General features: G+C 72.6%; 43 protein-coding genes and 1 riboswitch. Of the genes, 21 read left to right on the plus strand and 22 right to left on the minus strand.

The window, feature by feature from the left end:
- On the plus strand, window positions 1–233 hold a 233-nt coding region (locus tag VQ02_RS25065; RefSeq protein WP_048446962.1), incomplete at its 5' end, for a helix-hairpin-helix domain-containing protein.
- Window positions 234–279: 46 nt separating this feature from the next.
- On the opposite strand, the gene VQ02_RS25070 is transcribed toward VQ02_RS25065, so the two are convergent.
- The 3 genes from VQ02_RS25070 to VQ02_RS25080 all read right to left on the minus strand — a co-directional run bounded on the left by VQ02_RS25070 (window position 280) and on the right by VQ02_RS25080 (window position 3,783).
- On the minus strand, window positions 280–1,557 hold the full coding sequence (locus VQ02_RS25070; protein WP_209437065.1) for a D-amino acid dehydrogenase: 1,278 nt from the start codon (window positions 1,555–1,557) through the stop codon (window positions 280–282).
- 131 nt (window positions 1,558–1,688) lie between these two features.
- Window positions 1,689–1,796, minus strand: a riboswitch (glycine riboswitch).
- A 146-nt stretch (window positions 1,797–1,942) separates the two neighbouring features.
- A complete protein-coding gene (locus tag VQ02_RS25075) occupies window positions 1,943–2,905 on the minus strand; it encodes a CobW family GTP-binding protein (protein WP_048446964.1) in 963 nt (320 codons plus the stop codon).
- Window positions 2,906–2,979: 74 nt separating this feature from the next.
- Window positions 2,980–3,783, minus strand: a complete 804-nt coding sequence (locus tag VQ02_RS25080; protein WP_048446965.1) for a creatininase family protein — start codon at window positions 3,781–3,783, stop codon at window positions 2,980–2,982.
- Between the two features lie 193 nt (window positions 3,784–3,976).
- Here VQ02_RS25080 and VQ02_RS25085 point away from each other — a divergent pair, with 193 nt between their 5' ends.
- The 5 genes from VQ02_RS25085 (at window position 3,977) to VQ02_RS25100 (ending at window position 9,121) form a co-directional block, all read left to right on the plus strand.
- Window positions 3,977–4,555 (plus strand): MarR family winged helix-turn-helix transcriptional regulator, encoded by a 579-nt coding sequence (locus VQ02_RS25085; RefSeq protein ID WP_048446966.1) that lies wholly within the window; start codon window positions 3,977–3,979, stop codon window positions 4,553–4,555.
- A gap of 170 nt (window positions 4,556–4,725) precedes the next feature.
- On the plus strand, window positions 4,726–7,479 hold the full coding sequence (locus VQ02_RS25090) for an ATP-binding protein (RefSeq protein ID WP_245239840.1): 2,754 nt from the start codon (window positions 4,726–4,728) through the stop codon (window positions 7,477–7,479).
- A 79-nt stretch (window positions 7,480–7,558) separates the two neighbouring features.
- Complete coding sequence (locus tag VQ02_RS25095; RefSeq protein ID WP_048446967.1) at window positions 7,559–8,245, plus strand: SDR family oxidoreductase; 687 nt, start codon at window positions 7,559–7,561, stop codon at window positions 8,243–8,245.
- Between the two features lie 272 nt (window positions 8,246–8,517).
- The gene (locus VQ02_RS39410; protein WP_280818966.1) at window positions 8,518–8,685 is read left to right on the plus strand and encodes a type II toxin-antitoxin system MqsR family toxin; all 168 of its coding nucleotides are present in this window, start codon (window positions 8,518–8,520) and stop codon (window positions 8,683–8,685) included.
- On the plus strand, window positions 8,678–9,121 hold the full coding sequence (locus VQ02_RS25100) for a type II toxin-antitoxin system MqsA family antitoxin (protein ID WP_048446968.1): 444 nt from the start codon (window positions 8,678–8,680) through the stop codon (window positions 9,119–9,121). The genes VQ02_RS39410 and VQ02_RS25100 overlap by 8 nt, the downstream gene beginning before the upstream one ends.
- Before the next feature lie 164 nt (window positions 9,122–9,285).
- On the opposite strand, the gene VQ02_RS25105 is transcribed toward VQ02_RS25100, so the two are convergent.
- A complete protein-coding gene (locus VQ02_RS25105; RefSeq protein ID WP_048446969.1) occupies window positions 9,286–9,909 on the minus strand; it encodes a TetR/AcrR family transcriptional regulator in 624 nt (207 codons plus the stop codon).
- A 128-nt stretch (window positions 9,910–10,037) separates the two neighbouring features.
- Here VQ02_RS25105 and VQ02_RS25110 point away from each other — a divergent pair, with 128 nt between their 5' ends.
- The 4 genes from VQ02_RS25110 (at window position 10,038) to VQ02_RS25125 (ending at window position 15,797) form a co-directional block, all read left to right on the plus strand.
- Complete coding sequence (locus VQ02_RS25110; protein WP_048446970.1) at window positions 10,038–10,745, plus strand: PspA/IM30 family protein; 708 nt, start codon at window positions 10,038–10,040, stop codon at window positions 10,743–10,745.
- 41 nt (window positions 10,746–10,786) lie between these two features.
- Complete coding sequence (locus VQ02_RS25115) at window positions 10,787–11,059, plus strand: YiaA/YiaB family inner membrane protein (protein WP_048446971.1); 273 nt, start codon at window positions 10,787–10,789, stop codon at window positions 11,057–11,059.
- 145 nt (window positions 11,060–11,204) lie between these two features.
- Window positions 11,205–14,624, plus strand: coding sequence for an acyl-[ACP]--phospholipid O-acyltransferase (locus tag VQ02_RS25120; RefSeq protein WP_048446972.1), 3,420 nt, complete (start codon window positions 11,205–11,207; stop codon window positions 14,622–14,624).
- Between the two features lie 129 nt (window positions 14,625–14,753).
- On the plus strand, window positions 14,754–15,797 hold the full coding sequence (locus VQ02_RS25125) for a PAS domain-containing protein (protein ID WP_048446973.1): 1,044 nt from the start codon (window positions 14,754–14,756) through the stop codon (window positions 15,795–15,797).
- A 148-nt stretch (window positions 15,798–15,945) separates the two neighbouring features.
- Here the strand turns inward: VQ02_RS25125 and VQ02_RS25130 are convergent, their stop codons facing one another.
- From VQ02_RS25130 to VQ02_RS39415, 3 genes are all read right to left on the minus strand, one after another.
- Window positions 15,946–16,782 (minus strand): class I SAM-dependent methyltransferase, encoded by an 837-nt coding sequence (locus tag VQ02_RS25130; RefSeq protein WP_048446974.1) that lies wholly within the window; start codon window positions 16,780–16,782, stop codon window positions 15,946–15,948.
- A gap of 193 nt (window positions 16,783–16,975) precedes the next feature.
- Complete coding sequence (murA, locus tag VQ02_RS25135; protein ID WP_048446975.1) at window positions 16,976–18,265, minus strand: UDP-N-acetylglucosamine 1-carboxyvinyltransferase; 1,290 nt, start codon at window positions 18,263–18,265, stop codon at window positions 16,976–16,978.
- A 106-nt stretch (window positions 18,266–18,371) separates the two neighbouring features.
- Window positions 18,372–18,560: a hypothetical protein gene (locus tag VQ02_RS39415; protein ID WP_083469436.1), complete on the minus strand. Its 189-nt coding sequence runs from the start codon at window positions 18,558–18,560 to the stop codon at window positions 18,372–18,374.
- Window positions 18,561–18,799: 239 nt separating this feature from the next.
- On the opposite strand from VQ02_RS39415, the gene hemA reads away from it, so the two are divergent.
- Window positions 18,800–20,059 carry a 5-aminolevulinate synthase gene (gene hemA, locus VQ02_RS25140; protein ID WP_048446976.1) on the plus strand — a complete coding sequence of 420 codons (1,260 nt, stop codon included), beginning with the start codon at window positions 18,800–18,802 and terminating at the stop codon, window positions 20,057–20,059.
- A 311-nt stretch (window positions 20,060–20,370) separates the two neighbouring features.
- Here the strand turns inward: hemA and hisG are convergent, their stop codons facing one another.
- The 5 genes from hisG to VQ02_RS25165 form a co-directional block, all read right to left on the minus strand.
- A complete protein-coding gene (gene hisG, locus VQ02_RS25145) occupies window positions 20,371–21,348 on the minus strand; it encodes an ATP phosphoribosyltransferase (RefSeq protein ID WP_048446996.1) in 978 nt (325 codons plus the stop codon).
- 8 nt (window positions 21,349–21,356) lie between these two features.
- A complete protein-coding gene (locus tag VQ02_RS25150) occupies window positions 21,357–22,487 on the minus strand; it encodes an ATP phosphoribosyltransferase regulatory subunit (protein ID WP_048446977.1) in 1,131 nt (376 codons plus the stop codon).
- Between the two features lie 352 nt (window positions 22,488–22,839).
- Complete coding sequence (gene hisS / locus VQ02_RS25155) at window positions 22,840–24,375, minus strand: histidine--tRNA ligase (RefSeq protein WP_048446978.1); 1,536 nt, start codon at window positions 24,373–24,375, stop codon at window positions 22,840–22,842.
- A 135-nt stretch (window positions 24,376–24,510) separates the two neighbouring features.
- Window positions 24,511–25,746 carry an O-antigen ligase family protein gene (locus VQ02_RS25160; RefSeq protein ID WP_048446979.1) on the minus strand — a complete coding sequence of 412 codons (1,236 nt, stop codon included), beginning with the start codon at window positions 25,744–25,746 and terminating at the stop codon, window positions 24,511–24,513.
- A gap of 287 nt (window positions 25,747–26,033) precedes the next feature.
- A complete protein-coding gene (locus tag VQ02_RS25165; protein WP_048446980.1) occupies window positions 26,034–27,068 on the minus strand; it encodes a bile acid:sodium symporter family protein in 1,035 nt (344 codons plus the stop codon).
- A gap of 140 nt (window positions 27,069–27,208) precedes the next feature.
- Here VQ02_RS25165 and VQ02_RS25170 point away from each other — a divergent pair, with 140 nt between their 5' ends.
- Both VQ02_RS25170 and VQ02_RS34885 read left to right on the plus strand, forming a co-directional pair.
- Window positions 27,209–28,060, plus strand: coding sequence for a LysR substrate-binding domain-containing protein (locus VQ02_RS25170; protein WP_048446981.1), 852 nt, complete (start codon window positions 27,209–27,211; stop codon window positions 28,058–28,060).
- Window positions 28,061–28,346: 286 nt separating this feature from the next.
- Window positions 28,347–28,865, plus strand: coding sequence for a hypothetical protein (locus VQ02_RS34885; protein ID WP_053080537.1), 519 nt, complete (start codon window positions 28,347–28,349; stop codon window positions 28,863–28,865).
- A gap of 174 nt (window positions 28,866–29,039) precedes the next feature.
- Here the strand turns inward: VQ02_RS34885 and VQ02_RS25180 are convergent, their stop codons facing one another.
- Window positions 29,040–29,360 carry a hypothetical protein gene (locus tag VQ02_RS25180; protein ID WP_048446982.1) on the minus strand — a complete coding sequence of 107 codons (321 nt, stop codon included), beginning with the start codon at window positions 29,358–29,360 and terminating at the stop codon, window positions 29,040–29,042.
- 284 nt (window positions 29,361–29,644) lie between these two features.
- On the opposite strand from VQ02_RS25180, the gene VQ02_RS25185 reads away from it, so the two are divergent.
- The 4 genes from VQ02_RS25185 to VQ02_RS25200 all read left to right on the plus strand — a co-directional run bounded on the left by VQ02_RS25185 (window position 29,645) and on the right by VQ02_RS25200 (window position 32,544).
- On the plus strand, window positions 29,645–30,082 hold the full coding sequence (locus VQ02_RS25185) for a DUF2948 family protein (protein WP_048446983.1): 438 nt from the start codon (window positions 29,645–29,647) through the stop codon (window positions 30,080–30,082).
- Between the two features lie 52 nt (window positions 30,083–30,134).
- Complete coding sequence (gene hisD / locus VQ02_RS25190; RefSeq protein ID WP_048446984.1) at window positions 30,135–31,424, plus strand: histidinol dehydrogenase; 1,290 nt, start codon at window positions 30,135–30,137, stop codon at window positions 31,422–31,424.
- Between the two features lie 100 nt (window positions 31,425–31,524).
- Complete coding sequence (locus VQ02_RS25195; RefSeq protein WP_048446985.1) at window positions 31,525–32,013, plus strand: UPF0262 family protein; 489 nt, start codon at window positions 31,525–31,527, stop codon at window positions 32,011–32,013.
- Between the two features lie 108 nt (window positions 32,014–32,121).
- Window positions 32,122–32,544 (plus strand): arsenate-mycothiol transferase ArsC, encoded by a 423-nt coding sequence (locus VQ02_RS25200; protein ID WP_048446998.1) that lies wholly within the window; start codon window positions 32,122–32,124, stop codon window positions 32,542–32,544.
- A 54-nt stretch (window positions 32,545–32,598) separates the two neighbouring features.
- Here the strand turns inward: VQ02_RS25200 and VQ02_RS25205 are convergent, their stop codons facing one another.
- From VQ02_RS25205 to VQ02_RS25220, 4 genes are all read right to left on the minus strand, one after another.
- Window positions 32,599–32,919, minus strand: a complete 321-nt coding sequence (locus tag VQ02_RS25205) for an AzlD family protein (protein WP_053080538.1) — start codon at window positions 32,917–32,919, stop codon at window positions 32,599–32,601.
- Window positions 32,916–33,632, minus strand: coding sequence for an AzlC family ABC transporter permease (locus tag VQ02_RS25210; protein WP_048446986.1), 717 nt, complete (start codon window positions 33,630–33,632; stop codon window positions 32,916–32,918). Before VQ02_RS25210 ends, VQ02_RS25205 begins: the two co-directional genes overlap by 4 nt.
- Before the next feature lie 200 nt (window positions 33,633–33,832).
- Entirely contained in the window at window positions 33,833–34,816 is a 984-nt protein-coding gene (locus VQ02_RS25215) for a PAS domain-containing protein (protein ID WP_083469439.1), read from the minus strand.
- Window positions 34,806–35,549, minus strand: a complete 744-nt coding sequence (locus VQ02_RS25220) for a Crp/Fnr family transcriptional regulator (protein WP_048446987.1) — start codon at window positions 35,547–35,549, stop codon at window positions 34,806–34,808. The genes VQ02_RS25215 and VQ02_RS25220 overlap by 11 nt, the downstream gene beginning before the upstream one ends.
- A gap of 351 nt (window positions 35,550–35,900) precedes the next feature.
- Between VQ02_RS25220 and VQ02_RS25225 the strand changes: the two genes are divergently transcribed.
- Window positions 35,901–36,227, plus strand: coding sequence for a hypothetical protein (locus VQ02_RS25225; protein WP_048446988.1), 327 nt, complete (start codon window positions 35,901–35,903; stop codon window positions 36,225–36,227).
- Between the two features lie 6 nt (window positions 36,228–36,233).
- Window positions 36,234–36,509: a hypothetical protein gene (locus VQ02_RS25230; protein ID WP_048446989.1), complete on the plus strand. Its 276-nt coding sequence runs from the start codon at window positions 36,234–36,236 to the stop codon at window positions 36,507–36,509.
- Window positions 36,510–36,861: 352 nt separating this feature from the next.
- Here the strand turns inward: VQ02_RS25230 and VQ02_RS25235 are convergent, their stop codons facing one another.
- From VQ02_RS25235 to VQ02_RS25250, 4 genes are all read right to left on the minus strand, one after another.
- Window positions 36,862–37,122, minus strand: coding sequence for a hypothetical protein (locus VQ02_RS25235; RefSeq protein WP_048446990.1), 261 nt, complete (start codon window positions 37,120–37,122; stop codon window positions 36,862–36,864).
- Between the two features lie 69 nt (window positions 37,123–37,191).
- A complete protein-coding gene (locus VQ02_RS25240; RefSeq protein WP_048446991.1) occupies window positions 37,192–37,902 on the minus strand; it encodes a hypothetical protein in 711 nt (236 codons plus the stop codon).
- 14 nt (window positions 37,903–37,916) lie between these two features.
- Window positions 37,917–38,255 carry a hypothetical protein gene (locus VQ02_RS34890; RefSeq protein ID WP_157080801.1) on the minus strand — a complete coding sequence of 113 codons (339 nt, stop codon included), beginning with the start codon at window positions 38,253–38,255 and terminating at the stop codon, window positions 37,917–37,919.
- 150 nt (window positions 38,256–38,405) lie between these two features.
- On the minus strand, window positions 38,406–38,609 hold the full coding sequence (locus VQ02_RS25250) for a hypothetical protein (protein ID WP_048446992.1): 204 nt from the start codon (window positions 38,607–38,609) through the stop codon (window positions 38,406–38,408).
- Window positions 38,610–38,865: 256 nt separating this feature from the next.
- Here VQ02_RS25250 and VQ02_RS25255 point away from each other — a divergent pair, with 256 nt between their 5' ends.
- Window positions 38,866–41,757, plus strand: coding sequence for a phosphoenolpyruvate carboxylase (locus VQ02_RS25255; protein WP_083469440.1), 2,892 nt, complete (start codon window positions 38,866–38,868; stop codon window positions 41,755–41,757).
- A gap of 163 nt (window positions 41,758–41,920) precedes the next feature.
- Window positions 41,921–43,009: a helix-turn-helix transcriptional regulator gene (locus VQ02_RS25260; RefSeq protein ID WP_048446993.1), complete on the plus strand. Its 1,089-nt coding sequence runs from the start codon at window positions 41,921–41,923 to the stop codon at window positions 43,007–43,009.
- A gap of 19 nt (window positions 43,010–43,028) precedes the next feature.
- On the opposite strand, the gene VQ02_RS25265 is transcribed toward VQ02_RS25260, so the two are convergent.
- Window positions 43,029–44,219, minus strand: a complete 1,191-nt coding sequence (locus tag VQ02_RS25265; RefSeq protein WP_048446994.1) for a thermonuclease family protein — start codon at window positions 44,217–44,219, stop codon at window positions 43,029–43,031.
- Window positions 44,220–44,562: the final 343 nt, after the last annotated feature.

Here is a 44,562-nt window from a genome sequence, read left to right on the forward strand (position 1 = left end):
CGCCCGACGAGACCAGCGCCGAGCCGGCCGTCGAGCCTCCGCCGGCCGCGGCGGGCGCGGTCGACCTCAACACCGCCAGCCTGGCGGAGCTGAACGGCCTGCGGGGCGGGGGCATGATCGGCAAGGCGATCATCGCCCGCCGCCCCTACGCCTCGCCGAGCGACCTGCTGTCGAAGCGGGTCCTGAGCCGGTCGACCTACGAGCGCATCAAGGACCAGATCACGGTGCGGTAGGCCGGCCCCCGGTGCGCCCCACCGGGGAGCCGGTCCAGAGGCTCCGTCAGGCCGCCTGCGGCATCGGGATCTCGGTCTCGCGCTCGGTCACCAGGTCGGCGGCGATGCGGCCCGAGCCCGCCGCCATGGTCCAGCCGAGCGTGCCGTGGCCGGTGTTGAGCACCAGCCCGCGGATGCGGGTGCGGCCGAGATAGGGCACGTTCGAGGGCGTGGTCGGGCGCAAGCCGCTCCAGGCGGTGGCGGCGGAGAAGTTGCCGGCGGTGGGGAAGGTGCGCCGGGCGTTCTCCAGGATCGCCGCGACGCGCTCGGCGTCGAGGTGGCGGGAGTAGCCCGACAACTCGGCGGTGCCGGCGACCCGCAGGTGGGTGCCGAGGTTCGAGTAGACGAGCTTGTGCTCGTCGTCGGTGAGGCTGACCTGCGGCGCGCCGTGATAGTCCTCGATCGGGATCGAGACCGAGTAGCCCTTGGCCGGGTAGATCGCCAGGTTGACGCCGTAGCGGCGCAGGAACGGCGCCGACCACGAGCCGAGGGAGACCACGACGTTCGGGGCGGTGAGCCGCTGGTGCCCGCCCGCCACCATCGCCTCGACGCCGGTGACGCGGTCGCCGCCGGGGCCGAGGAGCAGGCGGGTCGCCTCCGAGCCGTACAGGAAGGTCGCCCCCATCGCGGCGGTGCGGGCGGCCAGCGCCTGGGTGAAGGCGCGGGCGTCGCCACTCTCGTCCTCCGCCGTGTAGGTGGCACCGACGATGTCGTCGATGGCGTGCGCGAAGGCGGGCTCGATCGCCAGCACCTCGTCGCGCGAGACCACCCGGCGCTCGCAGCCGTGCTGGCGCATCAGCTCGGCGACGGGCTTGGCCGCCTCGAACTCCCTGGCATCGCGGTAGAAGTGCAGGATGCCGAGAGTCTTCTCGGCGTAGGCGAGGTTCTCGGCGGCCCGGATCTCCTGCAGCTTGGCGCGGCTGTAGGCGCCGAGCCGCACGATCTCGACGGTGTTGCGCCGCGCCCGCTCCGGGGTGCAGTTGCGCAGGAAGCCGGCGATCCAGGACCACTGGTGCCGGTCGAGGCGCGGGGTGAAGAGCAGCGGCGCACGCGCGTCGAACAGCCACTTCATCACCTTGAGGGGGGCGGAGGGGTTCGCCCACGGCTCGGCGTGGCTGACCGAGATCTGGCCGCCATTGGCGTAGCTCGTCTCGAGCCCCGCGCCGCCCTGGCGGTCGATCACGCAGACCGACAGGCCGGCCCTGGCGGCCCAGTAGGCGGTGGCGGTGCCGACGACGCCGGCGCCCAGAACGATGAGATCGAAGGAGGTGGTCTTTCCCGACACGCGTTCCATCCTTCCCGCCGGCTGAGGGCGGGTCGCAGGGGTGGAACTCTGTTCGGGTGGCCTGAGAGATTCGCCGGCTTGAGGCCGGCTTGCTCCATCGGCGGGCGTCACGGCGCCCTCTCCAGAGTGCCCTCTCGATCGCGGTCCTTCTACCTGAGAGCTTCGGCGCGGAGCACGGCTGCCGCGCCTTTCCCCTTCGGTGCCGGCCTCGAAGGACCGGTCTCTCCCGCGATCGTCAACGGGCAGCGGAGCGATAGCACGGCGGGCCGGGCCGCGAAAGCGCAAAGGTTGGTCGCTCCCGGGCAGGCGGGGATGCACCCGCCCGGAACCGGCGCCGCGGCCCCGCCCCGGCCACCCGCGCCGGTTCAGGCCGGCGGAGCGGGGTTCAGGCGCGGCAGGCCTCGAACCCCTGGCGGATCTGCGCCGGATCGAGGTTGCGGCCGATGAAGACCACGCGGGACTCGCGCGGGTCGCCCGGCTTCCACTCGTCCTGCAGGTCGCCGTCGAGGATCATGTGTACGCCCTGGAAGACGAAGCGGCGCGGCTCGTCGGGAAAGCTGACGATGCCCTTGCAGCGCAGGATGTCCGGCCCCTGGACCTGGGTCAGGTCGGAGATCCAGGGCATGAACTTGTTGGGATCGACCGCGCCGGGGAGCCGGGCCGAGACCGACTGGATCTCGTCGGAATGGTGGTGATGGTGACCCTCCTCCAGGAACTCGGGCTCGACCTCGATGATGCGGGAGAGGTCGAAGGCCTTGCGGTCGAGCACCGTCTCGAGCGGCACGGCGCAGTGCTGGGTGCGGTGGATCTCGGCGGAGGGGTTGATGGCGCGGATCTGGCGCTCGACGGCGTCGAGGCCCGCCTCGTCGACGAGATCGGCCTTGTTGAGCAGGATCACGTCCGCGAAGGCGACCTGGTTCTTGGCCTCGGGGGCGTCCTTCAGGCGCTCGGACAGCCACTTGGCGTCGGCCACCGTCACCACCGCGTCGAGGCGGGCGGCCTCGCCGACGTCCTGGTCGACGAAGAAGGTCTGGGCGACCGGCGCCGGGTCGGCGAGGCCGGTGGTCTCGACGATGATGGCGTCGAACTTGCCCTTGCGCTTCATCAGCCCGTCCATGATGCGGATCAGGTCGCCGCGCACGGTGCAGCAGATGCAGCCGTTGTTCATCTCGAACACTTCCTCGTCGGCACCGACGACGAGGTCGTTGTCGATGCCGATCTCGCCGAACTCGTTGACGATCACGGCGTAGCGCTTGCCGTGCGGCTCGGTGAGGATGCGGTTGAGGAGCGTGGTCTTGCCGGCGCCGAGATAGCCGGTGAGCACCGTGACGGGGATCTTGTCGGACATGCGGGGGGCTTCTTCTGCAACCAGACCGGGCGCGGACGCCGCCGGGGCGCCGCACGGACCGGTGATATAGTGTGTCACTCGGCCCGGCGAGAGACCGGCTCAGGGAGAGCGAAGCGGGCGACGTCGCGCAGGAGCGCGACGAACCCTTGAGCGCCGTGGTCGAGGAGGGTGCGGCCGGCCTCGGCGGTGCCGAGGCGCGCGTCGCCGATGGCGCCCGCCGGGTTGAGGTCCTGGGCGTGCCAGGCGAGGGCGGCCGGGCGCCCGGCGCGCAGGTGGGTGAAGTCGCGCTCCATGGCGCGGCTCGCCGGCACGAAGTCCCGGATCGCCTCGCGCCGCACCAGGTCGGGCCGGAGCGCCAGCATCAGGGCGGTCTCGATCCCGCCGCCGTGGATGCCGTGGCGCACCTCGTCCTCCGGAAACAGGCCCGGCGGCGTGCCGAACCGGCTCCAGGCAGTGGTGACCGCGACCATCCCGTGCCGGCCGCGCAGCTGCAGGGCGACGAGGTCGATGAGCGCGCTGTTGCCGCCGTGCGAGGAGACGATGACGAGCCGGCCGCAGCCCGCCCGCGCCACCCCGGCGCCAATCCCGGTCCAGGCCCCGAGCGCCGTCTCGGGCGTCAGCGTCAGGGTGCCGGGGAAGTCGGTGTGCTCGGTCGAGAGGCCGACCTGCTGCACCGGCAGGACCCGCACGTCGAGGTCGTCGGGGACCTGCGCCGTCACCCGTGCGAGGTAGCCCTCGGCGATGATCGCGTCGGTGGCGAGGGGCAGGTGAGGCCCGTGCTGCTCGACCGCCGCGACCGGCAGCACCGCCACGCTGCCCGCGAGGGCGCCGCCGCGGCATTCCTCGGTGGTCAGGTCGCCCCAGGGGCGGGCCGGCATGCGCTCACTCCGTGAAAATCCGCTGCACGGCCCAGCATAGGCCGGGACGGGCCGGGCCGGAACGGCCTCGCGTCATCCAGGCGTCACAGGCCGGCTGCCATGTGCGCCAGGGTGCCGGTCGGCGCCCGCCCTCCCGCGCTTGCGCCCCCGGCGCCGGCGCGGCAGGATTTTGTCTCAAGCGAAGGGGCGCGTCATGGCAGCGGGCGAGCAGGCAGTGGCGGTGGAAGCGCCGCGCCGGGCGGCCAAGCGCCTCCGGCCCCCCGGTGCCAAGAGCGTCGGCTGGGCGCTGATGCAGGCGGCACGGCTGCACCGCGGGCGCATCGGCGACCGCCTGGCGGATCTCGACCTTTTCGCCGGCCAGGAGCAGGTGGTGCAGGCGCTGGCCGCCGCCGGCACCATGACCATGGGCGACCTCGCCGCCACCCTGCGGGTGCGCCCGCCCACCGCCTCGAAGACCATCACCCGGCTCGCCGCCATGGGGGTGGTCGAGCGCCGGACCGAGGCCGGGGACGGCCGTATCGTGCGGGTGCGCCTGACCGAGGCCGGCCTCGCGAAGGCGGCGGCGATCGAGGGCATCTGGGACGAGGTCGAGGCCGAGATGCTGGACGGCTTCGACAACAAGGAGCGCCGGCGCCTGCGCAAGCTCCTGCGCCGCGCCGCCCGCAATCTCGCCGAGGCCTCCGGGCTCGAGGCGCACGAGTCCGACGCCGAGGCCGAGGACGACCTCGATGCCGGGCTCGACGCCGGGGATGCCAGCCGGGACATGGACTGACGGGCAGCGGCCGCCGCCCTGCATCCCGGCCCCTGCGGATGCAGCGCGATCCCTCGCGAGAGGCTGACGCCGCATAACGGTTATCGCCTCGCCAAGGACGTCGTTCTTCGTTCACCTGCCCCGGGGGCGACCGGCTTGCGGCGGGCGCAAGGTCGTTGGGTCGGTTCAGAGTGTCGGAACGCGTTATCACCAGCGAAGGCGGCGCCGACCAGGCCGCCTTCCGCGCGCGACCACTCTGGGCCCACGTCACCACCCTCGCGGTCGCCCTGCTCGTGCCGGCGATCCTCATCATCGCCATGCTCGCCCAGCGCTGGGTCCAGGCCGAGCAGGCGCGGATGGAGGAGCGGACCGCGACCCTGAACGCGCACGCGGTGGAGCAGATCGACCGCTTCCTCAGCGGCCAGATCGCGATGCTCCGGGCGCTTGCCACCTCGCCGGCCCTCGAGACCGGCGACTTCGCGCGGTTCGACCGGCAGGCGCGGGAGCTGGTGAGCCCGAAGGGTGTCGCCATCGTGCTGCACGACCGCGACGGGCGGCAGTACGTGAACACCCGGCTGCCCTGGGGCACGCCCCTGCCCCGGGTCGTCCTCGCCGACGACCGGGCCGTGCGGGCGACCGGCGCGCCGGCCATCTCCGATCTCCTTCCCGGCACGGCGGCCGGCGCGCCGCGTATCGCCGTCACGGTGCCGGTCCGGCAGGACGGTGCGGCGGCCCATCTCCTGTCCATCATCCTGCCGGCCTCGCTGTTCGGCGAGCTGCTGAGCGCCTCCGGCGTGGCCGCGCCCTATTCCGGCTCGATCGCCGACCGGACGGGCCTCATCATCGGCCGCTCCGTCGCCACCGAGACCGCGGCCGGCCGGCCGCTGCCGGGCTTCGAGACGGTCCAGCGGAAGACCGGACAATGGTCGGGCCGCAACCTGACCGGCACGCCGGTCTTCGGCACGCACCACCGGTCGGACCTCTCGGGCTGGGTGGTGGCGATCGGCGTGGAGCAGGCGGCCCTGCAGGCCCCCCTCGTCACCTCCCTGATGGTCCTGGCGCCGGTGATCCTCGGCCTCGGGGTCGTCGCGCTCGTCGCCCCGGTGCTCGTCGGCCGCCGGATCCTGCTCGCCAAGGCTCTGCTGTCGCAGGCCGCGGCGGATCTCAGCCAGGGCGTCCGCCTGCAGACGCCGGTCACGCCGATCCGGGAGGTGAACGAGGTCGGGGCAGTGCTGGCGCAGACCTCCGCGATCCTGCACCGGCAGGCGGACGCCCTGCGCAAGAGCAACGCCGACCTGGAGGAGCGCATCGCCGAGCGCACCCGGGCGCTCGTGGAGCAGGAGGTCGTCCTGCGGCAGAAGAAGGCCCTCCTCGACGCCACCCTGGCCAACATGGACCAGGGTGTCCTGCTGATCGACGCCGAGGGCATCGTCCAGCTCTGCAACGAGCGGGCGGTCGACCTCCTCGGCCTGCCGCCGGCCCACCGCCACAGCCGGCCTGCCTTCGCCGACCTCGTGGCCTGGCAGGACGCGCGCGGCGAGTTCGGCGATGCGCGGCCGGAGAGCGCGCCGTGGCTCAGGCTCCGGGGCGACCTCCTGTCCGCCCCGCCCGTCTACGAGCGGACGCGGCCGAACGGCACCGTGCTCGAGGTGCGCACCGTGCGCCTTGCCGAGGGCGGGGCGATCCGCACGTTCTCGGACGTGACCGAGCGCAAGCGGCGCGAGCTCGCCGTGCTGGAGGCGAACCGCGTGGCGGAGGCGGCGCGCTGCCAGGCCGAGGCGGCGAGCGCCGCCAAGACCGAGTTCCTCGCCACGATGTCCCACGAGATCCGCACGCCGCTCAACGGGGTGATCGGCTACGCCGACCTCCTCGTCCGCGAGGGCGACCTGCCGCCGGCGCAGCGCCGCAGCGCCGAGCGGATCCAGGAGGCGGGGCAGGCCCTGCTGACCGTGGTCAGCGACATCCTCGACTTCTCGAAGATCGAGGCGGGGCAGATCGACCTCGACCCGCAGCCCTTCGCGCCCGCCGCCCTCGCCGACAACGCGGTCTCGATCGTCAGGACTGCGGCGGACGCCAAGCGCCTCACCGTCGCGGTCGAGGCGGATGCGGGCCTGGTCCCCCGCCTCGTCGGCGACCAGAACCGGCTGCGCCAGGTGCTGCTCAACCTGCTCAACAACGCGATCAAGTTCACGCCGTCGGGCCGCGTGACCCTGCGCCTGGCGAGCACGCCCCTGGCGGACGGCCACCACGCCCTGCGGGCCGCCGTCGCGGATACGGGCATCGGCATCCCGGCGGAGCGGCACGCCCAGCTGTTCCAGCGCTTCTCCCAGGTCGACGGCTCGATCCAGCGCCGCTTCGGCGGCACCGGCCTCGGCCTGGCGATCAGCCGGCGGCTGATCGAGACCATGGGCGGCGAGATCGGGGTCGAGAGCCGGCCCGGCGAGGGCTCGACCTTCTGGTTCAGCGTGGTCCTGGCGGAGGCGACGGCCGCGGCGGCGGCCCGGGAGCGCGGGGCGGCGCCCCCGCTCGAGCGCCCCGCCCGCGTCCTCCTCGTCGAGGACAGCCCGATCAACCAGGACATCGCCCGGGCCATCCTGGAGCGCCGCGGCCACCGGGTGACCGTCGTGGCGGACGGCGCCGAGGCGGTCTCCGCCGTGCAGGCGGAGCCGCACGACGTCGTGCTGATGGACGTGCAGATGCCGGGCATGGACGGGGTGACGGCCACGCGCCACATCCGCGAGCTCGAGACGCCGGTCAGCCGCCTGCCGATCGTCGCGCTCACGGCGAACGTGCTGCCGCAGCAGGTCGCGCAGTTCCGCGCCGCCGGCATGGACGACCACATCGGCAAGCCCTTCCGGCCCGACGAGCTGCTGGCGATGGTCGAGCGCTGGAGCACGGCGCGGCCTGGCGCGAGCCCGGCCCGTCCGCCGGCCGACGCGGCCTGACCCGGCGTTCCTGCCGCTTGCCGCCGCGGGGGGAGCCCTACTTCCCTTGCGCCGGAAACGACCGTCGTGAGGAGCCGTCATGGCCAAGCAGGATCGCAGCGCGTTGATCGTCGGGGCCTCGCGGGGCCTGGGGCTGGGGCTGGCGCGGGCCTTCCTCGCCCGCGGCTGGGCCGTGACCGCTACTGCCCGGGGCGAGGCGCCGGCGCTCGCCTCCTTGAGCCCGGTGGCGCCCGAGATCGCCCGGGTCGACATCGACGACGACGCGGCGGTGGCGCGCCTGCGCGACGACCTCGCGGGCCGGAGCTTCGACGTGATCTTCGTGGTCGCGGGCATCGCCGACGGCGCGCAGGTGCCGCTGCCGCAGGGCGACCGGGCGGCGGCCCTCAAGGTCTACGAGACCAACGCGGTGAGCCCGATCCGCTTCGCCGAGACCTTCGCGGGGACGGTCGCCCCCGGCGGCCTGATGGTGCTGATGAGCTCGGTCCTCGGCAGCGTGTCGCTCAACGAGGGCGGCACCTTGGAGAGCTACCGGGCGAGCAAGGCCGCCCTCAACACCCTGGCCCGCAGCTTCGCCGCCCGCCACCGCGACGCGCCCTTCGGCGTGGTGCTGATGCATCCGGGCTGGGTGCGCACCGACATGGGCGGCCCGGAGGCCGACATCGACGTCGCCACCAGCGCCGAGGGGATGACCGCGGTGATCGAGGAGCGGCTCGGGCAGCGGGGCTGCGCCTACCTGGATTACCGGGGCGAGACGCTGCCCTGGTAGGGCTGTGGCGCGTCCTGCTCCCTTGCTCTTGCGGCGCATCGGTTGACGGGGGAAATGGCCGGCAACGCCCTCGCGAAAGGCCCGCCGCGTCTTGGATCATGCACCATTATGGTGCGTGATCTGTGATGTCCGAGAAGCGAAAGCCAACTTACGACCTCGACAGCTGCCGGGTCTGGGCCAAGAGTACCCGATTCCGCATTGCGGGATCGGCACTCCGAACCGCAGCAGAGATGGGCTTCAACGCGTCGGACGTGCTTGAAACCATTTAAACCATGCAAAGAAAGCACTTCAGAAAATCCATGACGTCACACCACAACGCGCGCGAGCGGCAGGACGTTTATCACGTACCATCCGATTTCGGCGTGCCTTACATCAATTTCAGAGCCGATGTCGTGACCGAATTCTTGCTGCTGTCGTTCAAGGAGAAGGACAATGGCTGAAGCACCTCTTTGCCCCATCTCCGGGGAGCCGATGGTGCGAGACACGCGACCGTTCGTGATTTCCTATAAAGGCCGTCAGCGAGAGATCGCGCTGCCGGGCTGGTACTGCGACACGAGTGGCGAGAGCATCCATTCGCGCGAGGACCTCAAGGTCTCCGATCGCGCGCTCGCAGCGCTCAAAGCCGAGGTCGAGTGTCTCGCGACCCCAGCCGAGGTCGCCCGCGTGCGCAAGAAGCTCGGCCTGTCGCAGGCGAAAGCCAGCGAAGTTTTGGGCGGCGGGCCCCGCTCGTTCCAGAAATATGAGAGCGGCGAAGTCATGCCGAGCCGGGTCATGACCAACCTCCTGCGCGTCATGGAGCGTCATCCCGAGGAGGTCCGTCGGCTCGAGGCTGAGATGCAGCCGGCAGAAGGAGCCATCCCGCCTCACGAGCAGTAGCGATACGCCGAGGCAGGCTCCGCGAAAATCGTGGCCTGCTTGACGCGAAATGCCTGCGATAGAACAAAGATCCGAGCAGGCGACGAGTTGGGCTGCCAACGCGCGTCTGAGCCGCGTCCCATAGTTCCTCGCCGGATGGTTTCCGACCCGGCCACGGCCGCACCTCACCCCGCCGCCAGCCCCCGTCCGAGCGCCCCCACCACGGTCTCGATCTGGCCGCGCAGCACCGGCTCGCTCAGCACCATCAGCTTCTCGTCGAGGCCGAGGCTGACGAGGCCGTGGGTGGCGGAGAACAGCGAGCGGGCCAGCAGCGCCCGCTCCGCCTCGGCCAGGTCCGGGCACAGCACCTGCAGGGGCGCCTCGATGGTGCGGAACAGGCGCACCTGCTCGACGAGGTACCAGTCCGGCAAGGCGTCCGTCACCCGGTGCTGGAACAGGGCGCGCCAGCGCGCCGGGTGCGTGGCCGCGAAGTGCAGGTAGGCGACCGCCAGCCGCACCAGGGTGTCCACCGCCGCGTCCCGCTCGGCCGGGGTGGCAGCGCCCGCCGGCTCCGGGGCGACGCGCACCGCGGCGATCGCCCGGTCGAACAGCGCCAGGGTGCGCAGGTTCACCGCCAGGATCAGCGCGTCGAGGTCGGGAAAGACCGTGTAGATCGCGCCCAGCGCGCAGCCGACCTCCCTGGCGAGGTCGCGCGCCTTGAGCGCCGGGAGGCCGTGCTCGGCGATCGTGCGTTCCGCCGCATCGAGCAGGGCCGCCCGCAGCCGCTCCCGCCGCTCCTCGTTCCGCATCGCCCGCACCTCCTTCGGCCCACTCCCCGGGCCCGAACCCTGAACAATGTTCATCTTTGCGCTTGAACAACGTTCAAAGCTGTGGAAGGATGCGACCGTGAACAACGTTCACGGATTCGGAGCCCCCGATGCTCAACATCCTCTCCACCCTCGTCCGAGGCGCCGCCGCCAGGGCCGCCGAGGACCTGCACGACCAGCACGCCTTCCTGATCCTGGAGCAGCAGATCCGCGACGCGGCCGCCGCCCTCGACGACAGCCGCCGGACCCTCGCACGGGCGATGGCGCAGGAGGGCGCCGACGCGAAGGCGCAAGCAGCGCTCGCCGGCCGCCTCGCCGACCTCGAGGCGCGCGCCGTGGCGGCACTGGCCGGCGGGCGCGAGGACCTCGCGGCGGAGGCCGCCGAGGCGATCGCCGAGATGGAGGCGGAGGCGCAAGCCCTCGAGACCAGCCGCGCCGCCTTCGCGGCGGAGGTCGCGGCCCTGCGCCGGGCGGTGCGCACCGGCACCCGGCAGCTCGCCGAACTCGAGCGCGGGCAGCGCATCGCCCGCGCCGCCGAGGCGGTGCGCCGCCTGCGGGCCCGGCGCGGCCACGGCCTCGCCAGCCCGGCGGCCCTCGCCGAGGCGCAGGCCACCCTGCGGCGCCTGCGCGAGGCGCAGGCCGCCGACGCCGCCGCCGAGGAGGCCCTGACGATCATCGAGGGGGCGCAGCCGGGCTCCCTGTGCGAGCGCCTCGACGAGGCGGGCTTCGGCCCGACGTCCCGGCCGAGCGCCGGCACCGTCATGGAGCGCCTGCGCGCCAAGGCCCGGGCCGGGTCCGCCCCGACGGACGCCGCGTGACCGCCTCCTCCCCTCACGACCGCATCGAGGAAACCCCATCCATGACCCCGCAGAACCCGCAGCACACCTCCGCCTGGGTGGCCTTCACCTACGCCTCCTTCATCGGCGCCGCCACCATGGTGGCGGGCGGCATCCTGTTCCTGCCCCTCGACCTCTGGACCAAGGGCTACCTCGCCATGGGGGTAACCATGCTGGTCCAGTCCTGCATCACCCTGGTCAAGACCGTGCGCGACGTCCACGAGGGCAAGCGCCTGGTCAACCGCATCGAGGATGCCCGGGCCGAGCGCCTGCTGATGGAGATGGGCAAGGAGTAGACCGCCGGCCCCCGGTCCCCGACATCGGATCGCCGCAGACCGCGGCGAGAAAGCCGATTAGGGTTTACCGGCTAAGCACTCCCCCTGCCGCTGCGGCTCCCGGCCTGCACGCGCGCACCCGTCACCGAGCGAGGGAAACGCCTCCATGTCCGGATCGCTGATGGCCAGCCGGCGCTTCGCGCCCCTGTTCTGGTGCCAGTTCTTCTCCGCCTTCAACGACAACTTCCTGAAGAACGCCCTCGTGTTCCTGATCATGTTCGGGGCGGGGGGCGTCGGCGGGGGGGCGGACGGCGGCTCGGCGGCCCTGGTGACGCTCGCCGGCGCGGCCTTCATCGCGCCGTTCTTCTTCCTGTCCGGCCTCGGCGGCGAGCTCGCCGACCGGTACGACAAGGCGTTCATCGCGCGGCGTCTCAAGGCGGCGGAGATCCTGGCGGCGGGCGTCGCGGTGCTGGGCTTCTGGCTCGCCTCGGTCCCGATCCTGTTCGTGGCCCTGATCCTGTTCGGGATCGTGGCGGCCCTGTTCGGGCCGATCAAGTACGGCATCCTGCCGGACCATCTCGCCCGGGCCGAGCTGCCGGCCGGCAACGCGCTCATCGAGGCGGCGACCTTCCTCGCCATCCTCACCGGCACCATCGCGGGGGGGCTCGCGGTCACCCACGGCGGTGCCCACGCCTTCGGGCTCCTGGTGATCGGCTTCTCCGTCCTGTGCTGGCTCGCGAGCCTCGCGATCCCGAAGACCGGCGAGGCAGCGCCGTACCTGCGGGTCGACCGCAACGTGCTGCGCTCGACGGGCAGCCTGATGCGCGACCTCTACGAGGATACGCGGCTGTGGCGCACCGGCGTCATCACGAGCTGGTTCTGGCTCGTCGGCGCGGTGGTGCTCGCCCTGCTGCCGGCGCTCGTGAAGGGCACCTTCGGCGGCGACGAGACCGTGGTGACGGCGCTGCTCGCGATGTTCTCGATCGGCGTCGCGCTCGGCTCCGGCCTCGCCTCCTGGCTCTGCGCCGGGCGCATCGTGATGCTGCCGACGCCGCTCGCGGCGCTCGCCATGGGCCTCGTCTCCCTCGACCTCGCGCACGTCGCCGCCACCAGCGTGCCGCCCCCCGCCGCGATCGGCGCCCTCGACTTCCTGGGCTCCTGGCGCGGCGCCCGGATCGCGCTCGACTTCGTCCTGCTCGCCGCCGCCGCCGGCCTGTTCATCGTGCCGTCCTTCGCCGCACTCCAGGCCTGGACGCCGAAGGAGCGCCGGGCCCGGGTGATCGCGGCCTCGAACGTGCTCGCCGCAGCCCTCATCGTGCTCGGCGCCGTCGGCCTCGCGGGCTTGCAGAAGGCAGGCCTGTCCTCGGCCGGGCAGTTCCTGATCGTCGGCCTCGCCAACATCCTCGCCGGCATCGCGATCCTCGTGGTCCTGCCGACCAGCGGCTTTCGCGACTTCCTGTCGATCCTGTTCCGGGCCTTCTACCGGCTCGAGGTCCGCGGGCTCGAGAACATCGAGAAGGCGGGGCCCAACGCCATCATCGCGCTCAACCACGTCAGCTTCCTGGATGCCGGCCTGGCTCTGTCGCTGACCGAGCGCGACCCGACCTTCGCCATCGACCACACCATCGCGCAGCGCTGGTGGGTCAAGCCGTTCCTGTGGCTGACCCGGGCGCTCCCCCTCGACCCGACGAAGCCGATGGCGACGCGCAAGCTCATCAACGCCGTCAAGGCCGGCGAGACCCTGATCATCTTCCCCGAGGGGCGGCTCACCGTCACCGGCAGCCTGATGAAGGTCTATGACGGGGCCGGGCTCATCGCCGACAAGTCCGGCGTTCCGGTGGTGCCGGTGAAGATCGAGGGGCCGGAGCAGACCGTGTTCTCGCGCCTGTCGCGGGCCCAGGTGCGCCGGCGCTGGTGGCCGAAATTCACCGTGACGGTGCTGGAGCCGGTGCGCCTCGACGTCGATCCGGCCCTGAAGGGCAAGGCCCGCCGGCAGGCCGCGGGTGCCGCCCTCTACGGGGTGATGTCGGACCTGATCTTCCGCACCGCGCCGATCGACCGCACGGTGTTCGACGCCGTGGTGCAGGCGGCCGAGCACGAGGGCCCGGGCCGGGTCGCGGTCGAGGATCCGGTCACCGGCAAGCTCTCCTACCGCCGCCTCCTCGTCGGCGCCCGGGTGCTCGGGGGCAGGCTCGGGGCCCTCGCCCCCGAGGGACGGGCGCTCGGCGTGATGCTGCCGAACGCCAACGCCGCCGCCGTCACGGTTCTGGGCGTGATGTCCGCCGGCCGGGTGCCGGCGATGATCAACTTCACGGCTGGCGCGACGAACATCCTCAACGCCTGCAAGGTGGCGGAGATCGACACCCTCGTCACCTCCCGCGCCTTCGTGCAGAAGGGCCGCCTCGACGCTCTTCTGGAGGCGTTGAGCCAGAGCCTGACCATCGTCTACCTCGAGGACCTGCGCGACGGCGTCGGCCGGCTCGACAAGCTCCGCGGATTCCTGGGCTGGCGCCAGACGCTCCGGCCCCGCCGCCCGGACGACCCGGCCGCGATCCTGTTCACCTCCGGCAGCGAGGGCACGCCCAAGGGCGTGGTGCTCTCCCACCGCAACATGCTGGCCAACGCCGCCCAGGCCCAGGCCCGGATCGATTTCGGCCGCACCGACAAGGTGTTCAACGTCCTGCCGGTGTTCCACTCGTTCGGGCTCACCGTCGGGCTGGTGCTGCCGCTGGTCTCCGGCGTGCCGGTCTACCTCTACCCGTCGCCGCTGCACTACCGGATGGTGCCGGAGCTGGTCTACGGGTCGAACGCCACCATCCTGTTCGGCACCGACACGTTCCTCGCCGGCTACGCCCGCGCCGCCCACGCCTACGACTTCCGGTCGCTCCGCTACATCCTGGCCGGGGCCGAGCCGGTGAAGCCGGCGACCCGCAAGACCTACGCGGAAAAATTCGGCCTGCGCATCCTCGAGGGCTACGGCGTCACCGAGACCGCGCCGGTGCTCGCCCTCAACACGCCGATGTTCAACCGCTTCGGCACGGTCGGGCGGATCATGCCCGGCATGGAGGCGCGGCTCGAGCCGGTGCCAGGCGTGAGCGAGGGCGGGCGCCTGTTCGTGCGCGGGCCGAACGTGATGCTGGGCTATCTCCGGGCCGAGCGCCCCGGGGTGCTGGAGGTGCCGGCGGAGGGCTGGCACGACACCGGCGACATCGTGACGATCGATCCCGACGGCTTCGTCACCATCCGCGGCCGGGCCAAGCGCTTCGCCAAGATCGGCGGCGAGATGATCTCGCTCGCCGCCGTCGAGGCCGTCGCCGCCGAGCTGTATCCGGATGCAGGCAGCGCGGTCGCGGCCGTGCCGGACCCCCGCAAGGGCGAGCGCCTGGTGCTGGTGACCGAGAAGGCCGACGCGACCCGCGCCGCCTTCCAGGCCGAGGCCCGCGCCCGGGGCCTGAGCGAGCTCGCGGTGCCGGCCGAGATCGTGACGGTCGACAAGCTGCCGCAGCTCGGCTCCGGCAAGGTCGATTTCGCCGCCGTGACGCGGCTCGCCGCGGAGCGGACCCGGCCGGCGGAGGTGGCGGCCTGAGCAGGGCCGCTCGCCGGGGCGTCGGGTGATTGATCGGCCGTCCTCCGTTGACGCAGCGCAACGGCCGACCGATCTGATGTCCTGCCGGCCCTGCCGGGACCGGCGCCCCTGCGCTCCCAGGATCGCACCATGCTCACGTCCGTCCCCCAGGTCGCGGATCGCCTCGTCTTCTCGTCGCGCGAGTTCCTGAGACTGCTCGAGGTCCACGAGCTGACCGGCAGCTGGGGCTGGACCTTCGCGACGGACGAGCACATCTGGTCGCCCGGCCTTTTTCGCCTGCTCGGCCTCGAGCCCGGCGTCATTCGGCCGAGCTACGCGAGATTCCTGGCCCTGGTGCATCCCGAGGACCGCCCCGCCGTCGAGACGGCCGCGCAGGTGATGCAGGACGGGGTGATGCGCGACCGCACGGTCCGGGTGATCCGGCCGGACGGCTCCCTGCGCGTACTGTCCTGCCGCGGCGAGATCTACCACGACCCGGACGGCCGCCCGCGGGCGGCCGCCGGCACCGTCCTCGACGTGACGGACCGGGAGCGCCTGGCCACCGTGCAGGCGCATGAGCGCCGCCGGCGCCGTGCCCTGTTCGAGCAGACCCAGTCCTGGACGCACGCCTCCCTCTACGCTCAGGCCCAGCGGGTCGGGTCGCAGGAGCTGCTCATCCTCACCGGCGTGACCCAGGAGGCGTTTCGCCAGGACTGCACCCTCGTGGTCGCGTCCGACGACCGGAACCGGACGCGCGACCATGTCCAGGCGATGATGCAGGCCGGCCGGCCGTTCGTGACCGACAAGCAGCTGATCCTCGCGGAGGGCGGGCACGCGTGGTTCCGCTTCGTCTACGCACCGGTCCGGGACGACCGGGACGCCGTGGTGACCTGGGCCACGATGGCCTCGCGCGTCGGGGGAGCCCCGGCGGCGCCGGTCGACGAAGGCGTGCGGCAGGGGCTGGAGAGCGGGGTCAGCGGGCGGCACGTCTGCGCCGCGCGCGCGCTGCTCGGCTGGTCGATGCAGGATCTCGCCACGTTCAGCGGCGTGTCGCTGTCGTCGATCCGCCGCCTGGAGGATGACGGCGGGGGCCTGACTGCGCGCACCCGCGGGACCATCGTCGCGACCCTGCGGGAGGCCGGGATCGGCTTCACGCTCACGGACGGCAACGCGATCGCGGTCTACCGGAAGTAGGCCCTCTCTCTCGCCGGCCTCCTCGACGGTCGCTCCGGCCTCCATCCCCATCCCGGATTCCGCCGGGCCGTCTCGCACGACGCGGTCGCCGGATCCCTCCCCGCGCCGGAAAGGGATCCGGCGGCGGCCGGTCGACCCCGGGACGGTGTCAGCGCTTGCGGTAGACGAACACGTCCTGGTGCGCGTCGAGCTGCATCGGCCGGTACGAGATGAGCTCCAGCTCCGGCGCCGCCTCGGCCACCAGCCGCTCGACCGCGTCCCTGGTGAACCAGGTCAGGCCGTACTCGTCGGTGTAGTAGGGGTAGCGGGCGTAGTAGGTGCCGTCGCGGGCCATCGCGGCGAGGACGGCCGGCTTGTCGAGCCAGTACTGCTCGTAGCGCTCCGCCGTCTCGGCCGAGCCCTGGCCGTGGATGGTGAACACCGCGACGCCGCCGGGCTTGAGCGCGCGGGCGACATCGCGCAGGTTCGAGACCACGAAGTCCCGCGGCAGGTGGGTGTAGACCGAGAGCAGGTAGATCAGGTCGTAAGCGGCGGACGGCTTGACCGCGGCGCGCTCCATCACCGGCACCTGCGTCGCGCCGAATTCCGCGGCGGTGAAGCGGGCGCCCTCGTCGATCACGTCGCAGACCGCGATCCGGTCGCCGGGAAGCCGGCGCGACAGCTCGCGCACGATGCGGCCGTAGCCGCAGCCGATCTCGAGCGCCCGGCCGACCGAGTCCCAGTCGCGCCCGGACTCCTTCAGCGCCGCCTCCAGGATGTCGACGAACTGGCGCGCGCCCGCGCTGTAGCTCGCCACCCGGTCGGGGGCCGTCGAGGTCAGCATGAAGTCGTTGTAGTGGGCCCGGCCGATGCCGGCGACCGGCCGCGCCCCGAGGCGCGAGCCCAGCGCGAAGCGGGCCTTGCGCCCGACGGCGTAGAGGGCCGGCGAGCGCTTGATGACGTTCAGCATCCCGGGCGGGATCAGCTTGGTCGAGAGAGAGGGCACGGGTTCGCTCCGGCTGAGACCGCTCTCGCCCGCGATCGACCGAGAGTGGCCGCACGATGCCGGGACCCGGCCCCCCGGACAACGATTGACGCGGCTCAAGCCTAACGAGGACTTGATCCCGGCGGACGCATCCGCCGGGTCGATTCGACTGGCCGTCTGCTAAGCGTGTCGGACCGATCGTCTGGGAACGAACTTACACCCGCTCGCGCCGGATCTCGGCGCCGCAGCGCACGAGCTTGGCCTCGAGCGCCTCGAAGCCGCGGTCGAGGTGGTAGACCCGGTTGATCTGGGTCTCGCCCTCGGCGGCCAGCCCCGCGATCACCAGGGAGACCGAGGCGCGCAGGTCGGTCGCCATCACGGGGGCGCCCTTCAGGCGCTCGACGCCCTCGACCACCGCGACGTCGCCCTCGAGCCGGATCTTGGCGCCGAGGCGGGCCAGCTCCTGCACGTGCATGAAGCGGTTCTCGAAGATCGTCTCGCGGATGCGCGATTGTCCCTTGGCCTTGGTCATCAGGGCCATGAACTGGGCCTGGAGATCGGTCGGGAAGCCCGGGAACGGATCGGTGGTGACGTCGACCGCCGCGACGCCGTAGCCGTTGCGGCGCACCCGGATGCCGTGGTCGAGGGGCGTCACCTCGGTGCCGGTGGTGGCCAGGATGTCGAGGGCGCTGTGCAGGAGGTCGGCCCGGGTATTCTCCAGGGTCACGTCGCCGCCGGTCATCGCCACCGCCATGGCGTAGGTACCGGTCTCGATCCGGTCGGGCAGCACCGCGTGCCGGGCGCCCGAGAGGCGCGACACGCCCTCGACCACGATCCGGGGGGTGCCGGCGCCCTCGATGCGGGCCCCCATCCGCGACAGGCAGGCGGCCAGATCCACCACCTCCGGCTCGCGGGCGGCGTTCTCGATCACGGTGGTGCCGTGGGCCAGCACCGCCGCCATCAGGGCGACGTGGGTGCCGCCGACCGTGACCTTCGGGAACTTGATCTCGCCGCCGCGCAGGCCGTTCTTCGTGCGCGCCACCGCGTAGCCGCCGTCGATCTCGATCGTGGCGCCCAGCGTCTCCAGCGCCATCAGCAGCAGGTCGACGGGACGCGTGCCGATGGCGCAGCCACCCGGCAGCGACACCCGCGCCTCGCCGAAGCGGGCGAGCAGCGGCGCGATCACCCAGAAGCTCGCCCGCATGGTCGAGACGAGCTCGTAGGGCGCCGTGGTGTCGATGACGTTCGAGGCGGTGAGCCGGATGGTCTGGCCGGCCTCGGTGCTCTGGCCCGGGCGCTTGCCCACCACCATGTGGTCGACGCCGTGATTGCCGAGGATGCGCAGGAGCGAGGCGACGTCGGCGAGCCGGGGCACGTTCGACAGTTCGAGCGTCTCGCCCGTGAGCAGGCTGGCGATCATCAGCGGCAGGGCGGCGTTCTTGGCGCCCGAGATCGGGATGACCCCGTTGAGCGGCGAGCCGCCGATGATGTGAATGCGATCCATGGTGACAACGTCCCTCGCGCGGTCCGGCGCGTCTGGCGCGCTGGCGCGCGCCGTGATCCAAAACCCGATTATTGCACCGCAGCGACGATACCGCTACGCTTGCCCGTCAACGCTCATCGCCCGAAGTTCGATCCGCGGGCGGTTCCGGCGCCGGCTCCCCGCCGGTCGGTCCCTCGTCAACGGCCTCGCGCCCGCGCGCCTGCGCCTTGCGGCGCCTGAGGTTGTCCCGCAGCGCGGCCTTCAACCGCTGCTCCCGCGTCCCATCGCCGGACCTGCCGTCACCTTGCCCGCTCATCGCGCGCGACCCTTCGTCGCCATGACCAATTTCCAGCTTCCGTGCCCGCGCGGGAGGCGTCAGAACGCCCCCCTCGCCCTCGACTTTTTCCAAAGACAAAGCCGTCGCATTTGAGCGAGATCAAGGCGCGACCAGCGGCGTCCCGGTTCACCGGGCCTCCCGCCGCGCGGACGGGCCCCGTCACGGGGCCCAGCCGGTCCCGCCCCGGACTTCGTCCGGCCAGCCCGCGAAGGACAACGATGCCCGAGACCCGTCAGAGCGCGACCGACTACCAGGCCCTCTTCCGCGGCGCCCTCAAGCGCCTGCACGGCGAGCGCCGCTACCGCGTCTTCGCCGACATCGAGCGCATCAACGGCCGCTTCCCCACCGCCCTGTGGCGCCGGCCGGACGCCGCGACCCGCGAGATCACGGTGTGGTGCTCGAACGACTACCTGGGCATGGGCCAGCACCCCGACGTGGTGGCGGCGCTCACCGAGACCGCGCAGCGCTGCGGCGTCGGCGCCGGCGGCACCCGCAACATCGCCGGCAACAACTCGCCGCTCGTCGACCTCGAGCGCGAGCTCGCCGACCTGCACGGCAAGGAGGCGGGCCTCGTCTTCACCTCGGGCTACGTCTCGAACCAGGCCGGCATCTCGACGATCGCCAAGCTGATCCCGAACTGCCTGATCCTGTCGGACGCCTTCAACCACAACTCGATGATCGAGGGCGTGCGCCAGTCGGGCTGCGACAAGCGCATCTTCCGCCACAACGACCTCGCCCATCTTGAGGAGTTGCTGCGCGAGGCCGGCGACCGGCCGAAGCTGATCGCCTTCGAGTCGGTCTACTCGATGGACGGCGACGTGGCGCCGATCGGGAAGATCTGCGACCTGGCCCAGGCCTACGGCGCCATGACCTACCTCGACGAGGTCCACGCGGTCGGCCTCTACGGCCCCCGCGGCGCCGGCATCGCCGAGCGCGACCGGGTGATGCACCGGGTCGACGTGATCGAGGGCACGCTCGCCAAGGGCTTTGGCTGCGTCGGCGGCTACATCACCGGCTCGGCGGCGCTCTGCGACGCGGTGCGCAGCCACGCGCCCGGCTTCATCTTCACCACGGCGCTGCCGCCGGCGATCGCCGCCGCCGCCATCGCGTCGATCCGCCACCTGAAGCAGTCGGGCACCGAGCGCGAGGCGCACCAGCGCCAGGCCGCCCGCACCAAGGCGGCGCTCCTCGCGGCCGGCCTGCCGGTGCTCGCCACCGACACCCACATCGTCCCGGTGATGGTCGGCGACGCGGAAGCCTGCAAGGCGGCGGCCGACCGGCTCTTGGAGCGCCACGGCATCTACATCCAGCCGATCAACTACCCCACCGTGCCCCGCGGCACCGAGCGCCTGCGCATCACCCCCTCCCCGTTCCACGGCGAGGCCCACATCGCGGCGCTGACCGCGGCGCTGGTCGAGGTGTGGGACGCGCTGAACCTGCCGCGGGCCGGGACGGTGTTCGTGGAGGCGGCGGAGTAAGCCACCGTCTCGAGCACTGGCGGTTTCCCGTCAGTGCTCCGCCCGGCGGGCGGCGTGGCGGATGGTGACGATCTGCACGGCATCGTCCGCTACATCCACCTTGTCGAAGATCAGGCAGGGCAGGCGCGGTACCGCAAACCGATGCAGGCCCTTCCCGACGATGCGCCCGGGCCGGGCCCGCGCGAGGTCGCCCTGCGTCTCGGTCTACAGCTTCTCCAGCGCCGCCAACGCTCGCCGCAGCAGATCCGTCATCACCGGGCGCCCCTCCACCTCCGACCCGCGGATCGTAGCACGGACGGCACCCGGGTCTTTTACGACAACCGCCCCAGCAACCGCTCCACCAGCGGGTTCTCCGCCGCGAAGGCGTAGTCGATGCGCCTGACGCTCACCGCCTGCGCTCCGGCCTGGACCAGCGCATCGGCGAGGCCGAACACCGCGTCCGCGGGGCAGCGCAGGACGATCTCGCCCCTTCCCTCCGGCGCGCCGTAGGGCAGCTCGGCCTCGTGCAGGGCGGCGAGCCCCGCGAGGTCGATCTCGCCGGAAGCCGGCATGCCGGCCCGGACCTCGCGGGTGGTGCGGGCCCGCTCCTCGGCGCTGATCCGGCCGAGCACCGCTTGCACGGCCCGGCGCGGGGTCTCGCCCCAGGAGGCGGCGAGGGACGCGACGAGGTTCGCCTCCGAGCGCAGGATCACCCCGTCGTCCAGGATCTTGAGGGCGTTGGCGGCGAGCGTCGCGCCCGTGGTGGTGATGTCGACGATGATCTCGGCGCTGCCGGAGGCCGGCGCGCCCTCGGTGGCGCCTAGGCTCTCGACGATGCGGTAATCGGCGACGCCGTGCTCGGCGAAGAAGCGGCGGGTCAGGTTGACGTACTTGGTGGCGATGCGCAGGCGCTTGCCGTGGCGCACCCGCATGTCGCTCGCCACCTCGTCGAGGTCGCTCATCGAGCGCACGTCGATCCAGGCCTGGGGCACCGCCACCACCACGGTGGCCTGGCCGAAGCCGAGCGGCGTCAGCAGCTCGACCTGGCCGGCGGCGTCCGGCAGGGTCTCGCGGATCAGGTCCTCGCCGGTGATGCCGAGATGGGCCGCGCCGGAGGCGAGCTGGCCGGCGATCTCGGACGCCGAGAGGAAGCGCACCTCGACGCCCTCGACCCCCTTGAGGCGGCCGCGATAGTCGCGGGCGCCGCTGGTCTGGGCCAGCGTCAGGCCGGCGCGGCCGAAGAAGGCGGCGGCGTTCTCCTGCAGGCGGCCCTTCGAGGGCACCGCCAGGACCAGCGGAGCATCGGAGATCTCGGACATCAGCGCGCCTCCGCCAGGCGTTCGAGCCAGAACGAGCAGCCCACGGCGGGCAGGGCGTCCTTGCTGCCGAGGTGCTGCAGCAGGCCGTCGTAGCGCCCGCCGCCGACGACGGGCTTGGCTCCCGCGGTCTCCGCGACCTCGAAGATGAAGCCGGTGTAATAGTCGAGGTTGCGCGCGAAGCTGCCGGTGAACTCGAAGCGCTCGAGCGGCAGGCCACGGGCGGCGATGAAGCCGTTGCGCTCCTCGAACAGGGACAGCGCCGCCTCGAGCCGCGGGTCGTCGAGCCCGGCCCGGCGGGCGAGGTCGCGGGCCGCGACCGCCGCCGCATCGGGATCGCCGGCGAGGGCGAGATACGCGTCGAGGACCTCGCGGGCTTTGGCGCCGAGGCCGGCCCCGCCCTCGGCATGGGCCGCCGCCTTGGCGAGGAAGCGCTCGGCGATCTCGCCGGCCGTGCGCCCGCCGACCCGGCTGATGCCCGCGATGGCGAGCACGTCCTCAACGAAGGCCCGCACCCCTTGCGGGTCCTGGCCCTGGATGGCGGAGAGGAGGCCGGCATGGGCCGCATCGACCGCGACCGGCGCGGCGATCTCGTCGAGGGAGCGGCCGGCCGCCACCGCCCTGAGCGTCCGGCGCTTGGCCGCCGGCTGGACCGCGAGCGCGTCGAGGAGCGCGGTGATCAGCCCCATGTCGCCGAGGCGCACCTGCCGCTCGCGCCGGCCGAGGCGGTCGAGCCCGTCGAGGGCGAGGCCGAGGATCTCGGCGTCGGCCGCCGGCACGTCGGTCCGGCCGATCGACTCGATGCCGGCCTGGTGGAACTCGTCGGGCTCCGCCGCCCGCAGGCGGAAGACCGGCCCGAGATAGCTGTAATCGGCCGCCTGGCCGTCGGCGACGGCGCGGTGGTGGCGCCCGACGGGAATCGTGTATTCGGGCCGCAGGCAGAGTTCCGCCCCGGCGCCGTCCTGGGTGATGAAGATGCGCCGGCGGATATCTTCGCCGGACAGCTCCAGGAAGGGCTCCACCGGCTGCAGCACCGGCGGCTCGACCCGCGCGTAGCCCCGGTCCTCGAACAGCGCCAGGAGCGCCTCGTGCGCCGCCGCCGGCCGGGGGGCCGCGGCTCCGTTACCCGTCATTGGACCCAACACCTACAATGTTCGGACGGCCCTGTAGCAGCCGCGGGCGGGCTTGGCGACCGTGCGGCTCGCGCGGCTCTCTGCGGAGGGCAGCCGCAGTCATCCATCCACCGGATGAACCGCGGGTTTTCCCCTCTCCCCGCGGGCGGGGAGAGGGCTGATGACCCCTTGTCGGGTCAGCAGCGAGCCCGAAGGGCGAGGGTGTGGAGCCATATCCGGCACCTCCCCCTCACCTTCGGCTACCGCCTCGCTGCATCCCCTGAACGGGGACGCAGCCCTCTCCCCGCCCGCGGGGAGAGGCGATGCGCACGCCCGATATGTGAAAATACAACCTTGATTGGGGTGAAGACCCTCACCCTCCGTAATGCCGCCCCAGCACCTCGCGCACCCGCGCGACCATCTCGTCAACCGGCACCGAGAACTGCGCCGGCCGGGCGGCCTTCCACTCGGCGTTGCTGGCGATGGCGTCCGCGGCCTTGGCGCCCTCGATCAGGTCCTTGATCTGGACCTCAGCCCTAGCCCGCTCGTCGCTGCCCTGGATGACGACGCAAGGGGCGCCGCGACGGTCGGCGTACTTCATCTGGGCCTTCATGCCGGAGGCGCCGAGATAGAGCTCCGAGCGGATGCCGGCCTGGCGGAGAGCCGCGACGAGGGCCTGGTAGGCGGCGGTCTCCTCGCGGTCGAGCACGAGAACCACCACCGGGCCGGGCGCGGCCTGCCCCGACACGATCGGGCTGCCGACCACCTGGAGGGCGGCGAACAGGCGCGAGACGCCGACCGAGAACCCGGTCGCCGGCACCGGCTCCGAGCGGAAGCGGCCGACGAGGCCGTCGTAGCGCCCGCCGCCCGCCACCGAGCCGAAGCGCACGGTCTGGCCGTCCTCGTTGACCACGGGAAAGGTCAGCTCGGCCTCGAAGACCGGGCCGGTGTAGTATTCGAGGCCGCGCACCACGGAAGGATCGGCCCGCACCCGGTCGTGGCCGTAGCCCGCCGCCTCGCACAGCTTCATGATGGCGTGCAGCTCGGCGATGCCCTGGCGCCCGGTCTCGGAGGAGCCGACCACCTCGCCCCAGCCGCCGAAGAAGCTCTCCCAGAAGGCCAGCCGGTCGCCGCCCTCGGTCGGGGCGGCCTGGAACGCGACGTAGCGCAGGATGCGCTCGATCGCCTCGTCGGCGAGGCCGGCGCCCTTGGTGAAGTCGCCGCTCTCGTCCTTGCGGCCGGGACCCAGCAGCAGGCGCACGCCGTCGGGGCCGAGGCGGTCGAGCTTGTCGATCGCCCGCAGCACGGTGAGGCGCCGGCCGGCCTGGTCGTCGCCGCCCAGCCCGATCGCCTCCATCACCCCGTCGAGGACCTTGCGGTTGTTGACCTTGACCACGTAGTCGCCGCGACCGATGCCGACCCGCTCCAGGGTGTCGGCGGCCATCATGCAGATCTCGGCATCCGCCGCGACGGTCGGCGCCCCGACGATGTCGGCGTCGAACTGCATGAACTGGCGGAAGCGCCCCGGGCCCGGCTTCTCGTTGCGGAAGACGTAGCCGGCGCGGTAGCTGCGATAGGGCTTGGGCAGCGCGTCGAAGTGCTCGGCGACGTAGCGGGCGAGCGGCGCCGTCAGGTCGTAGCGCAGGGACAGCCACGACTCGTCATCGTCCTGGAACGAGAACACGCCCTCGTTCGGCCGGTCGAGATCGGGCAGGAATTTTCCCAGCGCCTCGGTGTACTCGATGAACGGGGTCTCCACCGCCTCGAAGCCGTAGAGCTCGAAGCTCTCGCGGATCTTCTCCAGCATCCGGTGGGTGGCGGCGATCTCGGCCGGCCCGCGGTCGACGAGGCCGCGCGGCAGGCGGGGCTTGAGGGTGGCGGCCTTCTCGGCCTTCGCGGGCTTGGGCATCGGGTCTCGCAGAGAAGCGGTCGGGCGGCGCGGCCTCGGGCGCCCGTCGGTCAAGGACGGGCTTGGCCAAGAGGCGGGCGCGGGGTTCGCCGGGCTCTAGCCCATTTGCCGGCGCCTGCAAACCGACGCCCGCCCTCACGCCTCTCCCGAGGCCAGCCAGCGCACCCGCGCCGCCTCCAGGCCCCAGACGATGCCGAGCATCATGTAGACGTGGCGCCACTTCTCCATGTCGATCTGCATCGCCTGGAGGAAGAACATCAGCAGGGCCGGCACCACGATCTGGGCGTGGCGCCGGTAGGGCGTGTCCTGGCTCATCAGGCGCAGGCCCACCCGCGTGGTCATCAGCACCAGGAACACGAAGGCGACGCCGGCGACCCAGCCGCCGTTGGAGAAGGCGCCGATGAAGGAATTGTGCGGCTCGAGGTTGAAGGTGCGGCGCCAGCGCAGGGGACCCATGCCGAGGGGGTCCTCGATCAGCATGCCGATGCCGCGCAGCTGGTTGCCGAAGCGGCCGGTCTCGCCCTCGTCGTAGTCCTGCGTGACCGCGGCGCGCTTGGAGAAGGTCTCGCGGACGTCGCCGATGGAGAGGAGGCCGACGAGGGCGACCGCCCCGAAGCCCGCCGTCAGGGCGGCGAGCAGCACGATGCGGCGGCGCAAGGCGGGGGCGCTGGTGCGGTAGACCATCGCGACCATCAGGGCGCCCATCAGCACGGTGCCGCCCCAGGAGCCGCGGGAGAACGATAGGAAGATTCCCGCGAGCAGGATCGCGAGGCCGAGGCCCGACAGGAGCGGGCGGCGGGCGCGGCCGGTGAGCAGGTTGTGCAGCAGGTAGAACGCGCCGAGGGTCAGGAACGAGCCGAACACGTTCGGGTCCTGGAAGGTGCCCGAGGCGCGACCGTACTTGCTGAACAGGTCCTCGTTGCCGACGAGCCCGAGATAGCCGCCGATGCCGAGGCCGGCGCTGAGCAGCGTGCTGGCGGTGTAGACCTTGAGGGCGAGCTCGACCCGCCGGTCGCACTCGTCGGAGAAGAACATCGTGAAGAAGATGCCCGTCACCGCGAGGTAGCAGAGCTGGACCGTCCAGACCGCCGGCAGCTCCTCGTCGAGATAGGGCATCAAGGCCACCACCGTGGCCCCCACGTAGACGAGCAGCACCCCGACGAGGGGCACCGCGCCCCGGTACAGCCGCACGCCGAGCAGGATCCAGAGCACGATGGCGGGGATCGCCACCACGTCGTAGGGCGAGGTGTCCGAGAACGCGAAGCAGGCGAAGAAGATGAACGCCGCCATCAGGACGAGGCCGAAGCCCCGCAGCAGCCGCATGAGCGGGATCGCCCCGAGGTCGCGGCGCGGCAGGACGAACGTGCTCATCGGGCGCCTCCTCGGGTGACGGCACCGAAGAGGTTAGTGGCAGGATGGTGTGCGCCGGCTGAAGCGACAGGGTGAACGAAACCCTAAAAGACCCGCCATCGGCTCTCGACGGTGTTTCCATCCTCCATCGTCGTTCCGGGGAGGATGATCTTCGCGTCGAGCAGGCCTGATGGACCGATCAAACGGCGCGGCCCCGCCGCGGAACGCGCGACGGGGCTGGACACTCACGAGAGCCGGTACGCAACTTGGCTCGACGTGGAGAATGACGCGACGACGTGAATCCTTCGTCAACGCGCCGCGAGCTTGGCGGCGGGCGCCACGCCGGCCCGCGCCAGGCCTTCCTCGGCGGCGAGCACGGCCTGCGTGCGGGCGGCGTAGCGGCGGGCCAGCGCCGCGCATGCCATGAGCTGGACCTGGTGGAAGAGCATCAGGGGCAGCAGGATGCCGCCGACGTCCTGGCCGGCGAAGATCACGTTCGCCATCGGCACGCCCGAGGCCAGGCTCTTCTTCGAGCCGCAGAACACGATGGTGATCTCGTCCTCCTTCGAGAAGCCGAGGAGGCGGCTCGCCGCGGTGGTGACCGCCAGCACCATCGCGAGCAGCACCAGGTCGACGACCAGCATGGTGGCGAGCGCCGGCAGCGGCGTGCGGGACCACAGGCCCGTCGCCACGGCGTGGCTGAAGGCGATGTAGACGATGAGCAGGATCGAGCCGCGGTCGACCACCATGGTCAGCGGCTTGTGCCGGTTCAGCCACGGGCCGAGGCGCGGCTGCAGCGCTTGCCCGATCACGAAGGGCAGGAGCAGCTGCGCCATGATCTTGCCGACCGCCGCCCAGTCGAAGCCGTGGTGGCTGCCTTGCGTCTTGAGCAGCACCGCGACGAGGAGCGGGGTGATGAACATGCCGAGGATGTTCGAGGCCGAGGCCGAGCAGATCGCCGCCGGCACGTTGCCGCCCGCCACCGACGTGAAGGCGATCGAGGATTGCACGGTCGAGGGCAGCACGCACAGGAACAGCACGCCGGCGGCGAGCGCCGGGGTCAGCAGGGTCGGGCTCAGGAGGCCGGCGGCGAGGCCGAGGATCGGGAAGAGCACGAAGGTCGAGGCGAACACCACGAGGTGCAGGCGCCAGTGCACGAGCCCGGCGAGCGCCGTCTGGCGGTCGATGCGGGCGCCGTGCAGGAAGAACAGCAGCGCGATCAAGCCATTGGCGAAGACGCCGAGCCACTCGGCCGCCCGGTCCTGCACCGGCAGCAGGCTGCCGAGCACCAGGGCGCCGACGATCATCAGCGTGAAGTTGTCGGGGCGGAAGCGGGAGAGCATGACGGGCCGGACGCGCTGTCTGAGGAGTTCGCCCTTACCTAATCGGCCGGCGGCCGGATGGGTACGCGGGGACCCGGGATTACAGTTATCGTGAAGTGCGATAACCTGCGCGTCGCTCATGCAGGATGCGGAGATCCGTGATGACCCGCCTGATCGACCCCGTGCTCCTGCGCACCCTGGCGGCGGTGGTGCGCAGCCGCAGCTTCAGCCGGGCGGCCGAGCAGCTCGGCCTCGGCCAATCGACGGTGAGCCAGCACGTCCAGCGCCTGGAGGCGCAGCTCGGGCAGCGGCTCGTGGCCCGGGACACCCACTCGGTGGCCCTGACGCCGGAGGGCGAGACGGTGCTCGGCTTCGCCCGCACCGTGCTCGACGCGCACGAGCGGCTGGAGCGGGCGCTCGCCGGCGGCCCGGTGCGGGGCAAGGTGCGCTTCGGCGCCTCCGAGGACTTCGTGCAGAGCCGGCTCTCGGAGGTGCTGCGGGACTTCCGCGAGGCCTACCCCTCCGTCGACCTCGAGCTGAGCGTGGCGCTGACGGGCTTCCTCAACGAGGCCCTCGCCCGGGGCGAGCTCGACCTCGTGCTGGGCAAGCGCCACGTCGGCGAGACGCAAGGGATGCTGGTGCGGCGCGACCGGCTGGTCTGGGTCGGGCTGCCGACCGCCCTGCCGGAGCGGGGCGAGCCGGTGGCGCTCGCGAGCTTCCCGCCCCCCAGCATCACCCGGGCGATCGCCCTCGCGGCGCTCACGCAGGAGGGCCGGGCGTTCCGCATCACCTGCACCTGCGCCAGCCTCAGCGGCCTGCGCGCCGCGGCGCTCGCCGGCGTCGGCCTGATGGCGCAGCCCCGCAGCCTGATCCCGGACGGGCTCCAGGAGCTCGCCCATCCCGACCTGCCGCGGCTCGCCGACGTCGAGTTCGTGCTCTCCGGCCCAGGGCTCCACCGCGAGCCGAGCCGGGCGCTCGCGCACGAGATCCTGAACGCGGACATCTGGGATTGACGCTCCCCGCTACGGCGGGCGCCCGGCCGCGCCCGCCGGGAGAGGCCGGGATTTTCTCGCGCGGCTTTCGCATTCCTTAAGGCTGGAACCCGGTTCGGATTGCCCGCCCGCCGGCATTCCTTAGGGTGCCGTCGCGACGGAGTCGCAGACCAGGGCCGGGAACCCGGGACTCGGCCAGTCCAGGCCCGGCCCGCGACGTCGCGAGGACCGCCGTCGACATCCGCGCCCCGGGTTCCGGCGCCGGATCCACGCGGCCTCACGCCTCTTGAACGTGGGATTTCATCGGATGGTCAGGAACATCGCCGGTCTCGTCGCCGCGCTCGCCCTCGCGACGGGCCTCGGCGCTCAGGCGCGAGCCCAGGTGATCAGCCCGAGCGGCGGGACCACCCACGTCCACATCTACAATTTCGGCGCGCCGGGCGGCCGCACCCCCGGCCCGGGCGGCCCGGTCGCGGCGCCGCCATCCGGGGCGGGCCGATCGTACTGGGATCACAACCGGTCGGTCATGTACCTGGTGGCGAACGGCGCCCGGCGACGGTTCTACTATCACCGCCCCCGCCCCGGCATGGCGGAGGCCGGCGCCCGCAGCGGCAGCCTGCTGTTCGACGGCGTCAGGGCCGGGAATACCTACTCGGGCATCGCGTACGTCTTCGCCGGTGCCTGCGGCGCATTCGACTACAAGGTCGACGGCTACGTCGTCGCCGACCGCCGGGTGGTGATGCGCGGCCTGGCGCCCCGGGTCGACCAGCGGACCTGCGGCGTGTTCGACTACCGGCCCGACGAGCTGGCCTTCGACCTGCTGTGAGGGCGCGCCCGGGCCGGCACTCCGGCGATCGACTAGAGATCACGTCGGACCGATCAAGGTCCGGCGTCTCCGCCGTTGCCCCGGGAACCGCGGCCCGGGGCGACGGCGGAGGATGCCGCCTTCGTCGCGAGAGCCACGCGGGCTCGGACGTCGTGCGGGTTCCGGACCGGATCCTCAGTACCCGATGGCGCCGCGCTTGAAGCCGAAGCCCGGGACCTCGCAGCCGCAGGAGGTGTTGAGGGGCGCCGGCCGGGTCGGGCAGTTGCCGCGGGCGGTGACGCAGATCCGGCCGATGCGGCCGCCGCCATACCCGCCGCCGTAGTCGCGGTAGCGCGGGCGGTCCTCGTCATAGCCGCGGTAGCGCGGGCGGTCGTAGTCGTAGCGCTCCTCGTAGCGGCGGCGCGGGCGGTCATCGTCGTAGCCGTAGCCGTACTGCGCGAAGGCGGGCGCGATGCCGAGGCCGAGCGTCAGGGCGGCCAGGGCTGCGGTCGTCACCGTTCTCACGGGTCTCTCCTCCAAGTCGGGTCCAAGGTCGAGTCCAAGCCGGACCTTTCTGCCGGTCACGCTAGGCATCCGCACATGAACGCCGCCTGAGGCCGTTCGGTGCCGCGGCAGCAGCGAGGATGGTGAAGAATCCCAACCGCATGGCCGTCGCCGGGCAACGGTTGTCGTTGGCGGGGAGCGTCGCTACCTACGCTCAGTATTACTCCGACAGCACGGGCCGCGCCGCCGGACGGACGGCCCCAAGCACAGGGACGCCGACAGTGAAGGACGCGGAGATGGAGCTCCTGAAGCTCGCTGCCCTCGACGCCGACGATCTCGCGGTCATCTCGACCCACCTTCAGGATGCGGTCCTGCGGACCGGAGACCTCGCCTACCTGCCCCGGGAGCGCCGCTTCGCCCTGGTGGCGCGGCGCTTCGACTGGGAATGTCCGGACGGCGCCCCGCCCCGGCGGCGGCTGACCGGCCTGCACTTCGACCGGGTGCTGGCCGTGCGCTGCCGCAACATTCCCCGCGACGAGCCCGACGCACCGCTGGAGCTCCTCGCCATCACGTTCGAGCCCGGCGAGGCGCCCTCCGGCACCGCGACGCTGATCTTCGCCGGCGGCGGCGCGATCCGGCTCGAGCTCGAATGCGTCGAGGCCGCCATGAAGGATCTCGGCCCGGTCTGGCAGGCCGAGAGCAAGCCGGTCCACGTCCCCCTCGACGCGGCCTGAAATTTTTGGCAGTCGGCGGGCCACGCCCGCCGCCTCGATCACCGGACCCCGCATGCAGCGCCTCGATTCCCGCGATCCCGACTTCGAGGCGCAGTTCGCCCGCCTGCTCTCGGTCAAGCGCGAGGTGGCGGAGGATGTCGACGCGGCGGTGCGCGACATCATCCGGGACGTGGTCGACCGTGGCGACGCGGCCCTCATCGACTACACGCGCCGCTTCGACCGGCTCGACCTCCGGCCCGGGACCATCCGGGTCGCGCCCGAGGAGATCGACGCCGCGGTGGCGGCCTGCGCCCCCGACGCCCTCGAGGCCCTGGCGCTCGCCAAGGACCGGATCGAGACCTTCCACCGCGCCCAGGTGCCGGCGGACCACCGCGAGACCGACGCCCTCGGCGTCACCCTCGGCTGGCGCTGGACCGCCCTCGAATCGGTCGGCCTCTACGTGCCGGGGGGCACCGCGAGCTATCCCTCCTCGGTGCTGATGAACGCGGTGCCGGCCAAGGTCGCGGGCGTGCCGCGCGTCGCCATGGTGGTGCCGACGCCCGACGGGGTCACCAACCCGCTGGTCCTCGCCGCCGCCCGCCTCGCCGGGGTCGACGAGGTCTTCCGGGTCGGCGGCGCCCAGGCGGTGGCGGCCCTCGCCTACGGCACGGCGACGATCCGGCCGGTGGCCAAGATCGTCGGCCCGGGCAACGCCTACGTGGCGGCGGCCAAGCGCCGGGTGTTCGGCCAGGTCGGCATCGACATGATCGCCGGTCCCTCCGAGGTGCTGATCCTCGCCGATTCCTCCGCCAACCCGGACTGGGTGGCGGCCGACCTCCTCGCCCAGGCCGAGCACGACACGGCCGCCCAGGCGATCCTGGTCACCGACAGCGACGCGCTCGCCGACGCCGTCGCGGCGGCGGTGGAGGGTCAGCTGAGGACCCTGCCGCGGGCCGAGATCGCGACGGCGAGCTGGCGCGACTACGGCGCCATCGTCCGGGTCGAGCGCCTCGTCGACGCGATCCCGCTGGTCGACCACCTCGCCCCCGAGCACCTCGAGATCGAGGCGGCGGACGCGGACGATCTGGCGGCGCGGGTGCGCAATGCCGGCGCGATCTTTCTCGGCGCCCATACCCCGGAGGCGATCGGCGACTATGTCGGCGGTCCCAACCACGTCCTGCCGACCGCGCGTTCGGCCCGGTTCTCGTCCGGCCTCGGCGTGCTCGACTTCATGAAGCGGACCACGCTCCTGTCCTGCACGCCGGACGCCCTGCGCCGGCTCGGCCCCGCCGCGGTTGCGCTCGGCCGCTCGGAGGGGCTGGACGGGCATGCCCGCTCGGTGGCGATCCGCCTGAACCTGTGAGCCGGAGAGTCCGGGTCACCCAACGTCCGGCTTGCGCGCCAGCCCGCGCTCGCCTCTGCTGCAAGCGCCCAGAATCGGCGAAACCCGGAGAGGAGATCCGATGGCGAGCGAGGCTCCCGATCCGCGACAGCGCCTGGCGGCGGTGACGCTCGACGAGGATTCGATCGGGCGCGGCAACCCCGACCAGGAGCACGAGCGCGCCATCGCGATCTACGACATCCTGGAATCCAACAGCTTCCGCGTGGCCAACCACGAGGGCGGTCCCTACGCCCTGGCGCTCGGCCTCGTCGAGAACAAGCTCTCCTTCGCGATCTCGACCGCCGACGGCCAGCCGGTGATGACCCACCTCCTGTCGCTGACGCCGTTCCGCGGCGTGATCCGCGACTACGAGATGATCTGCGACAGCTACTTCAAGGCGATCCGCACTGCCTCGCCGAGCCAGATCGAGGCGATCGACATGGGCCGGCGCGGGGTCCACAACGAGGCCTCCGAGCTGCTGCGCCAGCGGCTGGAGGGCAAGGTGGAGATCGACCACGACACCGCCCGTCGGCTGTTCACCCTGATCTTCGCCCTGCACTGGAAGGGCTGAGGCGCGCGATGCGGCGGCGGCGGGAGGGTTCGGGTGGCTGATCCTGCCGGCGGCGCGGCCGCCGAGGCCGACCCGTCGAGAGGCGACCCGCGGGCGCCGGGCCGTCGGGTGCAGTCGGTGCTGTTCGTCTGCAACTTCAACGCCGTGCGCTCGGCCTGCGCGGAGGCGCTGGCCCGGCACTATTTCGGCCGGTCAGTCTACGTGCAGTCCGCCGGCGTGCGCGGGGGCGAACCCACCGACCCGTTCATGATCGCGGCCCTCGACGAGGTCGGCATCGACGCCTCCCGCCACCGCCCCCGCACCCTCGAGGAGCTGGAGGAATGGGAGGGCCTGAACTTCGACCTGATCGTCTCGCTCTCGCCGGAGGCCCACCACGCCGCCCTGGAGCTCACCCGCACGGTGGCGGCCGACGTCGAGTACTGGCCGACCCCGGACCCGACGGTGTCGCAGGGCTCCCGCGAGCAGCGCCTCGACGCCTACCGCGACGTGCGCGACGGGCTGGGATTTCGCATCCGGCAGCGGCTGCGCTGACTGCGGGAGCGCCGCATCGTCCTCGGCGAACCGGCCTCCACGTCGTCGAATGCTCTAGAGCCCCAGCGCCCGCCCGGCCGCCACGACCCCCAGCCCCGCCAGCACCGCGGCGAGCTCGAACCGCGTGAGCGCCATCACGGCGGCGGCGGTCGCGAGGCCCAGGAAGCCCGGCAGGCCGGCGGTGAGTCCGGTGGGCAGGGCCGTCGCCACCACGATCGAGCCCGGCAGGGCGCGCAAGCCCCGCTCGACCCGCGGCGTGAGCCGCACCCGGCTCATCAGCACCACGCCCGAGGCGCGGCAGAGATAGGTGACGAGGGCGAGGGCGAGGATGGCGATCCAGGGACCGGCGGGCCCGGCGAGAGCTGCGTCGATCACCGCTTCGCCCCGTCGTCGACGAGGAGGCCGGTGACGAGCCCCGCCGCCGCCCCCGCCGCGATGAAGGCGTAGCCCGGCACCAGTCGCTGCACCAGGAGCGCCACGAGGCCCGAGGCGAGCCAAGGCAGCGCCGGCCGCACCCCGCGCCACAGCGGCGCCAGCATGGCGGCGAAGAACACCGGCAGGATCATGTCGAGGGCGTAGGCCCGCGGCTGAGTCACGAGGGCCCCGGCGAGGTGGCCGGCTGCCGTCGAGGCGACCCAGAGCGGCCACAGGCCGATGCCGGAGCCGAACAGCACGCCGAGGTCGCGGCCGCCCTCCGCCCGGTGGCGCACGCCGATGAGCCAGCTCGCGTCGACGAGCACGAACAGCGTCAGTGCCGTGCGCCAGAGCGGCGTGCCGCGCATCCAGGGCTGGATCGTGGCGCCCATCAGGATCATGCGGGCGTTGATGAGGCCGGTGACCGTCATGGCGGCGAGGAGCGCGCTCACCGTCCAGGGCTGGCCCCAGACCTCGAGGGTCACCATCTGGGCCGAGCCGGCATAGACGAGGGCGCTGGCCCCCACCGCCTCGGCCAGGCTCAGGCCGCGCTGGGCCGCCGCGGCACCGAACGCGGCGCCGAACACCGCGATGCTGGGCCAGAGCGGCAGGCTGAGCCGGATTCCCGTGAGGATGCCGGCCCGGGTGAACGGCGCGGCGGACGAGTCGGACATGGGGACGCGGAGAGCTGTGTCGGGGAGCGACGCGGGCGGGAGATCCGTCTGTTGCTCCGCGCTCCGGCGGGCGTCAATGCGCGGGCGTGCCTGCCCAGGGTTGCAGGATCCGGGGCGGTCCCGGCCACGCTCATGGTTGACGGATCCTCAAACCGTCCGGTCGCTCCCCGTTTCCACGTGAAACAGCCGCGATCGCGGCATCACCTCGGCAACGGCACCGCGACGACGATGCGGCGCTCGTCGCCGGTCTGCGCGACGGTGGCGGTGGCGCGCAGGTCGTAGGCGAGCATCCGCTCCAGCATCTCGTTGCGCAGCGTTCCGCCGTCGCCGCGGCGCGCGCCCGGTCCCGCCCGCTCGCTCCAGGTCAGGGTGAGGCACGCCGGCGACGCGACCCAGGTCACGGCGATCCGGTCGTGGCCGTCGAGCACGGCGCCGAGGGCCAGCTCGTGCAGGGCGAGCCCGAGCTTCTCGGCCACCTCCGGGGACAGGCGGACCTGCGGGCCGGCGAGCTCGCACGGCTCCGGCAGGGCGTGGGCGGAGAGTTCGTCCCGGATCAGCACGTCCAGGGCGACGCCGACCAGGGGCTCGCGGGTGACCTCGGCCTGGATGCGGGCCATCGCGGCGAGGCGGTCGTCGACGTAGGCCACCACCTCGTCGGCGGTCTCGGCGGTCTCCGCGACGCGGCGCACGATGCCCCGGATCACCGCGAGGTTGTTGCGGCCCCGGCGCTGCAGCTCGAAGACCAAGCGCTCCTGCGCCTCGCGCATCAGGTAGAGGGCGTGGATGTCCGTCGAGGTGCCGAACCAGGCCGTCGGCCGGCCGTCGGCGGCACGCCTCGGCGTCGCCCGGGTGGAGAACCAGAAATACGCCTCCTCCGCCTCCCCGGCCCGCTCCCGGCGCAGGCGATGCTCGACGGCGAGGTGGCCGCGGCGCGACGCCGCCCGCCAGGCCTGGAGCGTGCGCTCCCGGTCCTCCGGGTGCACGGCCTCGAGCCATCCGTAGCCGCGGCTGCGGCCCGGGGTCTGGCCGGTGAAGGCGGCCCATTGCCGGCTGGCCCAGACCCAGTCGCCCCGTGAGTCCGACTGCCAGACCAGGTGCGGGATGCTCTCGATCATCCGGCGGAAGTCGGGTTCTTCGCCCTCCGCCGTCTCACAAGCCTCGAACCGGTCGGCGTCAGACTTCATTGGAATCGAGGTGCCGTCCTTCCCGGCCTAGATGCAGATAGTTCGGATTGAACTGCACCGCCCGCTGCAGGGCATCGAGCCGGTGGATGGTGAGCTCGCGGCCGCGCAGGGAGATCAGCCCGACGCTGCGCAGTTCCTGCAGCGTGCGGTTCACGTGCACCACCGAGAGCCCGATCGTGTCGGCGATCTCGGCCTGGGTCAGGGGCAGCTCGCAGGCACAACCCTGGGTGAGCCCGACCGCGCGCAGCCGCACGTAGAGTTCGCAGAGGAGATGGCCCAGGCGCTCGAAGGCGGTGCGCTGGCCGATGTTCACCGTCCACTCGCGCTGGATCGCCGCCGCCACCAGGGATTCCCAGCACAGGGCCTGCGACAGCCGGGCGTGGCCGCTGGTGAGCTGCCGCATGGTCTCGGTGGGAATCTCGGCCAGGGTCACCGCCGTCACGGTGCCGATCGAGTGGTCCATCTCGCGCAGGATCGCGACGTTGTGATCGCACAGGTCGCCGGGCAGCAGGTAGGCGATGATCTGGCGACGTCCATCCTCGAGGGTCTTGTAGCGGCAGGCCCAGCCTTCGAGGATCAAGTTTACGCCCTGGGGCAGGTCACCCTCGTGAACGATGTCGTCCCGCGACCGGATGCGACGCGTGCGCTGGCGCGCCGCCTGGTCGAGCGCCTGCTTGTCGTCGGAGGACAAGCTCGTGAAATGCTCGAGCTTGCGGATGAGAAACTCGGCCAAGGCACCCCACCATACCATTTCTATCTTGAGGTAACACATTTCAATTCAAGATTGTTATAACAAAAGTTAGTTACGAGGTTCTCTCGGCCGGTTTTTGAAACATTACTGTTAGTTTTGTGCAGTTCCGCCGGCGAGTGCCGCTGCTGACGGAGCTGATATGGCTCACCCGGCGAAGCCGGCGCGGGATGCCCCCGTTGGGCGACGTCGTGCCGGCGACGGCCGCGCGCGAAGTGTTGCGGTCTAACAACATCACGTTTGGAAGTGAAAGCTCGGCCGCAGAGCGGGGATTGTGATCCGCGCCCGAATGGGCAGTTTTGGGCCCGGGGCGGCTCCTGCGATACGAGGCTGCGGATGACGTCATGCTGGATGCACGATCTGCCCACCGGGCCGGCTCCCGCCGTCGTGCCGGCGCGGGCCATCCGGCCGGGTGACGCCGGTCGCCTCGCCGCCGTCCTGGGACCGGGCCTGCACGCCGCCTTCGACGGCTGCCTGTCCGAGACCCTGCCGGCCGGCCTAGCCGAACTCGTGGGGCGGCTCGACCGCCCCGGCGCATTGTCCGACGGCGCGCGTACCGGCGCGTCGCGAACGATGCGGCACCATCAAAGGCCTGGAGGGGTGCCCGACCGCCGCGCGGTCGGACAGAGCTCCGGGGTTCCCGATTCCTTCGAGCGTCCGTAGAGTCCCATGAGCGAAATCGCCGCCGAATCCAACCGCGTGATCGCCTTCCCGCAGGCCGTGGCCGCGGCGCCCGTCGATGAGAACACCGCCTCGATGATCGAGGTGCTGCAGGAGCAGCTGCGCCTGGCCCGGGAGGGCAAGCTCCGCTCCGTGGCGGTGGTCTCGGTCTCCTCCGACGGCGGGGCGATCGGGACGCAGTGGTCCTGCACCCACGGCGACATCACCAGCCTCATCGGCAAGCTGACGGTGCTGACCCACGACATGATGGCCGCCCGCAAGTGATCGGACCGGGCCGGGAGCCCGCACGCCCCGGCCGGTCGCAGCGACGCTGCGGCGCAACGCTCCTCGGAGCGCTCCCGGGAGATCCCGGCGCCATCCTGACGGTGACGCGCGCGTCTCCGGTCCGCGACCTCGTCCCGAGGTCGAGAGCGGGGCCGCCCGAAACTCAGTCGAACGATCGTCCGATGCCGACGGCCCAGGATGCCGACGCATCAATTTCAGTCTCGGTCATGACCGAGATCGACGGGACCCGTTGGTCCATCTCGTATCTTCGCTACCGCGCCAGAGGCTTGGCGAAGTTTCGAGAACGGAACCAAAGCTCATCGTCTTTTCATCGTTGGTCAGACGCGTCGCCTCAGCCTTGGCTGAGCCGGCGGGCATTGGCCCGGACCTTCCGGCGGTAGTCCCGCACCACCCGCTCGGCCGTGCCGCCGGTGGCCAGGGTCATCGCCGCTTCCGCTGCGGCCACCATCTTCTCCGTCACCATGCGCTGCGCCTCGACCTGGGCCGCAGTACCGCCGAGCGAGAGCTTGGCCAGGCGCAGGGCGACGACTGTCTGCGCCTCCAGGCCCAGGCGGACGGTATCGAGGCCGAGGCGCAGCCAGGAATCGTACATGGTGGGACGTCTCCGAAATCAGGCGTGAGGGAGGAAACCCGCGGCGGCGCCGAAGCGCCGGGCCGGGGGTCAGGGGATCGCGCCCTGCGGCAGCACGAGGCCGCCGGGCGTCCGGGACGCGGGTTCGGCGGGCGCCGCGGCCTTCTCCCGCCGCGGCCTGGACGCGCGCGGCACATTCGCCTTGGCGGGATCGGCGGCGGTGGCCTCGGCCCCGGCGGATCCGCCCGCCTCGGCCGCATCCACCTTGCCCGCATCCGGCCTGGTCGCCGTCTTGGAGGCACCCTTGGAAGCATCCTTGGGGGCGTTTTTTGGTGTGGCGCGGGCCGCGGGGACCGGCTTGGAGGCCTTCGGCTCCGCGACCTTCGGGGCGTCGCCGCAGGCCTGGAACTTGAGCTCGGCCAGGACCTGGCCGCCGTCATCGGCCAGGATGCGCAGGGTCGGGGGCAGGTCGGCGACGGCGCCGGACCATTGGATCGTCGCGCTGTTCTGCGCCTCCAGGGCGGCCGGCGAGGGGCCGCGCCGCAGGCCCGACAGGTCGGGGCCGTAGGCGGTCGCGACCTTGTTGCGGATCACCACCTGCAGCACCTGCACGGATTCGGGCGAGAGCGGCCGCAACGGGTTGGTCCAGGTCATGGTTCCCTGCCGGGTGACCCAGAGGCGAAATCCCTTCGCCCCCGCGAACTCGGGCGCCTGCGGCGCCGGGCAGGCCGGCGCCGCGTCGTCCGGCGCCGCGCGGGCGGCGGAGGACGCGGCCAGGCAGGCAGCCAGGAGCACGGACATCGCGGCGGCGCTCCTCACCGGGCCTCTCCGTCGCGCGTGGAATCGTGGGGCGCCGGCCGGGTCAGGCCGGGCTCCTGCGGATCGTGGTCGATGGTCATGCGGCCCTGCGGTCGGAAGCGGGGAGCGTCGGGCGCCTCCAGCTGCTCGGGAAAGGCGCGATGCGCCTCCGGCTGCCGGGCCGCCTGCTCCAGCACGCCGGCGAGATCCTGGTCGAAGTCGCGGAAGAGTTCGTCGCCCCGGTCCTCCAGTTCCTGCTCGTGCGGGAGCCGCAGGGGCGGGCGGCGGGCGCGGCCATGCGCGAACACGAGCACCAGGCCCGCGAACACCAGAGCTGCCGCGGCAGCCAGAATCACGATCATCTCCATCGTGATACCAGCCTTAGAGCATTTCCGGCGGCGTGTCCGGTCGCGCAGCGACGGCCGCGCATGCGGTGTGCGAGACCCGCCCGGTGGGGGCAGGATCAGGAGACCGGAGGAAGGCGGGGGATTCGCGCCTGCCCGGCGTCAGGCCGGCAGGTAGCCCGCCTCGCGCAGGCCCGCCTCGACGGCGACGAGCAGCGCGGCGTCCGCCGGCGGTGCCTCGGGCGAATCCTCGGTCTCCTCGGCCGTGTGCGCGGGCGCCGATGCGCGCTTTGCCATCAACCCGGCCGGCAGGGTGCCGCCGACGAGCGTGGTGGCCGTTGCCAGGGCGGCTCCGATCGACATCATGGCGCGTTGCTCCGCGAGTCAGCGTCTTCGGGGCCGGCACTATGGGGCCTTCACCAAATCTTAACCATCCGCCGGGTGTGAATCCGGGCCGGGTGTGTCGCCGGAGCAGCAGAGCGGGCGACGAGGCGGCTCGCCACCCGGGAGGACCCGAGGTAAAGCGTGGCCGGGTCGCGGAACGCTCCTTGCGTCACGAACCCCGAGCGCATCCCGCGCGCCTCTCGCCGGACGGTGATCCGGCCACAGGACGAAGCGACCGATGGACAAGCTTCAAGGCCCCGAGATCCAGGGCACCGGCCCGCACGCCGCCCGTGAGAAGCGCGAGGACTTGCCCCTGGAGGACTTGCGCCCGGAGGAGTTGCGCCTGGAGGAGGATCTGCTCGGGCTTGTCGAGGAGGCCCGCCACCAGGCGAGCCAGGATCCCTTCCGCAATCCCGTCCTGACGGTGGCGCTGGCGATCAGCCGCCGCTTCGACCGGGGCGAGATCAGCGAGGAGAACCTCGAGGGCCTGTTCGTGCGCCTGCGCGGCCAGGCGCTGGAGGCCCGGGCGGCGCGGCTGCGGGCCTATCTGGGCCTCGGATCGGAGAAGGATTCGACGGCCGCCACCGCGGCCGTGGCGGCGGCGGCCGTCGGCGACCCGGAGATGTCGTTCGAGGCCGCCCGCGCCCGGGTCGAGCGCACGCGCTTCGCGGCGGTGTTCACCGCCCACCCGACCTTCGGGATGCCGAAGGCGGTGGCCCGGCTCCTGGCCGAGGCCGCCTCCGAGCCCGACCCGGCGGCGCGGCGCGCCCCCATCGCCGCCGCCGCGGCGCTCTCGTCCCGGGCCGACCCGGTGATCACCCTCAACGACGAGTTCGACCAGGCCCGGCACGCGGTCCAGCACGGCCGGGCCGCCCTCGACGGGCTCAACGCCGCCCTGCTGCGGGCCGCCCGCGAGCGCTGGCCCGACCGCTGGAGCGAGCTCGTCCCCAAGCCCGTCGTGATCGCCTCCTGGGTCGGCTGCGACACCGACGGGCGCACCGATATCGGCTGGTGGGACACCCTGCGCTACCGGCTCGAATCGAAGCGCACCCAGTTCGACCGGGTGCTGGCGCAGCTGCCCGACGACCCCGCCGCGGCGCCGGCCCGGCGGCTCGCCGAGGAGGCCCGGGCGGCGGTGGTGCGCCAGCTCGCGGTGGCACCGAAGCTCGGCGACCAGCCCGGCCTCGAGGAGGTGCACCGCTTCGCCCTCGCCCTCATCATCGAGCGCGATCGGGCCCAGACCTCGGCCGGGCCGCTCCTCGCCCTCCTCGACCAGGCGATCGCCGGGGCGGCCGACGACGAGGCGCGCCTCAGGCTCTGCGTCCTGCGCGCGGGCTGCGCCGCCCACGGGCTGCAGAACGGCCTGCCGCATTTCCGGCTCAACGCCAGCCAGGTCCACAACGCCGTGCGCCGGGCCCTGGAGCAGGAGGGCGACCCGACCGACCCGGCCCAGCGCCGCTCCCACCTCGCCTCGATCAACGCCCAGCTCGACACCGTCGCCGCGGTCCCGGTCGATTTCGGCGCTCTCGCCGCCGAGCGGGCCTCGGCCGCCCGGCTGATGATGACGATCGCCCAGATCCTCAAGCATGTCGACGGCACCCACCCGGTCCGCTTCCTGATCGCCGAGACCGAGACCGGCTACACGCTCCTCGCCGCCCTCTGGCTGGCGCAGCATTTCGGCATCGGCGACCGGGTCGAGATCACGCCGCTGTTCGAGACCGCCTCGGCCCTCGAGCAGGGCGTGCACGTGATCGAGGACGCGCTGCGCTCGCCTCACTGGCGGGCCTACCTCAAGCGCACCGGGCGCCTGGTGGTGCAGTTCGGCTACTCGGATTCCGGCCGCTACGTCGGCCAGCTCGCCGCCACCTTCTGGATCGAGCGCCTGCGCTTCCGCATCACCGAGCTGATGGCCGCCAGCGGCCTGACGGACATCGAGCTCGTCATCTTTGACACCCACGGCGAGTCGATCGGCCGCGGCGCGCACCCGACGAGCCTCGCCGACCGGCTGGCCTACCTCGCCCCCGACCACGCGCGGCGGCGCAACCGCGAGGCCGGGATCCGCACCAGCCTCGAATCGAGCTTCCAGGGCAGCGACGGCTACCTGATGTTCGGCACCAAGGCGCTCGCCGAGGCCACCGTCGCGCGCATCGGCGAGCACATCTACAGCCGGCTCCAGCCCGCCCCGGACCCGATCTACGCCGAGGCCGACTTCGCCACCGAGTTCTTCACCGGCGTGCGCCAGGACATGGAGACCCTGGTCAACGATCCCGGCTACGCGGCGTTGCTCGGCACCTTCGGGCCGAACCTCATCGACCGCACCGGCTCGCGCCCGGTGGCGCGGCAATCCGATGCCGGGGGGCCGGTCGCCATCACCCATCCGCGCCAGATGCGGGCGATCCCCAACAACGCGATCCTGCAGCAGCTCGGCTTCCTCGCCAACTCCCTGCACGGGGTCGGGCGGGCGGCGGGCCGGGCGCCCGACCTGTTCGTCGAGATGCGCGAGCGCTCCGAGCGCTTCGCCCGGGCCTTCCGGCTGGTGCAGGAGGCCACCGCCGTCGGCGACCTCGACGTGCTGCGCGCCTACATCGACACCCTCGACCCGTCCGTCTGGCTCGAGCGGGCCCGGCGGGCGACCCGGGACGGACGGCGGGAGGAGATCGTCGCGATCGCCGCCGCCCTCGACCGGCTCAACCTGGCACCGCACCTGCGCCGCCTGTTCGGCCGCCTGACCCACGACCACCTGATGCTCCACACGGTCGCCCCCGACCTGCCCGCCATGACGCCGCGGCTCGCCCTGCTGCACGCGCTGCGCCTGGCGCTCATCCACCGCATCTGGTTCCTGGCGGTGCACATCCCGGGCTTCCGGCCGCAGAGCGGCATCACCCGCGAGGTGCTGATCGAGCGCATCCTGCGCCTCGACGTCGAGAGCTGCCTCAAGCTCCTCGACGACATCTTCCCGGTATCGCCGGACCCGACGCTCGGCCTCAACTTCGGCGAGCCGGCGGGCCCGCGCGGCGTCGGCACCTACGAGGCCGAGCACCGCACCCTGTTCGCGCCGATCCGCCGGCTGTTCGGCCTCGTGCGCGAGATCAGCGGCATGATCCAGCACGAGGTCGGAGCCTTCGGCTGACGCCGGCGGCCCCGCCGGTCCCGGGCGAGCCCTGAGGCCCGTCCGGGCCGGCGACGTCCTGCGCCGGCGAACAAATCCTGTCGATCCGAGGGGGATGCCCCCGGCATCCTGGAGCCCCATGACGTAGTATCCGGCCGGATCAAGTCCGAGAGCTGCAGACGCCATGGGTCCGACCGACGACACGATCCGGCGCCTCGACGAGGGCCTCGGCGAGGCGGCCCTCGATCCGTCCCGCTGGGGCGCCGTGCTGGCGATGGTCTCCGGCCTGGTCGGGGGCGACGGGGCCATGCTGCTGCAGAGCCACCAGCGGGCGCCCGGCGTGCCCTGCACCCCGGAGATCGACGACCTCGTCGCCGACTACTTCCGGCACGGCTGGCACATGAGGGACCTTCGGACCCGGGCCGTGCCCCGGGTGATGCGGGGCGAGGTCGTCACCGACCACGACATACTGACCGGCGAGGAGATGGCCCGCGCGCCGTTCTACAACGAGTTGCTGGTGCCGCACGGCTATCACTGGTTCGCGGTGGCGGGCTTCCATGCCGGCGCCGAGCACTGGGCCGTGTCGGTCCAGCGCAAGGCGCGACGCGGCCCGTTCGCGGCAGAGCAGGTGCGGCCCCTCGCCGGCCTCGCACGACGGCTCGGCCAGGCCGCCACCCTGTCGGAAGCCCTCGGCCGCGCGGCCCTCGACGGCACCCTGCGCGGGCTCGACCAGGTCGCCCAGGCGGCCTTGGCCCTCGACGGCAGCGGCCGGATCGTGGGCGCCAACGCGCGGGCGGAAGCCCTGCTCGACGCCGCGTTCCGGATCAGCGACGGCGTGCTGCGGGTCGCCGACCCGCGAGCCCGGGACGAGATCGCGGCCCTGGCGCAGGCGCTTCAGTCGCGTCGGCCCTTCGCGGCGGGCCCGGTCCTGGTGCCGCGGCCCGACCGCCGTCCCCTGGTCCTGCGCGTCCTGCCGCTGGCGGAGGCCGCCCGCTCGCCGTTCCTGGGCGCCAGCGCACTCCTGACGATCACCGATCTCGAGGCCGAGCGGCGGCCCGACCCGACCCTGCTGGCGCAGGTCTTCGGCCTCACCGCGGCGGAGGCGCGGCTCGCCGCCTTCCTGGCCGCCGGCGCCTCCCTGGAGGAGGCCGCCAACGCCCTCGGCATCGCGGTCGGGACCGCCCGCAGCCAGATCAAGGCCGTGTTCGCCAAGACCGGGACCGGGCGCCAGGGCGCCCTGGTGGCGCTGCTCGGGGCGCCCGGCCTGTGGTAGCGCGCGCCGGGCCGCCGGCTCAGGGCTTGGCCCAGATCCCGAGCTTGCCCGTGCGGGCGTGGCGCTCGGCCTCGATCAGATCCGGCGTCGCCTCGGCGGTGGCGCGGCCGCCGCCGTTGTAGAGCACCACCTCGGAGAGGTCGTGGCCGTCGACGGTGCAGATCCAGGCGGTGCGGGCGGCGGTGGGCTGGCAGTTCACCGGGCGGCCGCCGAGATAGCCCGACAGGTCGCTCGCCTGCGCCCCCCGGGCGGATTCGACGCCGTAGAGGCGCAGGGTCCGGCCGCCGAGCCGCAGGGTCGCGGTGTCGAGCACCTCCGCGACGCCGGCGACCGGCCCGGCCGCGTCCGGCACCAGGGCCCCGGTCTCGACCGGCTCGCGCTTCGCGCCGGGCTTCGCCTCGGACGACTTGGCTTCTGCGGATTTGGCCTCCGCAGGCCTGGCCTCGCCGTTCCTCGGCGCAGGCTTCGTCTCGGACGGCTTGGCTTCTGCGGATTTGGCCTCCGCAGGCTTGGCCTCCGTGCGCCCGGCCTCGGCCGTGCGCGCATCGGCGGCCTTCCCGGAGGCGGAACGTTGCGCGGTCGCGGCCTCGCGGGCGGGCTCGCCGCTGCGGAGCGCGGCGTAGCCGGCGCCCAGCACCGCCAGCGTCCCGAGGGCGGCGTAGAGCGGGCGGCGGGGCACGCCCTGGCCGGGCAGCGGACGCGGCCGGGCGAGGCCGGGCTTCAGCCCCTCGCCGGACGGCGCGGGCGGCAGGATCGGGAGCGGCGCGGCCGCCGGGGCGGCCGGCTCCCGCGCCGGGCGGCGCAGGCGCGCGCGCAGATCGGCGAGGGCCTCCCGCAGCCGTCCGGTCCGGGCGGGGCGGGGCGGCACCTCCGGCCGGGCCGGCGGCTTCACGACGATCCAGTCCCGCGGCGCATCGTCCGCCGCTGCCGCCGCGGGCGGGGCGGGGGCGGCTGGCGGCTGGAACAGGCCGGGATGCTGGCGGCGCAGCTCGTCGACGAGGTCGCTCAGGCCAAGGGACACCGCCTCCCCGCCGACCATGCGGGTGCGCGGGCGCCCGTCCCGGTCGACGATCTGGTAGCCCGGCGGCGCATCGAGGTTGCGCGTGGCGGATTCGACCAGGAGCTCGAGGGTGCGACGGGCCACCGCGACGGGGCGCTGCCGGTCGATCTCCGCCCGGATCAGCGCCTGCAACTGCTCACGCGAGGTCATGTCCGCATCGTGTCCCATCGTCCCCGGCAGCAGGGTCCTCGGGGCGCCCATCGCCGCCGGCCCCGGTCATGTTCGGAAATCTAGGCATCAACCCCTCGCCCGGAAACGGCCTGCGAGGCAGGAGCCGCCGGTTCGCCGGCGAAAATGATGCGCGGGCGAGCGTCTCTGCCGGGTCGCTCCCCGCAGCCCGGCAGGGCGGCTGCGCTACTCGCGGCTCGCCACCGCGTCGCGGCGCACCACCCGGCTGGTCTCCGAGACGATCACCGGACGCCCGCCCGCGAAGCTGACCGCCAGCTCCAGGTCGACGGTGCCCTGCGAGCGCGCGCCGCGGTCGGGGCTGAAG

Source organism: Methylobacterium variabile (assembly GCF_001043975.1).
Lineage (GTDB): Bacteria > Pseudomonadota > Alphaproteobacteria > Rhizobiales > Beijerinckiaceae > Methylobacterium > Methylobacterium variabile.

What these genes read in the sequence shown, in the direction of transcription:
- VQ02_RS25075 (WP_048446964.1), bottom strand. Translation starts at nt 2,905, where the DNA reads ATGTCCGACAAGATCCCCGTCACGGTGCTCACCGGCTATCTCGGCGCC.
- murA (WP_048446975.1), bottom strand. Translation starts at nt 18,265, where the DNA reads ATGGATCGCATTCACATCATCGGCGGCTCGCCGCTCAACGGGGTCATC.
- hemA (WP_048446976.1), top strand. Translation starts at nt 18,800, where the DNA reads ATGCCCGAGACCCGTCAGAGCGCGACCGACTACCAGGCCCTCTTCCGC.
- hisD (WP_048446984.1), top strand. Translation starts at nt 30,135, where the DNA reads ATGCAGCGCCTCGATTCCCGCGATCCCGACTTCGAGGCGCAGTTCGCC.
- VQ02_RS25100 (WP_048446968.1), top strand. Translation starts at nt 8,678, where the DNA reads ATGGCTGAAGCACCTCTTTGCCCCATCTCCGGGGAGCCGATGGTGCGA.
- VQ02_RS25080 (WP_048446965.1), bottom strand. Translation starts at nt 3,783, where the DNA reads ATGCCGGCCCGCCCCTGGGGCGACCTGACCACCGAGGAATGCCGCGGC.
- VQ02_RS25120 (WP_048446972.1), top strand. Translation starts at nt 11,205, where the DNA reads ATGTCCGGATCGCTGATGGCCAGCCGGCGCTTCGCGCCCCTGTTCTGG.
- VQ02_RS25215 (WP_083469439.1), bottom strand. Translation starts at nt 34,816, where the DNA reads ATGAAGTCTGACGCCGACCGGTTCGAGGCTTGTGAGACGGCGGAGGGC.
- VQ02_RS25185 (WP_048446983.1), top strand. Translation starts at nt 29,645, where the DNA reads ATGGAGCTCCTGAAGCTCGCTGCCCTCGACGCCGACGATCTCGCGGTC.
- VQ02_RS25085 (WP_048446966.1), top strand. Translation starts at nt 3,977, where the DNA reads ATGGCAGCGGGCGAGCAGGCAGTGGCGGTGGAAGCGCCGCGCCGGGCG.
- VQ02_RS25230 (WP_048446989.1), top strand. Translation starts at nt 36,234, where the DNA reads ATGAGCGAAATCGCCGCCGAATCCAACCGCGTGATCGCCTTCCCGCAG.
- VQ02_RS25260 (WP_048446993.1), top strand. Translation starts at nt 41,921, where the DNA reads ATGGGTCCGACCGACGACACGATCCGGCGCCTCGACGAGGGCCTCGGC.
- VQ02_RS25210 (WP_048446986.1), bottom strand. Translation starts at nt 33,632, where the DNA reads ATGTCCGACTCGTCCGCCGCGCCGTTCACCCGGGCCGGCATCCTCACG.
- VQ02_RS25255 (WP_083469440.1), top strand. Translation starts at nt 38,866, where the DNA reads ATGGACAAGCTTCAAGGCCCCGAGATCCAGGGCACCGGCCCGCACGCC.
- VQ02_RS25150 (WP_048446977.1), bottom strand. Translation starts at nt 22,487, where the DNA reads ATGACGGGTAACGGAGCCGCGGCCCCCCGGCCGGCGGCGGCGCACGAG.
- VQ02_RS25160 (WP_048446979.1), bottom strand. Translation starts at nt 25,746, where the DNA reads ATGAGCACGTTCGTCCTGCCGCGCCGCGACCTCGGGGCGATCCCGCTC.
- VQ02_RS25125 (WP_048446973.1), top strand. Translation starts at nt 14,754, where the DNA reads ATGCTCACGTCCGTCCCCCAGGTCGCGGATCGCCTCGTCTTCTCGTCG.
- VQ02_RS25195 (WP_048446985.1), top strand. Translation starts at nt 31,525, where the DNA reads ATGGCGAGCGAGGCTCCCGATCCGCGACAGCGCCTGGCGGCGGTGACG.
- VQ02_RS25240 (WP_048446991.1), bottom strand. Translation starts at nt 37,902, where the DNA reads ATGTCCGTGCTCCTGGCTGCCTGCCTGGCCGCGTCCTCCGCCGCCCGC.
- VQ02_RS39410 (WP_280818966.1), top strand. Translation starts at nt 8,518, where the DNA reads ATGCAAAGAAAGCACTTCAGAAAATCCATGACGTCACACCACAACGCG.
- VQ02_RS25235 (WP_048446990.1), bottom strand. Translation starts at nt 37,122, where the DNA reads ATGTACGATTCCTGGCTGCGCCTCGGCCTCGATACCGTCCGCCTGGGC.
- VQ02_RS25095 (WP_048446967.1), top strand. Translation starts at nt 7,559, where the DNA reads ATGGCCAAGCAGGATCGCAGCGCGTTGATCGTCGGGGCCTCGCGGGGC.
- VQ02_RS25225 (WP_048446988.1), top strand. Translation starts at nt 35,901, where the DNA reads ATGACGTCATGCTGGATGCACGATCTGCCCACCGGGCCGGCTCCCGCC.
- VQ02_RS25250 (WP_048446992.1), bottom strand. Translation starts at nt 38,609, where the DNA reads ATGATGTCGATCGGAGCCGCCCTGGCAACGGCCACCACGCTCGTCGGC.
- VQ02_RS39415 (WP_083469436.1), bottom strand. Translation starts at nt 18,560, where the DNA reads ATGAGCGGGCAAGGTGACGGCAGGTCCGGCGATGGGACGCGGGAGCAG.
- VQ02_RS25265 (WP_048446994.1), bottom strand. Translation starts at nt 44,219, where the DNA reads ATGACCTCGCGTGAGCAGTTGCAGGCGCTGATCCGGGCGGAGATCGAC.
- VQ02_RS25115 (WP_048446971.1), top strand. Translation starts at nt 10,787, where the DNA reads ATGACCCCGCAGAACCCGCAGCACACCTCCGCCTGGGTGGCCTTCACC.
- VQ02_RS34885 (WP_053080537.1), top strand. Translation starts at nt 28,347, where the DNA reads ATGGTCAGGAACATCGCCGGTCTCGTCGCCGCGCTCGCCCTCGCGACG.
- VQ02_RS25165 (WP_048446980.1), bottom strand. Translation starts at nt 27,068, where the DNA reads ATGCTCTCCCGCTTCCGCCCCGACAACTTCACGCTGATGATCGTCGGC.
- VQ02_RS25110 (WP_048446970.1), top strand. Translation starts at nt 10,038, where the DNA reads ATGCTCAACATCCTCTCCACCCTCGTCCGAGGCGCCGCCGCCAGGGCC.
- hisS (WP_048446978.1), bottom strand. Translation starts at nt 24,375, where the DNA reads ATGCCCAAGCCCGCGAAGGCCGAGAAGGCCGCCACCCTCAAGCCCCGC.
- VQ02_RS25170 (WP_048446981.1), top strand. Translation starts at nt 27,209, where the DNA reads ATGACCCGCCTGATCGACCCCGTGCTCCTGCGCACCCTGGCGGCGGTG.
- VQ02_RS25105 (WP_048446969.1), bottom strand. Translation starts at nt 9,909, where the DNA reads ATGCGGAACGAGGAGCGGCGGGAGCGGCTGCGGGCGGCCCTGCTCGAT.